55 protein-coding genes and 2 pseudogenes (2 of these 57 running past the window's edge) are annotated in these 57,671 nt (G+C 45.5%); 8 read left to right on the plus strand and 49 right to left on the minus strand.

The window, feature by feature from the left end; genetic code table 11:
* Nucleotides 1-12, minus strand: the start of a protein-coding gene (glpX, locus tag MKY01_RS17625; protein WP_036613775.1) for a class II fructose-bisphosphatase. The gene continues 1,071 nt to the left of window position 1, outside the view; only the first 12 of its 1,083 coding nucleotides appear in the window; it begins with the start codon at nt 10-12; its stop codon lies off the left edge, out of view.
* A gap of 691 nt (nt 13-703) precedes the next feature.
* A complete protein-coding gene (locus tag MKY01_RS17630; protein ID WP_282321150.1) occupies nt 704-1,222 on the minus strand; it encodes a GNAT family N-acetyltransferase in 519 nt (172 codons plus the stop codon).
* A gap of 123 nt (nt 1,223-1,345) precedes the next feature.
* Here MKY01_RS17630 and MKY01_RS17635 point away from each other — a divergent pair, with 123 nt between their 5' ends.
* On the plus strand, nt 1,346-1,759 hold the full coding sequence (locus MKY01_RS17635; protein ID WP_282321149.1) for a hypothetical protein: 414 nt from the start codon (nt 1,346-1,348) through the stop codon (nt 1,757-1,759).
* Nucleotides 1,760-1,841: 82 nt separating this feature from the next.
* Here the strand turns inward: MKY01_RS17635 and MKY01_RS17640 are convergent, their stop codons facing one another.
* The 19 genes from MKY01_RS17640 to MKY01_RS17730 all read right to left on the minus strand — a co-directional run bounded on the left by MKY01_RS17640 (nt 1,842) and on the right by MKY01_RS17730 (nt 28,895).
* On the minus strand, nt 1,842-4,421 hold the full coding sequence (locus tag MKY01_RS17640) for a X2-like carbohydrate binding domain-containing protein (RefSeq protein ID WP_339282869.1): 2,580 nt from the start codon (nt 4,419-4,421) through the stop codon (nt 1,842-1,844).
* A 363-nt stretch (nt 4,422-4,784) separates the two neighbouring features.
* On the minus strand, nt 4,785-5,303 hold the full coding sequence (locus tag MKY01_RS17645) for a (2Fe-2S)-binding protein (protein WP_036673756.1): 519 nt from the start codon (nt 5,301-5,303) through the stop codon (nt 4,785-4,787).
* Nucleotides 5,300-7,828 carry a molybdopterin cofactor-binding domain-containing protein gene (locus tag MKY01_RS17650; protein ID WP_339282872.1) on the minus strand — a complete coding sequence of 843 codons (2,529 nt, stop codon included), beginning with the start codon at nt 7,826-7,828 and terminating at the stop codon, nt 5,300-5,302. Before MKY01_RS17650 ends, MKY01_RS17645 begins: the two co-directional genes overlap by 4 nt.
* Nucleotides 7,829-7,861: 33 nt before the next feature.
* Complete coding sequence (locus tag MKY01_RS17655) at nt 7,862-8,776, minus strand: FAD binding domain-containing protein (RefSeq protein WP_339282874.1); 915 nt, start codon at nt 8,774-8,776, stop codon at nt 7,862-7,864.
* A 290-nt stretch (nt 8,777-9,066) separates the two neighbouring features.
* Nucleotides 9,067-9,714: a nucleotidyltransferase family protein gene (locus tag MKY01_RS17660; protein ID WP_051449951.1), complete on the minus strand. Its 648-nt coding sequence runs from the start codon at nt 9,712-9,714 to the stop codon at nt 9,067-9,069.
* Nucleotides 9,680-10,960: an XdhC family protein gene (locus MKY01_RS17665; protein ID WP_339282877.1), complete on the minus strand. Its 1,281-nt coding sequence runs from the start codon at nt 10,958-10,960 to the stop codon at nt 9,680-9,682. The genes MKY01_RS17660 and MKY01_RS17665 overlap by 35 nt, the downstream gene beginning before the upstream one ends.
* Nucleotides 10,961-11,002: 42 nt before the next feature.
* On the minus strand, nt 11,003-12,325 hold the full coding sequence (locus MKY01_RS17670; protein WP_047843321.1) for a 5'-deoxyadenosine deaminase: 1,323 nt from the start codon (nt 12,323-12,325) through the stop codon (nt 11,003-11,005).
* A 138-nt stretch (nt 12,326-12,463) separates the two neighbouring features.
* Nucleotides 12,464-14,059 (minus strand): gamma-glutamyltransferase, encoded by a 1,596-nt coding sequence (gene ggt / locus MKY01_RS17675; RefSeq protein WP_339282879.1) that lies wholly within the window; start codon nt 14,057-14,059, stop codon nt 12,464-12,466.
* The gene (locus MKY01_RS17680) at nt 14,053-15,294 is read right to left on the minus strand and encodes an alanine--glyoxylate aminotransferase family protein (RefSeq protein ID WP_076250345.1); all 1,242 of its coding nucleotides are present in this window, start codon (nt 15,292-15,294) and stop codon (nt 14,053-14,055) included. The genes ggt and MKY01_RS17680 overlap by 7 nt, the downstream gene beginning before the upstream one ends.
* A 6-nt stretch (nt 15,295-15,300) precedes the next feature.
* Nucleotides 15,301-16,608, minus strand: a complete 1,308-nt coding sequence (locus MKY01_RS17685) for a Zn-dependent hydrolase (protein ID WP_315372275.1) — start codon at nt 16,606-16,608, stop codon at nt 15,301-15,303.
* Complete coding sequence (gene allB / locus MKY01_RS17690) at nt 16,605-18,008, minus strand: allantoinase AllB (RefSeq protein WP_339282881.1); 1,404 nt, start codon at nt 18,006-18,008, stop codon at nt 16,605-16,607. Before allB ends, MKY01_RS17685 begins: the two co-directional genes overlap by 4 nt.
* Before the next feature lie 43 nt (nt 18,009-18,051).
* Entirely contained in the window at nt 18,052-18,429 is a 378-nt protein-coding gene (gene uraH, locus MKY01_RS17695) for a hydroxyisourate hydrolase (RefSeq protein ID WP_339282883.1), read from the minus strand.
* On the minus strand, nt 18,429-19,934 hold the full coding sequence (gene pucL / locus MKY01_RS17700; protein WP_339282885.1) for a factor-independent urate hydroxylase: 1,506 nt from the start codon (nt 19,932-19,934) through the stop codon (nt 18,429-18,431). Before pucL ends, uraH begins: the two co-directional genes overlap by 1 nt.
* Before the next feature lie 239 nt (nt 19,935-20,173).
* Nucleotides 20,174-21,796: a PucR family transcriptional regulator gene (locus tag MKY01_RS17705; protein WP_127550701.1), complete on the minus strand. Its 1,623-nt coding sequence runs from the start codon at nt 21,794-21,796 to the stop codon at nt 20,174-20,176.
* A 221-nt stretch (nt 21,797-22,017) separates the two neighbouring features.
* Nucleotides 22,018-24,762 (minus strand): CHASE3 domain-containing protein, encoded by a 2,745-nt coding sequence (locus MKY01_RS17710; RefSeq protein WP_282321145.1) that lies wholly within the window; start codon nt 24,760-24,762, stop codon nt 22,018-22,020.
* Between the two features lie 176 nt (nt 24,763-24,938).
* The gene (gene fumC / locus MKY01_RS17715; RefSeq protein ID WP_339282886.1) at nt 24,939-26,327 is read right to left on the minus strand and encodes a class II fumarate hydratase; all 1,389 of its coding nucleotides are present in this window, start codon (nt 26,325-26,327) and stop codon (nt 24,939-24,941) included.
* A gap of 132 nt (nt 26,328-26,459) precedes the next feature.
* On the minus strand, nt 26,460-27,470 hold the full coding sequence (locus MKY01_RS17720; protein WP_339282887.1) for an aldose 1-epimerase: 1,011 nt from the start codon (nt 27,468-27,470) through the stop codon (nt 26,460-26,462).
* A 168-nt stretch (nt 27,471-27,638) separates the two neighbouring features.
* On the minus strand, nt 27,639-28,448 hold the full coding sequence (locus tag MKY01_RS17725; protein ID WP_036673769.1) for an MBL fold metallo-hydrolase: 810 nt from the start codon (nt 28,446-28,448) through the stop codon (nt 27,639-27,641).
* Nucleotides 28,449-28,628: 180 nt separating this feature from the next.
* A complete protein-coding gene (locus MKY01_RS17730; RefSeq protein WP_074095413.1) occupies nt 28,629-28,895 on the minus strand; it encodes a hypothetical protein in 267 nt (88 codons plus the stop codon).
* Nucleotides 28,896-29,111: 216 nt separating this feature from the next.
* Between MKY01_RS17730 and MKY01_RS17735 the strand changes: the two genes are divergently transcribed.
* From MKY01_RS17735 to MKY01_RS17750, 4 genes are all read left to right on the plus strand, one after another.
* Nucleotides 29,112-30,344: an aminopeptidase gene (locus MKY01_RS17735; protein WP_339282889.1), complete on the plus strand. Its 1,233-nt coding sequence runs from the start codon at nt 29,112-29,114 to the stop codon at nt 30,342-30,344.
* Nucleotides 30,345-30,434: 90 nt separating this feature from the next.
* Nucleotides 30,435-31,667 carry an aminopeptidase gene (locus MKY01_RS17740; protein ID WP_339282891.1) on the plus strand — a complete coding sequence of 411 codons (1,233 nt, stop codon included), beginning with the start codon at nt 30,435-30,437 and terminating at the stop codon, nt 31,665-31,667.
* Between the two features lie 246 nt (nt 31,668-31,913).
* On the plus strand, nt 31,914-32,504 hold the full coding sequence (locus MKY01_RS17745) for a sigma-70 family RNA polymerase sigma factor (RefSeq protein ID WP_017688141.1): 591 nt from the start codon (nt 31,914-31,916) through the stop codon (nt 32,502-32,504).
* The gene (locus MKY01_RS17750) at nt 32,482-33,435 is read left to right on the plus strand and encodes a hypothetical protein (RefSeq protein ID WP_127550687.1); all 954 of its coding nucleotides are present in this window, start codon (nt 32,482-32,484) and stop codon (nt 33,433-33,435) included. Before MKY01_RS17745 ends, MKY01_RS17750 begins: the two co-directional genes overlap by 23 nt.
* A 2-nt stretch (nt 33,436-33,437) precedes the next feature.
* On the opposite strand, the gene MKY01_RS17755 is transcribed toward MKY01_RS17750, so the two are convergent.
* Complete coding sequence (locus tag MKY01_RS17755) at nt 33,438-33,950, minus strand: hypothetical protein (RefSeq protein ID WP_036613749.1); 513 nt, start codon at nt 33,948-33,950, stop codon at nt 33,438-33,440.
* Nucleotides 33,951-34,213: 263 nt separating this feature from the next.
* Between MKY01_RS17755 and MKY01_RS17760 the strand changes: the two genes are divergently transcribed.
* Nucleotides 34,214-34,864: a hypothetical protein gene (locus MKY01_RS17760; RefSeq protein ID WP_339282894.1), complete on the plus strand. Its 651-nt coding sequence runs from the start codon at nt 34,214-34,216 to the stop codon at nt 34,862-34,864.
* Nucleotides 34,865-34,933: 69 nt separating this feature from the next.
* Here MKY01_RS17760 and MKY01_RS17765 read toward each other — a convergent pair whose 3' ends face one another.
* From MKY01_RS17765 to MKY01_RS17865, 21 genes and pseudogenes are all read right to left on the minus strand, one after another.
* A complete protein-coding gene (locus MKY01_RS17765) occupies nt 34,934-36,250 on the minus strand; it encodes a hemolysin family protein (RefSeq protein ID WP_036613746.1) in 1,317 nt (438 codons plus the stop codon).
* A gap of 344 nt (nt 36,251-36,594) precedes the next feature.
* The gene (locus tag MKY01_RS17770) at nt 36,595-36,765 is read right to left on the minus strand and encodes a hypothetical protein (protein ID WP_164783390.1); all 171 of its coding nucleotides are present in this window, start codon (nt 36,763-36,765) and stop codon (nt 36,595-36,597) included.
* A gap of 90 nt (nt 36,766-36,855) precedes the next feature.
* The gene (locus MKY01_RS17775) at nt 36,856-37,380 is read right to left on the minus strand and encodes a hypothetical protein (RefSeq protein WP_339282897.1); all 525 of its coding nucleotides are present in this window, start codon (nt 37,378-37,380) and stop codon (nt 36,856-36,858) included.
* On the minus strand, nt 37,370-37,792 hold the full coding sequence (locus MKY01_RS17780) for a MerR family transcriptional regulator (protein ID WP_127550679.1): 423 nt from the start codon (nt 37,790-37,792) through the stop codon (nt 37,370-37,372). Before MKY01_RS17780 ends, MKY01_RS17775 begins: the two co-directional genes overlap by 11 nt.
* A 229-nt stretch (nt 37,793-38,021) precedes the next feature.
* The gene (locus MKY01_RS17785) at nt 38,022-39,605 is read right to left on the minus strand and encodes a sigma-70 family RNA polymerase sigma factor (RefSeq protein WP_339282898.1); all 1,584 of its coding nucleotides are present in this window, start codon (nt 39,603-39,605) and stop codon (nt 38,022-38,024) included.
* Nucleotides 39,606-39,839: 234 nt separating this feature from the next.
* Nucleotides 39,840-40,238 carry a spore coat protein GerQ gene (gene gerQ, locus MKY01_RS17790; RefSeq protein WP_235193948.1) on the minus strand — a complete coding sequence of 133 codons (399 nt, stop codon included), beginning with the start codon at nt 40,236-40,238 and terminating at the stop codon, nt 39,840-39,842.
* A gap of 135 nt (nt 40,239-40,373) precedes the next feature.
* Complete coding sequence (locus tag MKY01_RS17795; protein ID WP_036613979.1) at nt 40,374-40,796, minus strand: cell wall hydrolase; 423 nt, start codon at nt 40,794-40,796, stop codon at nt 40,374-40,376.
* A gap of 160 nt (nt 40,797-40,956) precedes the next feature.
* Nucleotides 40,957-42,642 carry a hypothetical protein gene (locus tag MKY01_RS17800; RefSeq protein ID WP_339282899.1) on the minus strand — a complete coding sequence of 562 codons (1,686 nt, stop codon included), beginning with the start codon at nt 42,640-42,642 and terminating at the stop codon, nt 40,957-40,959.
* A 204-nt stretch (nt 42,643-42,846) separates the two neighbouring features.
* Nucleotides 42,847-43,596 carry a glucose 1-dehydrogenase gene (locus tag MKY01_RS17805; RefSeq protein ID WP_339282901.1) on the minus strand — a complete coding sequence of 250 codons (750 nt, stop codon included), beginning with the start codon at nt 43,594-43,596 and terminating at the stop codon, nt 42,847-42,849.
* Between the two features lie 147 nt (nt 43,597-43,743).
* Nucleotides 43,744-44,136 carry a DUF2500 domain-containing protein gene (locus MKY01_RS17810; RefSeq protein WP_017688132.1) on the minus strand — a complete coding sequence of 131 codons (393 nt, stop codon included), beginning with the start codon at nt 44,134-44,136 and terminating at the stop codon, nt 43,744-43,746.
* Nucleotides 44,137-44,346: 210 nt separating this feature from the next.
* Entirely contained in the window at nt 44,347-44,916 is a 570-nt protein-coding gene (locus tag MKY01_RS17815) for a hypothetical protein (RefSeq protein WP_339282902.1), read from the minus strand.
* Nucleotides 44,917-45,168: 252 nt separating this feature from the next.
* Nucleotides 45,169-46,308, minus strand: coding sequence for a collagen-like protein (locus MKY01_RS17820; RefSeq protein ID WP_036673779.1), 1,140 nt, complete (start codon nt 46,306-46,308; stop codon nt 45,169-45,171).
* Between the two features lie 315 nt (nt 46,309-46,623).
* The gene (locus tag MKY01_RS17825) at nt 46,624-47,217 is read right to left on the minus strand and encodes a C39 family peptidase (protein WP_339282903.1); all 594 of its coding nucleotides are present in this window, start codon (nt 47,215-47,217) and stop codon (nt 46,624-46,626) included.
* 21 nt (nt 47,218-47,238) lie between these two features.
* Nucleotides 47,239-47,802 (minus strand): GNAT family protein, encoded by a 564-nt coding sequence (locus MKY01_RS17830; protein WP_339282904.1) that lies wholly within the window; start codon nt 47,800-47,802, stop codon nt 47,239-47,241.
* A gap of 45 nt (nt 47,803-47,847) precedes the next feature.
* Entirely contained in the window at nt 47,848-48,132 is a 285-nt protein-coding gene (locus tag MKY01_RS17835) for a hypothetical protein (protein WP_339282906.1), read from the minus strand.
* A complete protein-coding gene (locus MKY01_RS17840; protein ID WP_339282908.1) occupies nt 48,104-48,262 on the minus strand; it encodes a hypothetical protein in 159 nt (52 codons plus the stop codon). The genes MKY01_RS17835 and MKY01_RS17840 overlap by 29 nt, the downstream gene beginning before the upstream one ends.
* A 35-nt stretch (nt 48,263-48,297) precedes the next feature.
* The gene (locus MKY01_RS17845) at nt 48,298-48,840 is read right to left on the minus strand and encodes a GNAT family protein (RefSeq protein WP_339282909.1); all 543 of its coding nucleotides are present in this window, start codon (nt 48,838-48,840) and stop codon (nt 48,298-48,300) included.
* A 28-nt stretch (nt 48,841-48,868) separates the two neighbouring features.
* On the minus strand, nt 48,869-49,615 hold the full coding sequence (locus tag MKY01_RS17850; RefSeq protein WP_339282910.1) for a class I SAM-dependent methyltransferase: 747 nt from the start codon (nt 49,613-49,615) through the stop codon (nt 48,869-48,871).
* 241 nt (nt 49,616-49,856) lie between these two features.
* Nucleotides 49,857-50,282, minus strand: a complete 426-nt coding sequence (locus MKY01_RS17855) for an NUDIX hydrolase (RefSeq protein WP_127550659.1) — start codon at nt 50,280-50,282, stop codon at nt 49,857-49,859.
* A 143-nt stretch (nt 50,283-50,425) separates the two neighbouring features.
* On the minus strand, nt 50,426-51,100 hold the full coding sequence (locus MKY01_RS17860; RefSeq protein WP_339282912.1) for a phosphotransferase: 675 nt from the start codon (nt 51,098-51,100) through the stop codon (nt 50,426-50,428).
* A 330-nt stretch (nt 51,101-51,430) separates the two neighbouring features.
* Nucleotides 51,431-51,604, minus strand: a pseudogene (locus tag MKY01_RS17865) (IS630 family transposase); the annotation flags it as partial.
* A gap of 37 nt (nt 51,605-51,641) precedes the next feature.
* Here MKY01_RS17865 and MKY01_RS17870 point away from each other — a divergent pair.
* Nucleotides 51,642-51,908 (plus strand): annotated as a pseudogene (locus tag MKY01_RS17870) (ran-binding protein 10); the annotation flags it as partial.
* Between the two features lie 558 nt (nt 51,909-52,466).
* Here the strand turns inward: MKY01_RS17870 and MKY01_RS17875 are convergent.
* The 4 genes from MKY01_RS17875 to MKY01_RS17890 all read right to left on the minus strand — a co-directional run bounded on the left by MKY01_RS17875 (nt 52,467) and on the right by MKY01_RS17890 (nt 55,077).
* Nucleotides 52,467-52,880 (minus strand): hypothetical protein, encoded by a 414-nt coding sequence (locus MKY01_RS17875; protein ID WP_127550656.1) that lies wholly within the window; start codon nt 52,878-52,880, stop codon nt 52,467-52,469.
* A gap of 166 nt (nt 52,881-53,046) precedes the next feature.
* A complete protein-coding gene (locus MKY01_RS17880; RefSeq protein WP_053061591.1) occupies nt 53,047-53,319 on the minus strand; it encodes a hypothetical protein in 273 nt (90 codons plus the stop codon).
* A 123-nt stretch (nt 53,320-53,442) separates the two neighbouring features.
* Nucleotides 53,443-53,652 carry a hypothetical protein gene (locus MKY01_RS17885; protein ID WP_282321128.1) on the minus strand — a complete coding sequence of 70 codons (210 nt, stop codon included), beginning with the start codon at nt 53,650-53,652 and terminating at the stop codon, nt 53,443-53,445.
* 147 nt (nt 53,653-53,799) lie between these two features.
* Nucleotides 53,800-55,077 carry a YCF48-related protein gene (locus MKY01_RS17890; protein WP_282321127.1) on the minus strand — a complete coding sequence of 426 codons (1,278 nt, stop codon included), beginning with the start codon at nt 55,075-55,077 and terminating at the stop codon, nt 53,800-53,802.
* Between the two features lie 337 nt (nt 55,078-55,414).
* On the opposite strand from MKY01_RS17890, the gene MKY01_RS17895 reads away from it, so the two are divergent.
* Complete coding sequence (locus MKY01_RS17895) at nt 55,415-56,344, plus strand: L-lactate dehydrogenase (protein ID WP_339282916.1); 930 nt, start codon at nt 55,415-55,417, stop codon at nt 56,342-56,344.
* Between the two features lie 282 nt (nt 56,345-56,626).
* Here the strand turns inward: MKY01_RS17895 and MKY01_RS17900 are convergent, their stop codons facing one another.
* Together MKY01_RS17900 and MKY01_RS17905 are read right to left on the minus strand one after the other, a co-directional pair.
* Nucleotides 56,627-57,547 carry a tyrosine-type recombinase/integrase gene (locus MKY01_RS17900; protein ID WP_091029457.1) on the minus strand — a complete coding sequence of 307 codons (921 nt, stop codon included), beginning with the start codon at nt 57,545-57,547 and terminating at the stop codon, nt 56,627-56,629.
* 46 nt (nt 57,548-57,593) lie between these two features.
* Nucleotides 57,594-57,671: the 3' portion of a hypothetical protein gene (locus tag MKY01_RS17905; protein ID WP_282321126.1), read on the minus strand. Its footprint extends 1,002 nt past the window's final position; 78 of the gene's 1,080 nt are visible here — the last part of the coding sequence; its start codon lies off the right edge, out of view — the gene reads right to left on this strand; the stop codon is at nt 57,594-57,596.

Genomic DNA, 57,671 nt, shown 5'->3' on the forward strand with positions numbered 1-57,671 from the left:
TTCGCGTTCCATTTTTCCCACTTCCTTTCCAATTTCCAAAAGCATAACGTGAAAGCGGTATTAAATCCATCGCAAATCCATATGAAATTGATCTTTAATCGGCGTAGTAGCGCCTTTTTAACGATATATACCTTATTTATCCAATTAATATATTGATCGATTTCGCTCCTTTTTTCGGCTGGTTTTAAGAGTCCAATCCTCCTGAGTTCTTACTTAAAATATTAATTTTATTTTCCATTTTCCGCTCGAAAACTAAATAATTTAACATGGTGGATTAACACGTCCGTTTCATGCGTAAAAAGTTCTTTTAACATGAGGTATATACAACTTATATACTGATTATTAAGAACGTAACGCTATCTAACAGACTACAAACGAAAACGATTTTCGGCTGACTCTCCAAACGTAGAAATAAACTAATAAATTGTAATGACTATCCTTGAGATCAGCCTATTACCTTCAAGATTATTGAGCAAAATTATACTGCCAGTTATATATTAATCAGGCCTTTAACTTTTGCTAAAGCCATAGATGCAGCTTATGAAGGTCATCGAAAATAATAAGTTTACATAATATTTGTTATGTATTAACCTTCGCCAATTTCTTCATTTTATGATTCAACGGTTCTGGCAAAACATGAAAAAGCCCGAAAGAGTTCTGCTCAATAGCATTTTTCTCCCAAGCTTTTCACTCGATGATCCAGTTACAATATCTTTTTGGTCATTATAAAATCAATCTGTTCCTCATCTCCCATGTAAAAAGCATGAGCTCCTGTCTGTACAAACCCCATCTTTTCATAAAATGCAATGGCATTTTCATTTTTCTCCCACACGCCTAGCCAAATATTCTTTTTGTGATGTTCTTTTGCCATCTCTATGGCTTTATGGAGCAGCACTTTACCCAAGCCATGTTTTTGGAACTCTTTCTTGATGTACACACGCTCGATCTCAAGAGATTCCACACCCATATTCTCAGACTGAGCATCATTGATATTTACCTTCATGTACCCTGCCACTTTGTGGTTGACATAAATAAAAAGAAATTGTGAATCCGCAATGGACAGTTCAGTTTCTAATTGCACCCTATTAAATGCCTTTTCCAGATAAGCTTTCATATTTTCGGGTGAATTTTGCGCTTTAAACGTTTCATTAAACGTCTCATAACTAATCTCCTGCAGTTCACATACATGTTCAATGGTACATATCTCTATACGAATCGTCATCTATATTCACGTTCCTTTATCAAGTTAATCGTTTGTTGCAAATGCACTAAAAAAGGGTTACATTGAATTTAGCTCAATTTTGTTGTATTTGCAACATAATATCAAAAAAGAGGTTGAATGAATTTGAAATATATACTTTTTGTCGCAGGTATTCTCATCTTAACACTTGGCATTTCCCTTACCATCCAATCTGAACTGGGTACCTCACCGTTTGATGCACTTCTGGTAGGGCTGTCACATCATGTAGGGCTTTTACAGACCAATTTTGCACCCATTCCGATTGACCGCTTAACATTAATCTTGCATGAAATCACTCAAACTCCCTTATTTGTATCGAGAACATTCATTTACCTTGTATTTTTAATTCTGGCGTTTCTGCTCAGTGGGCCAATCGGGGTTGGAACGTTGATAACCGTATGTTGTGCAGGTGTGCTTCTTCAGTTCATCATGGGCCATACGAAAAGGATAATAGATCGCATATTAACAGATATGGATACATCGTCACATACTAAAAGTGATAAAGAACATTCCGTCTAATCGGTGTACACCTTCTACACCATAAAAAGGCTGAATCAGAGGTTCAACCCCTGATCCAGCCCATTAAACGTGCTATCTACCTTTACGGCTCAATTCCCCATACCAGCTGACCGTTCACATACCCGGTAACCTTATCATGGTTTGCGAACTGACTACCGGTTGCCTTGAACGAGTAATCGTTAGTCTGTGTGTAATTCGACCAATTGTTTTTGGAAAAGCGTGTTTGAATCTCTGCGCTCTGGCCCGCATTCAGTGATCCCGCCGCACTTGTAAAGCCCACTTCCAGATAATGATCCGCTCCGGCAACTGGAGTCGCCAGTTTAACGAAATTGCTCGTTACATTCGCACTGCCCATACTGGCCCAGTCGGACCAGAAACTCTGAGCTTCCTCCCCATCAATTGTATAGTAATACCGAAGTTTTACATCACTTAACGGAATATCCGAATTGCCTGAGTTGACCAATTTGAACTTGGGTGAGACGCCGTTAGTGGATGCACTTGTATTGCCGTTAAAAGCTTGAATCGTCAAATCCCCTGCTGGCACAGTAACGGTACTGTCTACTACGTTCACCGTTAGCACAGCGTTATTTCCTCCATTGAAGTGAAAGGTCAATACGTTCTGGCCCAGCGGTAGTGTAGCAAGATAGGATTTGTTCAGAACAACAGCAGAGCTGGATGCTGTATAATTCTGACCTGATACAAGTGTAACATTCCCCTTTGTGATGCCTGTAAGCTGACGGCCGTTTAAGGTGAGAGATACGGTAATATCCTGTGCTGAATTCGTCGCTTTATCAAATGTTGCATTTACAGGAGAGATCACAGCATTTGTACCCGGTGTTGAATCCACAATTTTGACTTTTAACACAGGGTCCTGACCTTGATTAAAATCCAGAACAATCGGATGCTCACCAACTGGCAGGGTTGCCAGATAAGATTTTTTCAGTAGCAATGTGTTTCCGTTCAAGGTATAGTCTGTCGTTGCGGTCAACGCATTGTTGCCTGCCCGGAGAGCAGTTAGCGTATTGCCGTTTGCATTCACGGTTACGGTTTTATCGCTTTGATTGGGTGTGTATTTGTCAAATTCAACGTTTCCAGGTGTGATGGATGCATTGGGGTTGGGATTGTTAACCTTTAGATTTGGCAGCTCATCCAACGTAATGACATAATCACTTTGATAAAGCGTTTTCAATGTTGCCGGGTAATTAAAAGCAGAACTCATCAGATGCTCGCCATACCAAGGACAGAAGTACAGCCATCCTGATTTCTCCTCGGTCAGATTTTTCACGCTTGGGATCGTATCGTTCTCCGTCATGGCTACCATTTTGGTACCATTCGTCAATTCAACAAGCTTATAGAAAATCGAGGTAATCGCATCTTCATTCGGTACACCGGACAAACCGTCATAACGGTTGTAGATCGTATTGTATTTATCATATCCGACGAGATCTACCTGATCATCGCCCGGATACCAGGCAGGAGAAGTGCTGTATACGTAGCTGTTGTAGGTCCAGATCAGATTATGCAAGCCATACGTCTCGGTCAGTTCGGTATACAGCAGATCCCATAGCTCTTTGTACACTTCTGCGCCTGCTGAAGCCCACCAGAACCATGCACCTTCCCCGTTCAGCCCGCCGTTGCCTTCTGCTTCATGATACGGACGGAAAAGCACTGGCACATCGTTATCTTGCAAAATCAGCAATTGTTCTGCCAGATCCTCGATGGTCATCATCACGTATTGATACTCTTTGGTACCGGGAATTACCGCATTGGCTGTATTAAAATTCGTTTCTGTTGGCTTGTAGGTCGCCTCTTTCCAATCCACAAAGTCCCCAAGCTCATACGTATTGAAATTACGAGGTACATTGATATGCCAGGAAGCGGTTGCAATACCTTCACGGTTATTCACCCAATCAATCATGCGATCAGTTGTACCGTCCTCCCAACCATACAACGGATTATAGTTCATCAGATCAAAGCCACGGATAGCCGGATACTTTCCAGTCAGATCATGAATCCACTCGAATTCAAGCTCCGAATCTCCGTCATTCCCTCCTCCGTAGATCTCTTGCTGACCAGAAATAATGTTGTTTCCGTATACCTCCGTTAAATAATTCATCAAAATTTGAGTTTCAGGTGTAGCTTCAGGATCAGTGAGAACTGGCTGCACATTCAGGGGATCCAGATCAGCATGATCCACTGTAAAAGTATCAAAATACGCGAAGCCCCAGCCAGCCTTCAGCTCAATCGTGTTGGCACCCTGATTCAGCTTGTGAAAGCCAAAATCGAAGTCTGACCATGTTGTCGTGTAAGGTAGCATGAACGCCCCTTTCGTAACACCATTCACGATTAAATTTTGTGACCTGCCATCTGCACTGAGCTCCTGCATATATCGTGTGGAGATCGCGTACATGCCGGTTTCCGGGACAGTTACTGTGAAGGTTAATGTGCCAGAGTTCTGCATCCAGACAAATCCGGCCCCTGAGAATCCGGGCTTGGGTTGCCCATAGATTGAAGTAACCACTTGAAGATCCGGGGTGAGCTGAGCATTTTCGCTTTCGATGGTGAACAATGGTGTGTCTGCATGAACGGGCGCTGTCATTAATCCAAGCAGTAGGACCAATGCCAGCATCATTGCGGTTGCCTTTTTGAGCAAATTTTTCATCAATTCCATCTTCCTTCCCAAGTGAAATATGATAATGAAATGTCAATGAACCCATTCATGATGGCGCTTTCATTTTAAACATAGCATGCGCATCAATTTTTGTAAATATATGGTTTATTTAAATGTTTAAACTTCTTTTGTACCAGTACTTTGAACATTATATCTCCTTTCTCTCTTCCGACTTGATAATTGACGAAAACGGTTCATAATCCAATCAATTTAGCGTATGAAACTTCATCTCACATTAGATGTGTACTTGAAAGAAAAACTGATAAACAACAAAAAAAAGCATTCCTATTCGGATGCTTTTTCACGTATGTTTCTTCAATTGTCCTTGCTTATATCTTCGGCCTAGATCCCGCCTCAACTTACGGTTTCCTCGGCAGACGTTTCTTTTACCACACAGCGTTCCCCTGCCTTGCGTACCGCCCGAATAATGCCACCGTAGCCGGTACAACGACACAGATTTCCACATAATCCTGTTTCAATCTGTTCTTGAGAAGGCTCAGGATGTGCATCCAGTAATGCCTTGGTTGAGATCACCATGCCTGGAGTACAGTAGCCGCACTGAAAACCACCTTCCTCTACAAAAGCCTGTTGAATTGGATGCAGAGTGCCTTTCTCCTCGCCGTGCAGACCTTCAATCGTCATAATGTCACTGCCTTCACATTGATAAGCCATGACAAGACAGGAATTCACGGGTTCTCCATCCATCAGAACCATACATGCGCCGCAGCGACCAACTTCGCAGGATACTTTGGTACCCGTTAGTTGCAAATGAGTCCGAAGCACATCGACAAGTCGGGTTGTTTGCGCGATCTCCAGATGTTTCTGTTCGCCATTCACAACGGCTGTCCAGTGATTCTCAAGTGGCTTACTCATGATGGACTCACTCCTTCCTGCAAAGGTACATTTAAAGGTCTGACCAGTTGTTCCCTCGGTACAGGAAGACGGTTAACCCATACGCCTGTCGCCTGGTGAATTGCAGCTGTTATGGCCGGCGCAAGCGCAACGGAGCCTATCTCACCGATCCCCCTAGGGCCAAATGAATCCCCTTCGGGCAAGTCTTCAATAGCCTCAACCTCCAGATTGGTATGAATATCCTGAATGGTTGGGATCAGATACGTGTCGAGGTTCGTGGTTACATAACGGCTGTCCTGCATGACCGCATCCTCCGTTAACGTGAATCCAAGCGCCATGACACTGCCACCTTCAATCTGTCCGATATAACCCATAGGGTTGATAACCGGGCCTGCCGCTACAACATGGCGTGTATCAAGTAGCTTGGTTTCGCCGGTCAATGTATTTACTTCTACCTCTGCCGCAACCGCCGCATACGTATACAAATAATGCCCGCCTACCACGTTGTCTGGCGTAGTTGGGTAATCAAACTTTGTATCAAAAATCCATTCATCGGCTTCGCCCTGCGTTGCGAGTTCAGCATACGAGATCAATAAGCCTGATGAAACTCCCTGTTTCGCCAGGTATTGAGATGCACCTAAATAACTACTTTCAGCAGTTTGATCACTTTCAGTCCCTCCAGCAACGATATCAGCCACTTTAGTTCTTTCAGCCTTCTCTAGTTTTCCTGCTTCTTCAGACGTTTGATTTACGCCTTCCAGCGCCAATGCTACTTTCTTCTCGCTCTTTCCTGTTCTTTGCACATCTGTTTCTACTTCTGAACTTTCGGCAGGAAGCTGGCCTTTGCGCCATATACCACCAGGTCCTGTTAACAGTTCATCTGCCGGAACGCCTGACATTTCAGACGCGACAGCGAGAACACGGGAACGAAATGGAGTCTGCAAGCGTTGAAGAGCCATCCATGCCATCGTTGTTGAACGTGAAGCTGTACTTGATCCGCTGTGGGGCACACGATCCGTATCGCCGATGATAATACTGAGATCCGATGTACTGCATTGGAACAGATCACATAACATAATTTCCAGCGTTGCAATGAGCCCCTGACCAAATTCCTCGTAGCTGAACGCCACCTCAATCTTGCCTTCGTTGTTCAGGGACAGGCGGCCTCCTGCAGGATCTGGAATGCCATAACCCAGCCCTGCACCATGCATGGCGATGGCTGCTCCGACTCCGCGTTTGATCCACGGCGGCAGAGCAGGATCTGCCGGGTGACTCTGATGTTTTTGCCACAGTTCGGAGCGATCCAATGCCTCCCACACTTGGGACAGTCCATCCGTAACCAGAATGCGTTGATTCAGTGGTCCAGGATCATTCTTTTCCCTCATATTACGTCTGCGGAACTCCCAAGGGTCCATGTTCATGATTGCTGCAAGTCGATCCATCTGGCCTTCCATGGCAAAAATCGCCTGATTCCCGCCAAATCCGCGAAACTCACCTGACAGCCCGTTATTCGTATATACAGATACGCCTTCCACATCCACATTTGGAATAGCGTACGGTCCAAGGCAATGCTCGGTACAGAAGTTCAGTACGGGTGCACCAAGTGTGGCGTACGCTCCGGTATCTGCTGTTATACGGACACGATGCGCTTGGATGATGCCTTCTCGACTCATGCCGGTCTGCATTTCAATCTTCATTGGGTGACGTTTCAGTCCTGCACGCACGGATTCTTTACGAGAATTATGCATTTTCACAGGACGTCCGCATCTCAAGGCCAGTAGTGCACCATAGGGCTGTACGTTTAGTTCATCTTTTCCGCCAAACGAACCACCAATCGGTGAAGACACCACCCGGATATCTTCTTCAGGACAGCCAATAATGCGTGCAAGCTGCATCCGGTCTTTATAGCCATGTTGCGTTGCCGCGTATACATTCAGCCTTCCCTCTTCATCCGGGACAAACAGGCCACCTTCTGTCTCCATGTACGCATGCATCTGGCGAGGCGTATAATACGTCTCTGTCACGATATGATCACACGTGGCAAAAGCTTGCTCGGCGTCTCCACGTTTGATCTCCGTCCGATGCAGCACATTACCTGGTCCATGCTCATGCAGCTCTGGTGCACCTGGAGCCAAGGCAGCGTCTGTACTATTCAGAGGTGTGAGTTCCTCATACACTACACGGATCGCATCCAGTGCAAGCGCCGCACGTTCCGGGGAATCCGCAGCTACCGCTGTAATGGCATCCCCAACATAACGTACAATATCCTCGCAGAACACAGGCTGATCCGGGGTCGCTATGCCAAAACGATTCAGACCAGGCACATCTTTGGAGGTCAGCACCGCATAGACACCTTCCAATGCCTCAGCTTCCGAAGTATCTATAGACAGTATACGAGCATAAGGATATTCGCTTCGCAATACTCTGCCATGGATCATGTCAGGTAGCGTCATATCCGTCAGATATTGAAGCTGGCCTGTAACTTTGGGTGCCCCATCTGGCCGCAGGTGCCAGCGTTTCCCGCTCTGTTTCCGATTCAGCAGCATGATGCCTCTCCCCCTTTGTGTGATCGAAGTCTTCTATTCGTGAAGTTCTTCCCATAGCCCGGCGCCAAGCATGTTGCCCGCGGTCTGTTTGCGATAATGTTCTGTTGCAAATGCATCGCCATACGTCGTAAATTCGTCAGTCACAGCAACTGCAAGAGTCGCCGCTTGCATAACAGTAGCTTCGCTACCAAGAAGCTGTCGTTCCGAATCCAGAAGTCGCATCGCCATGCCTGAGCCTCCACCAGCCGCAATCGCAATCTTGGTCCAGCGGTTATCCAAATCAATCTCACCGTATAACGCAACCGTCACCAGCGAAGCACTGAACGTCTCCCGTCGACCCAGCTTGCGGTAAAAGGAAACTTCTCGTGTTGCATGTCTCTGCTCACTGTCCACATCAAGCAGAGATGACGGTCTCATCGGGATATGAATCGAGATTAATACATCCCCTGGATTACGGCTGCCATTCCGTCCACCCTGAAGCCAGGAAGACACACTGCGGATCTCAATGCCGCTGTCCGTCAACCAGTGCAGCTTCGCATCATATACAAGCAAAGCAGGCAGCGTATCCCCTACTCCGGACACAATATTCCCGCCAATGGTTGCCACATTACGAATGGAAGGGGCCGCAATTGCATTCACAGCTTCTTGCAGAATCGGCAGTTGATGCAGCAACGCTTGTGCAGCACATTCCTTTAATCGGGTCATTGCTCCAATGACTATCTCATCTCCACGAATAGATATACCGCTCATTTCAGGAATACGAGCCAGACTAATCATATGTTCAGGCGCTGGAACCAAGCCACCCTCCCACTGGGTTCGTAGCAATGTTCCACCTGCCGTGAAACAACATATTCCTTTGAGTCTTCTTCTTAACGTTTGCAGTTCTTGCAGGTTCTCAGGTTGCCATACCGATGGCATGGCTCCAGAACCGTATGCCGGTGTTACCATCGCTGCATCCCCTTTCTCTCTCTTCCTTGGGCAGGAAATTCAACCGTCTGATCCAAATAATTCTTCAAATCATATGAGAGTTCAGCAGCAACGTCAATTACCTTTACATCGTTTTGGATAAATGTATAAAACCTGCGTTTTATTTGTGCTTGATGCATCACGATCTATCGAAAGCTAACATTGGCTCTCTTTCACCATACGTGAAAAGAAGACAAATAGGCCAACCAGACTGCCTGGCTGACCTGATCATGTTATTAAATTATACATAGTTAATAATCTTCTCCTGTTATTTAGTCTGTCTGCTGTGATTCATATACATGACTCAGAATGCGTTCCAATTCCGGTTCTGTATCCGCATCCCAGAAACTAGTCTCAGACAGTGGTACATGTACACCTGAATAGTTAGCGCTGCGCATAATCTTGCGTGCCCCCTCATCTCCATGCAAGGACAACAGAGGGCCGAACATATGGGAGCGAAAAGCAACGGGCGGCTTGCCTCCCTCACCGTCGGTAGCTGCGACATAGTCACATAACTTGTGGGTAGCCAGTTCTGTAGTCACCCGATTAATATCCTGCGTTTTTAATAAAGGCTGATCACCCAGTAACATGAGAATGCCCTCCGGTTTGTACTGCATGGCCGACAATACGCCAGAATGAAGAGAATTGGCCATGCCGCAGGCATAGTCAGCACAGACCACAATTCGAAGTCTCGCTGTGGGATGGTAGGCATAGGTAGCAGAATCAAACCATTTTACAGGTAGCCATGCCAGCGAATCTTCCGGTTTGACCACACAGACCACTTGATCTAGCTCCGAATTCAACGCAGCTTCCAATGACCATGCAGCCAGTGACCTTCCGTCAGGCATGACAACCGAGAGTTTATCCCGACCAAGGCGACGACTCTTACCAGCTGCCAGAACTATGCCCGTCATTCGCATGTGCAACGCTCCCCCTCTGCACCTCAGAACTCAAGGAAGAAACCTTATGTTTACATGCGATCAATTCCGCTGCAATGCTGATGGCGATCTGTTCGGGACCGTCTGCTCCGATGCTCAAACCAACGGGAGAATGCACATATTTCAACGGTGGTAAGCCATCCAGCAGACGGGCTGTTCGTGTTTTGGAACCCATGATGCCAAGATACGCGTACTCACAGTCCACTACCATCTCCAACAGTTCACGTTCGCGGGGAAAATTGTGACTCATTAAAATCAAATAATCTCCGTTGTTTACGTTTAACTGAGGCATGATCTCACATGGGAAACCAAGTATAAGTTCAGTTTCTGGGAACCTTTCCGAGGTGCACAAGGACTCTCGCCAATCGGCTACCACAACACGGAATCCTGCGGATTGGGCGAGTCTGGCAACAGGAATAACATCATTCCCGGCTCCGATGATAATCAGGCGAGGTTTAGGCGTGTACAGCGAAGTAAGTTGCTGCGGGAGGTCCCAGGGATTCGTTGAAACCGTGTTGTTTGTCGCTATTTCAGCATCAGACTCAGAGATATGTTGTGAATCACCGGATAGATGGGAAGAGTGAGATTCGTTTGACAAAACAGGTACCACTTCAGGCACAAGCGTAAGGCGAGGTATGTCGGGAGAATATTGTTTTGATGCCGTATGTTCATGCTTGATATTACCACTGCTGTGTTGTACATCAACCTGCAATGAAGCTGGATTATTGTTCGTCACGCGATCATGAGGTGGGACGAGCGAAGGACGCAAGATTGGCTGGCGCCGGGGACCCGTTGGTTCAATCCGTCTCCAGCCATATCGAACCCTTGTGTAACCATCTTGGAACGTTCGGGTTAACGCTGTTGCAGCACCGGATTGAAAACACTCTTGCATCTTCTGCAACGTATATCGGAGTTCACCACACACGGGTTCAAGCAACACAACAACGAGTCCGCCGCAGCCAATCGTCTCACCCCAGGACAGATCATCCTCGGGACGCATGTCGTATTCCGCGAATTCCATCTGCTTCGTATCCAGCACATGGCTCACCCGGGCCTGAAGATCACTCTCCAGACATCCCGGACTGATACTGCCAACCATTTTGCCATCCTCGGTCAATAGCATAGAGACTCCCTGCTTACGGTAAGCATGACCCTCTACCTTAATCGCTGTTGCGAGCACGCAGCGCGTTTCACGGGCTGCAATTGCACACAGATCATGCATTTCCATAGCGGTCTCCATCCTTTCTGGAATTGCATAAACTTCCTTCGATCAGATACGTTTCATCAATCTTGCAATACTCTTATCCGACTCACGCAGCACAATGCCACGATCAATCGTCTGAATCTTACGATTCTTGAGCACGATACTTCCGTCAATAATAACGGTATCCACACAGCTACGTGTTGCGGAATACACTACGCGGGAATAGACATCCGTCTCATAGGAAGGGTACGTGTGGAAATCATCCAGATCCAGCAACAGCATATCTGCCTTTTTGCCCACTTCGAGACTGCCAATTTCCTTCGACAAGCCAAGCACCTCTGCACCGCCCATGGTAGCCATGCGTAATACGGTCCGAGCATCCATCACCGTTGGACCATGAGGAATCTTCTGCATCAGGGCCGTCAGGCGCATCTCCTGAAACATATCCAGATTATTGTTGCATGCGGCACCATCTGCCCCAATCCCAACCGCGATCTGCCGATTCAGTAGATCCGGAATATCTGCTACCCCGGAGGAAAGTTTCATATTTGATCCAGGACAGTGAGTGACTTTGACACCGCGCTTGCGGATGATCTCCTTCTCTTCCTCACTCAGCCATACACAGTGGGCCAGCACCAATCTTGGGGTAGCCAGACCGATATGATCAAGGTATACGATATTACGCATTCCGCGTTCGTGTTCTACCAGTTCAATCTCTCCGCGATTCTCGGAGGCATGGGTGTGGACTTTGACATGATATTTATTCGACAGGTCGCGCACCTCTACCAGCAATTCTTCGGTACAGGATACAACGAAGCGTGGACAGAAAGCATACTGAATGCGACCTCCGCCAAACCCGTTCCATTTCTCCAGCAGATCCACACTCTGTTGCAGCGAAGTTGCTGTATCCTCACGCAGGGGTTCCGGAACCTCGTCTCCATGATCCATCATCACTTTGCCAGAGATGACCCGGATGCCGCTCTGTGCCATCGCCTGAAACGCCGAGTCCGTGTGATGTACCGTCTCCATATCCAGAATGGTCGTGGTTCCGCTGGAGATCAATTCGCCGAGTCCAAGCATTGCCGAATAATACACGGACTCCTCATCATGTGCTGCCTCTAGCGGCCAAATACGTTGACGAAGCCAATCCATCAGTTCCAGATCATCCGCACGTCCACGGAACAAGGTCTGACACAGATGAATATGCGTCTGGATGAAACCTGGCAACAGCACTTTGCCACGAGCATCAATGACTTGGTCAGCTTGCATGTCGATGTGCGCTGCAATCTCCTTGATTTTATTATCCTCGATCAACAGATCTCCAATGAACACTTCCTCTTCTGCATTCATCGTCACAAGCTGTGCACCTTTCAGCAGGATCGTTCCCATGCCAATCTCCCCTATCTGTGTCTGTCTATATATTACAACTCATATATATTTACACTTGCATTCCGATGACAGACCAATCTTCCGATCGCTGTTATCGTGTAAATATCTAGTTGAACTTATAAATGTCCAATGTAGCTGTTACCACCCAATAGCCATACCATCACCTCTAGGGTCTGCTGCGCCACTAATCATGCCGTCCTCACGAATGACAATGCCTTGCGACTGTCCCATAATGCCGTCCCACGGCGCTCTCGCTTCAACGTTATGTCCCCACTGGGCAAGGGTTGCACATACGTCATCGTGATATCGGTTCTCCACACGCATCGTATCACCTTCTTCGCCCCATGTACGTCCGTACACCCAACGCGGCAGGCAGATTGCTTCCTGAATGTTCAGCCCATAATCAAGCACTCCGGTAAGCACAGATAATTGTGTCTGCGGCTGCCCTTCTCCCCCCTGTGTACCCACGAGCATATAAGGTTTGCCATCTCGTGTAACAAGGCCCGGCATGAGGGTGTGGAATGAGCGTTTGTTGGGTTCCAGAACGTTGGCATCCCTCGGATCTAAGGAGAAAAACGACCCCCGGTTCTGCATGATAACTCCCGTATCCTCCGGTACATACGCTGCACCGAAGTCAAAATACAGGCTTTGGATGAATGAAACGGCATTGCCTTCGCTATCGACAATCGCTGCATACGCCGTGTCCTGACCTATCGTTTTGGACAAAAACGGCTGTGCCACAGGTGGAGCAGACTGAATCTCATTCCACAGTTGGTCTCCATAACCCTTGGATAACAGATGATCCAGCGGAATATCCCTGAAATCCGGGTCAGTCAGATAACGATCACGATCACGAAACGCCTTTTTCACCACTTCCGCCATAAGATGATAGAATTCCGGTGAGGTACGTGCTACAGAGGACAGATCCGTATGCTCCAGCATATTTAACATCATCAGCATCGAGAATCCCTGCGAGTTGGGCGGCATCTGATGAACTTCATAGCCACGATACCCCGTACTGACCGGTTTCACCCACTCGCCCCGATGGCCTGCAAAGTCTGCTGGGGCAAGCATGCCCCCATCCTCACGAATAGCCGAAGTCAGACGATCCGCAAGCTCTCCTGTATAAAAAGAGTCTCTTCCACCCGTCTGAATCAGACGAATGGAGGCAGCAAGATCAGGCTGGATCAGCAGCTCACCTTCCTGCAAAAGTGTACCCAAAGGCGCAAATACCGCTCGCAGCGGTGTATGCCCCATAATGAAATCTTCATCCCTTTCCATCCACAGGCGGAGATTTCGGGATACAGGGCATCCTTTTTCCGCATACTGCGCGGCAGGTTCAAGCAACTTCTCCCACGGTAACTTACCGTACCGGGACCAGACTTCCCACCAGGCATCCACCATTCCCGGAACCGTGATGGCACTAAGCACACCGCGTTGAGGGATGGCATTCATGCCCATCGCTTTGAACGTATCGGCATGAATGCCTGCGGCTGAGCGGCCACTTCCGTTATAAGCGGTAATCTCACCGCTCGTTCCATCATGAATCAGGAAGAAGGCGTCCCCTCCAAGTCCGGTCATATGCGGATATACCACACCCAGAGCTGCACTGACCGCAACAGCAGCATCATAAGCATTACCGCCCTGCTGGAGGATAGAACTTCCAACTGCACTCGCTAGATAATGAGGAGAGGTGACCATAACCTCTCTGGAGATTGGCATCTGGTTTAACATAAGGCACCCTCCTTCCCTGCATACACATCCAATGCGGCCTGCACCGCTTCACCGGCTGGTAATACGTGACGATGACGGAGAAGAACAGCTTCCAGCGCTCCCAGCACATGAAGTACGTTCTTGCGTTGGCAGCTGAATCCCATTGTACCGATCCGCCAGATCTGCCCTTTCAACGGTCCAAATGAACTGGCAATCTCAATGCTGAAATCGTTCAGCAACATGCTGCGCACCGACTCACCATCAATCCCCTCCGGAATGGTGATACAGGTGACTACCGGAAGTTTGCTTGACATATCCCCATACAACTGTAGTCCCATTCCTTGAATTCCAGCGACCAACGCACGTTCATTCACCAGATGTCTCTGGAACCTTGCCTCCAATCCTTCTTGCAGCAGAATACGCAAACCTTCGTGAAGACCGTAGAGCATGGAGGTAGCTTCTGTATGGTGGTTCAACCGTGCTGAACTCCAGTAATCCTGCAATTGGCTCAGGTCAAAATAATTGCTGGCAATCGTGCGGCCTTCTGCCCTCGCACTGGTTGCATCTCGCAGTCCGCGTTCAACTGTTTTGCGGCTCATCAATTTCTGCTCCACTCGACTGTTGTATGTGAGAGGTGCCATCCCTGAAGGAACAGACAGGCATTTCTGCGTACCACCCATTACCGCATCCAGATGCCACGCATCCGTCTCCACCGGAGTCCCACCAATGGTAGCCACAGCATCCACAACGAGTAAAATATCAAGATCACGACAGGCTTTGCCAATCTCGGCAAGGGGCTGCATCTGTCCGGTGGAAGTCTCACCGTGAACCATCGCAACCAGACTTGGTTTATGGGTATGGATCGCCTTGATCACCTCTTCCGGATCAAATACCGTTCCCCATTCCGTTTCAAAAAAGACAACCTCTGCACCGCAACGTTCCGAGATTTCAACCAGCAGATGTCCGAATCGCCCGTAGATCGGAACGAGAACTTTGTCACCGGGCTGAATTAGGCTGACCAACACAGCTTCTATCCCTGAACGGGATGTACCATCAACTGGATAACACCACTCGTTATCTGTCATATACAGCTCACGCAGCATCGCCATCGTCTCGTTCATCAAGGATGTGAACTCCGGGTCAAACTGCCCCAGGATCGGAAAGGATAATGCTCTTAGCACACGCGGATCAACCTCAACGGGTCCCGGGGTCATAATGGTCCGCAAGGACGGAGATAACTCTTTATAGTTGGACATCTGCATTCAACTCCCGTAACCGTATTTATAGAGTAGCCGGACCAGAACCTGAAAACCGTGCATCAGGTCTGCTTCAGCTGTATATTCAAGTGGATTATGACTAATACCGTCCTGACTCGGCACAAAGATCATGGCCGTCGGACAAGCCGGCTGAAAAATCTGCGAATCATGTCCCGCGCCGCTTGGCATTAACCAGTAGGACAACTGCTCCTGCTCACAGGTATCCTGAATGTCTGAGATCATCTGTGCGTTCATGGGAATAGGTGTGACGGATAGATGCTCTTGCCAGTCCAGTACAAGCTGCTGCTCGGCTGCGATACGACTAAATGCCTGGAGCATATCCTGCCAGCAGCGATCAATACTCTCCTGCCTGATATGGCGGATATCGAGTGAAAACACCGCCCGTGCTGCAACTACATTCCCAACACCCGGATCGGCCGTGATTCGCCCAACCGTAGCTACAAGCGGTTCTCCTGCATCCAATGCGACACTCCTTACCACAGTAATCATCTCGGCCGCTCCGGCAAGTGCGTCTTTGCGCCAGGACATCGGCGTCGTTCCTGCGTGATTCGCTTCCCCGCTTACGGTAATACTGAACCGCTTCTGACCTACGATATCGGATACAACTCCAATCGAATGTCCAAGACGTTCCAGAACCTGACCTTGCTCAATGTGAAGCTCAATAAAGGCACCGTAATTTTTCGCGGCAGGTCTATATGCACTATCAGGTCCAAAACCCGCATCCCGGATCGCTTGTGCAAAGGTAACGCCGTCTTGATCCTTCAGATGCTCTACATCTTCCAGAGCCGTTATTTCTGTTATACTGCGTGAACCCCAATACGCAAAAGGGAATCGACTTCCCTCTTCTTCGCATAACGATACCACTTGAAGTGTTCGCTTCGGTGCTCCAAAATGCTTCTGTAAATACTCCAAAGCAAGAACACCAGCCACCACACCGTAAGCACCATCATATTTGCCGCCATACACCACCGTATCAATATGTGATCCGGTCACAATCGGCAATTCTTCAGCACCAGTCGCTGATTCCTTACCCTCACTCTTGAGTGTGCCATACAGATTACCGGACTGGTCAAATTCGGGAGACAGCCCTTTCTCCTGCATTTTGGCTGCAAGGGCACCTTGTGCTTCACACCAAGCCGAGTCATACAACAGTCTTGTAACGCCGCCCTGTGCATCCGCGCCATATGTCGACAGCCAGTCAAGCATGGCTTGCAGCTCCACCTGTTCCACATCCGGCAAAGGAAGAGGTGCATTATTTGTACCGGATGACCGGTATACTCCAGATTCTGTCATGGCGTCTCCTCCATTCCCGCTTCGATGGGACTAGAAGAGTAAGCCACAATGTGCTGCCCGGGAGGCACAGGAGATAATCCGGATTCCGAGTTATATACCCGTTGCCCACGGCAAAATACGTCTGCAATCTGACAGTTAAATGTACGTCCCACATAAGGGCTCTGTTTATGCGTATAGAGCAGATCCTCCGTGTTCAGGGTTGTGCTTCTCTCCCAGTCAATCAGGACCAGATCTGCATCCTTGCCAATCGCAATCTCTCCTTTGTTCTCCAAACCAAGCCTTCTGGCAGGCTGAAGGGAGAGCACTCTTCCAAGTAAGGGGAGGTCGATATTACGCTGAAGATGTCCATCCTCCAGCATGATTAGCAGTGTGCTTTGTGCACCGGATATACCGCCCCAGATTTCAAAAAAGTTATCGGATTGTTTCATGGATGGCGGACATGGAGAATGGTCTGAAGCAATAACATCAATTAATCCTGACGTCAGTGCATCCCATAACAGCTCCTGTTCGGAAGAGCTGCGAAGCGGTGGAGCGCATTTCGCTACAGCACCCAATCGGACCACATCCTGATCAATTAGCGTCAGATAATGAGGGCATGTCTCCGAAGTGACGTCTTGCCCACGCCGTTTGGCCGCTGCAATCAGATCCAGTGCTTCCCGGGTGCTAATGTGCACAAAATGCAGCGCACACCCGGTCTGTTCACCGTATCTCAATGCCCGCGCAACCGCGACGACTTCGGCTTCAACAGGACGGGACCGGACATAATCCATCGGTTCAGTCTTTCCCTCCGCAATGCTTTTCGCGCCGAGTTCGGCAACCATGCCTTCGTCCTCTGCATGAAGTGCCAGCACACGTTTTAATTTGGCAAGTTCATTCATCCCGTCCAATAGAGTATGGTCATCGGCTCTGGCAAAAATATCTTCCCCATCTCCGCCCGGCTCAGACATAAATGCCTTGAATCCGGCAGCACCCAACCCTGCCAGTGGAGCAAGTTCATCACGATTGCCTGGAACCAAACCACCCCAGAACGCATAATCAACATACGATTGGTCTGCGGCTGCTTTCTTTTTCATCTCCCATGCTTCCGGCCTTGTGGTTGGTGGTACGCCGTTAAGCGGCATATCGACATAGGTCGTGATTCCCCCTGCGGCAAGGGCTGCCGAACCCGATCGAAATCCCTCCCAACTGGCGAGTCCGGGTTCATTGAAGTGTACATGAATGTCTACGACACCCGGCATCACTGTAAGCCCCTCAGCTTCTATGATGCAAGTCGCTTCACCAGCGGTCAGCCGCGTGGATAGTTCCGTTATTTTTTCACCAGTTATGCCAATATCCAGTTGCTCTACCCGATCTCTCAGCACCACCCGGGCCCCCCGGATGATGGTATCAAATGTTGTCATGTGGATGACCCTCCCCCTGAATCAGAACCGGATGTGTGCATGCTCAGCTTCCCCGGTATGTACTGTAACCTCCTGGAGCAATCAATAATGGAATATGGTAATGGCTTGAGGTATCAGATACGGCAAAACGAATCGGAACAATCGTCCATAATGCCTGGCCTAGCTCCTCCAACGAACGCTGTGCGTAGTAACTCTCGACATGGAATTGAAGCTCATATATGGCTGACTCCAACTTGCCTCCATCCAGCAGCGGTGCATCCAAACGTCCATCCGCATTGGTCACCGATTCAGCCACTTTTGTCTTGCTTTCCTGTTCTCCATCCCTCTTCAGGCTATACAGCTCGATCCGAACACCCGTCGCAGGCACGCCTTTGGATGTATCCAGCACATGAGTTGTAATTCGTCCATCAGACAGCGCCATTAGACGTCACCTGCTTTCCCGGAGTCACGGCCGTCTGTTCCCAGATCATCCCTTGTCATCGAGAAACCCTGGAATCCATATGGCGGTCTCGGCTCGGTAAACACTTTGCCTTCCCCCTCTTTTACTTCCTCCAGCACTGTCTCCCATGTCCGATTGTTGGACTCAAATGAAACCTCACTCAGTTGCTCAAATCGACTTAACAACCTTCGTCCAATCTGGTAGATCAGATGTTGAATGGAAGCGGATCGACACTCATGAAATACCGCAGCAGCCAAATCTCTGACCTGTTCCGCCGCTACATACCGTCCACGCTGATCGTCCATGCCATCTCTCGGATCTTCATAACGCCAATTGATGTTCAGAAAAATAAATAACGGTCGATCCCATGTCTCTGGAAGAGTGGTATATTCATCCTGCATGAATCCGGCAAATTCACTGCCTTTGACCTTGATCAGTCTCAGATCGGCTACACCACTGAAATGGTTGCTGAGTTCAATCGAGTCTCCTGATCGTTCTGCTTCCACGGCAGCTGTCGCCCGATCATTCTGCGAATAACGAAATACGAGCGCACTAGGTCGATAACTTCCTTCTAATCCAATGGGTATATCTTCAAACGGAATCTGGTCCGCTGTCATCTGAACCTTGCTCATCTGCGGATACGTCTCCAGGAAACGCCGACTTACCAGCGCAAGAAATCCTTCCACCGTCGCTCCTGTGTAATCCGCTGCATGTTTGAGAATGAAATTTTTCATCGAATCGGTTGCGACCACCAGCGAATTATCCCCTTCTGCAAAAGAAGGCAAGAATTCATCCCCCTGCACAGCCACCTTGATGTTCAATCCAAACAGAATATTGCTGCGTCCCATAAAAGGAGATTCCGGAATGGACTGGATACCCGTCAACGGTTTGGCGTAGGAACGGTACATCCACACATCCCCTTTGCCGTAATACATCGTCCGCTGCTGCACTGTGGCTGGCTTGCTCACGAACTCATGTTCATGACCGATCTGTGCAAGCCACTGCTCCAAACGAATGCCCGCAATTTTGAATACTTCCTTCATTGCAGTCTCGAATTCTTCTTCCCTGCCTCGGCGATGACGTTGCCGCATGGATTCGAGGACGGAACTTGCGGTATGGCCTTTAACGGCCAATATGAATGGAAAGCCAAATTGGCTTGTATATACTTTGTTTAATTGTTGAAGTTCGTTGTATTGCTCTTGTGAGAGTGAATCAAGTCCTGCACCAGCCTGCTCCTGAACGGAGTTGTTGCTCATGCTGATTCGCGCTCCAAGATCCGGGTGATTTCGAAGCAACTGCAACTTCACCTGGTCATCCGATACCTGAACCACGTTTTTCATCACTTTCATCATCTGTTCAAATGAATCAAAAGGTCGTAAAAGCCCGGCTCGCTCAGCCACCCATGGTGATTCCTCAAATAAGCCGCCAAACGTATGCACAAACTGTGTGATAGACCAGTTGTTAACAAGTTTAATTAAGTCGCTCATGTTAGAACCTCCGGTCTGTTGTGGATTATTGTTCTTCATTCTAAGTGCCGTTCAACGTCGCGACAACAATATTTACGCAATTTTGTAATATAACATAACATCAGAGTTGTGATTTGTTTGCTGTGCACGGGAAGAGCAGCTTTTGTTACCCTTAAACATGAAAAAACCGCACTCCATCAACGGAATGCGGTTCTTGGGGGTCTAACCCGGTGGCATTGTCATGTTGCACAATGTGCGGTCTAGAGTTGGACATTGTGCGGTCTTGCAACTGCTTTGTCCCGCACGAACTTGCGGAAGGTAAATACCAGCTTTAATTTAAGCAGATCATTCGTTTTCTTAAAGTCCATTTGCAGCAAGCTGCCAACTTTCTCCATACGATAAGTGACCGTGTTGCGATGCACAAACAGTTGCTTGGCAGCTTCATTGATCAGTCCGTCATTCTCGATAAAGGACTCCAATGTATTCATCAGCACCTGATTGGGATCACCATCCCTGGCAAGTAGTGGTTCGAGTACTTTATTGCAGTAGTTCTCCATGATGTTATCCGGTACGTGTTGGAACACATAGGCAAATTCGAGCATTTCAAATTGCAACGCACGGTCTTTCATGCCGAATCGACGAGCCAGTTGTCGAGTATCCAGACACTCCTGGTATGCTTCACGGAGCGATTTGGGCTCATGTTTCATTTTGCTGATCCAGAAACGCGGAGCCGGTGCTCCTTTTGCTTCTTGCGCTGCCAGAACATCACCGAAACGGCTCAAGAGAAAACTTGACAGCTCCTCTCCATAATCTCGCCCTGTTGGACAGGTGTAGATGGACAGAATGCCATCTTCGATCTGAAAATGCTGTGAGGCCGTGAATTGCATCAGCGGATTGTATTGCAACTCACGATGAATCTGTTTAAGCAACTTTCCCTCGGCAAACAGAGTCGGCTCAAGTGTAATCAGTACGCACTGATAAGTTCCCTGGAATAGATGTACACCTTTGTTTTCACTCAAAGTGGTCAATTCCTGAACAGTCATTTTGTTATCCAGATACTGTGAAAGCAGTGTACGCATCTCATCTTGCACAGTCGGATTAATATGCTCGCGATAAGTCATATCCATATAAAATGCCAGTACATCCGCAGCCTGTTGGAACAGCTCTTCCTCCGCTCTAAGTGATAAGGCTGAATCGGTAAACACAAGCAACGATCCGTATTCTTCATCATTTTGCTTGATGGGTACGCGATGACAACTTCCCTGATTCCATTTCACTCGGTGCATGACGGATTTCCAAGGCCAGCCTTGGGTTACAGCATCCCCTGCAATGCCTTCACTACCATACAGCACATGCCCACGTGAACCAATGACGGCAAGCGGATAGTTCAGCACCGTGGCAAGTTCGGCAAACACATTCCGATGTGGCTGCTGTTGCAGCGCAAACTGCATTAATTTTTTCTGCTTTTGCACAACCTCATGCAGCAAACGGTTGCTACGTTCATGTTCAGCCTTGAACAAGGCATTCATCTGGTCGGAGAAGGTGAATTGAAAGGGGAGCTCAAGGAGTGGCAAACGAAGCCGATCAGCTTCCTCGACAATACCTTGGGGAATGGACTGCCAGAAACGTCCCAGTTTGATGCCGAGTCCTGCGCAGCCGCGTTCATTCAAACGTCGCATCAAACGCAGTGCATCCGTCTCACTGTCTTTCATAATAAAAGCGGTGGTGAACAACATTTCTCCGGATTTGATCCAATCCGCGATATCAGGAGCGTCCATGACGTTAACGGATTTCATCATCCGTGAAGTCCCTTCTCCACCCGCAACCAGTTTGGCCTCTGACAACGGGTACACCTGTAAAGCCTCTTTAACCGTAAGTTGCATGGACACTACCTCCCATATATATAACACAATGTTATGTCATTCTGGTTAACGAAACTAAATTTTGCATTGTTTTTCTAATTAAATCCATATTTATGCATTCAACTTTTATTTATTGTTAAGTATTATAACATCAATTTTCTGAATAAAGCTTACACGGCAAAAAAATAAAACCTATGACCTAATTACAGCGCACTTTCCTGTAATCGGCATAGGTTTTTAGATCAGATTTCCATGGTTTCGTGATTCATCCATAATTTCATACGGGATAATACATCTTTGATATTCAATGGCTTGCTGAGATAGTCCGAAGCACCTGCTGCAATACATTTCTCCCGATCCTCTTTCATGGCCTTGGCTGTCAGCGCAATAATCGGAAGCTGAGTCAGACCAAGTCGTTCACGGATCTGGCGAGTTGTCTCATAACCATCCAGTTCCGGCATCATAATATCCATCATGATGATATCAGGCTTGACTCCTCCACGCTCCAGCAATTCCAGACACTCGTACCCGTTCTGCGCTGAAATGACATTCATACCGTATTGCTCAAGGGCGTTAGCCAGGGCATATACATTACGTATATCATCATCAACGACAAGTACTTGGCGTCCGCTGAGCAACGCTTCTTCCAGAGGTGTCAATAAAACATCCGATTGTCCGGAAGTGATTGAAGGAAGCTTATTGATCTCAGGTGTAGTGGTAGCCACCTCATCCAGGAACAACCGCGATGCATTCATAGTCTCAGGTTCATCTCTTCGCAGTGGCAGGAATAGCGTGAACACGCTGCCCTGCCCCTCACGACTTGTTGCCGAGATCGAACCCCCCAGCAAATTCGCAAGCGATTGAGAAATAGACAGGCCAAGTCCGGTTCCCCCGTATTTACGTGCTGTAGCTCCATCCGCCTGTTTGAAAGCATCGAAGATCTGCACGAGTTTGTTATCCGCAATTCCGATCCCTGTATCACTGACGGAAAAAGCAATCACGTCGGTCTCTTGATCTTTCAATTCAGGATGAGCCAGACTCATTTTGGAGATGGTTAAGGCAACTTCACCCTCACTGGTGAACTTGAATGCGTTTGAGAGCAGGTTTCGGAGAATCTGATGCAATCTCATCTCATCCGTCACGATCGTTTCCGGTAAAGGACTTTGGAGCTGAATTCGGAAATCTATTTTTTTCTGTTCCGCTGTTTTCAGGAAATACTGGTTCATAACTTCAGGAACACTGCCCAGATAGACATCATCGAAATCCACTTCCATCTGTCCGGCTTCCACCTTGGATAGATCCAGAATATCATTGATCAGATTCAGCAGGTCTTTTCCTGATTTGTGAATGACTGAAGCATAGTTCTGCTCTTCACTATTCAAGTGTTGATTTTTATTTTCAGACAATATCTCAGATAAAATCAACATGCTGTTGAGCGGTGTCCGCAGTTCATGGGACATGTTCGCCAAGAATTCGGATTTGTACCCCGAGCTCGTTCGTAACTGATCTGCCACAACCGAAAGTTCATTGGCTGATGTCTCTGCAGCACTCTTCTGTACTTCCAGACGATCGTTAAGCATATGAAGTTCTTCGGTCTGCATTTGCAGTTCCTCCGTCTGAGACAACATCTCTTCGGTCTGAGCCTGAAGTTTCTCCGATTGTGCCTGTAATTCTTCATTTAGAACTTGTGACTCATCATATAATTGCTGTAATTCCATGCGAGTGACGGTAGAGTGTAGGGAAACACTAAAAATATCCGTCAGTTCTTGCATTAGCTTCATATCATTCTCTTGCAACGGCTTCATTGAAGCAAGCTCGATTACCGCAATCGTTCTGCCTTCGAACAGGATCGGGACTACAGTAAGTGATGTGGCAGATGTATACCCGAGACCCGAAGAGATTCGGATATAGTTCTGGGGCAGATCATTCATGCGTAAAACTCTCTTCTCCACAGCACTTTGACCTACAAGCCCCTCACCCGGAGCAAGCGACACTTTACCGAGCGAACGTTCTTTCTCTCCATCCCCAGCATATGCAGCCAAGCGCAGCAGTCGATTGTCTTTCCAGTAATATAAGACGCTATAGGGAACTTCAAACAACACGGCAAGCTCGTTCAGGAACAAGCGGGACAATCCTTCCAGATTGGTCGGGTTCTGTAAGAGTGTGGCAATGCCTGTAATCTGGTCCTTGACCCGATTCTGTTCCTGTACTTCATCCAGTAATTTGTTGGTTTCGTGGCCCAGATCTCCCACTTCATCATGTGTGCGCACCTGAATTCGCTGCTTCAGGTTTCCACCTTTGGAGATATCACTGATGGTTTGCATAACATCTCGCAACGTTTTGACGATATTTCCGGATATCACAATCGCAGCTGCAATGGATAATGCTGCAATAATACCCCACAGCGTGTACATAATCGTCAGCAGTGTGGAGCTACGTCTGGCAAGTTCAGTAACCCTCGCCTCGGTCAGAGCGATCTCTGTATTACGGAAGGTTGTAAGTTGAGAGCGCAGCAGATCAATTTCAGTTTTACCCGGATCAGATTGAAAGAATGCAACAACTTTCGCTTGATCCCCTTGCTTTTTCAAGTCCACCGACGGCTCCCCAGCGATCTCAATCCAGCGTGTAATATGAGCTTTGATGCTTTGCAGACTCTGCTGCTGTGAAGGATTATCGCTAATGAGAGCATTCAACTGATCATAGTTGGAACTCCACTGGGATAGGCCTTGGGAATAAGGCTCCAAGTAACTTTCATTACCTGTAATCATGAATCCACGCTGTCCTGTCTCCATGTTCAAGACATTTTTTTCAATCGCGTTGGTCAGATTATGTACTTCCAGATCATGATGGGAGATAAAATCATTTTCCTTCTGTAACACATTAATTTGGGCCGTAAGCACTAACAGAACAGCTCCAAACAAAAGCACAACCACAAGATAGCCCAATAAAATTTTGGAGCGTATCGTAAATCTTCTCGTTTTTGACAACGCGGAAACCTCCAAATATATACGAATCCCATAATTAAATTAAAACTGGTGCATATGTAGTTTATATGTATACGTATAGTCTGACAAGCTTTAAGTTCATCGGTAATCATAAGAAAAACGACCTGCTTGTGCAGGTCGTCCTCTTCAGTGATCTATATTGCTCATTTTGGCTGATTTTAGGCCTTTGGAGCGATCATTTTGGCTGGATCGACATATTGATCAAATTGCTCTTCGGTAAGCAGGCCCGTTTGTAACGTCGCCTGTTTCAAAGACAAGCCTTCTTTATGTGCAAGTTTCGCGATTTTGGCTGCATTCTCATAACCAATATGCGGGTTAAGCGCTGTAACCAGCATAAGCGAATTGTTCAGATTATGTTCAATCTGATCCAGATTAGGCTCAATGCCCACGGCACACTTGTCATTAAACGCAATAATGGAGTCCGCCAGGAGTTGCACGGATTGCAAGAAGTTATAGATGATAACCGGTTTGAATACATTCAGTTCAAAATTACCCTGACTTGCCGCGAAACCAATCGCTGCATCATTACCCATGACCTGCGTAACCACCATAGTAATGGCCTCGCTCTGAGTTGGATTGACTTTACCCGGCATAATGGAGCTGCCTGGCTCATTCTCAGGAATACGGATTTCGCCCAATCCACTACGAGGGCCACTGGCCAACCAGCGGACATCATTGGCAATTTTCATCAAATCAGCTGCAAGCGCTTTAACCGCACCGTGCGCATACACAACTTCATCATGACTTGTAAGTGCGTGGAATTTGTTTGGTGCAGATACAAAATCTTTCCCCGTATGTTTGCCAATCTCCTTGGCAGTGAAGTCCCCAAAGTCCGGATGTGCATTAATGCCCGTTCCGACAGCTGTACCGCCAATCGCAAGCTCCTTCAGATACTGTACGCTTTCACGGATCATACGCTCACTCTTGCCCAGCATGGCTTCCCAACCACTGATCTCCTGACCAAGCGTAATTGGTGTTGCATCCTGGAGGTGGGTACGTCCAATCTTGATAATATCCTTGAATGCATCCGACTTGTCTGCAAAAGTGGCTTTTAATACAGCGATTGCTGGCAAAAGTTGATCCTCAACAGCCAGAACACCTGCGACATGCAGAGCCGTTGGGAATGTATCGTTGGAGCTCTGGGACATGTTCACGTCATCATTTGGATGCAGACGCTCTTCCTTGCCCTTTTGCTCCAGCAGTTGGTTCCCCAGATTGGCAATCACTTCGTTCACGTTCATATTGGATTGTGTTCCGCTTCCCGTCTGCCATACTACCAGTGGGAAATGGTCATCAATTCGGCCTGCAATAATCTCGTCTGCTGCATAAGCAATAGCATCGGACTTAGCCGCAGATAATTTACCTAATTTATGGTTACTGGCCGCAGCACTTTTTTTCAAAATGGCAAGAGCACGGATAACTTCCATCGGCATATGTTCATTGCCAATCGGGAAGTTCTCCTTGCTGCGCTGCGTCTGAGCTCCCCACAGCCTGTCGGCTGGTACTTTCATTTCGCCTAACGTATCTTTCTCAATGCGGTATTCCACTTGCTTGTCCTCCTCCAAAAAGATGGTTTGGGTCTCTACAAAGCTTGTGTATCTCGTCATATTATACATGATTTGCGAGCAGTTTTTCACCTTTTCGACAAAATTGTAAGCGTAGCGCAAAATGAGCGTGAATTATTTTTGTGACGCAATTGGATACAATCGGCTGCTCTGTTCGAATAGTTCACCTGGTTCCAAACCGATCAATCCGATTTCTTCTGCAGGTATGCCTTCAACATTAGGAGCGTTAACCAGGTTCATCTGTGGTTCAGGACAGAAGAATTCGCCACCCATGTTATTGTTCCAGATCATCCAGTGCTTGTAGGAGGTACCCACATCGTATACCAGTTTGTCTCCAGTACGGTGATCCGTAAGTTCCATATAGTTACGTCCATTCTGCGGCTCCGCCGTGTAATGATTATCCATGGCAGCAAAGAACGGACTAACCCCGTCTTTCTTCAATTGTTCTTCCTCAGGTGTAAGCGGTTGAAATTGTCCTGTTGGCAGAGAACGCTCATTCAATTCACGACGTTGTCCAATCGTAACTTTGGCCGTGTAATCCGAGGCCTGACTGTCCGGTGCAAAAGGTACAGCAATCGCCGTGTGGAATGCAAACAAATTCGGCATATATTCAGTCCCGTTGTTGCGGACGATCAATTGTTGCTGAAGTCCTTGGCTGCTCAAAGAGTAACGAAGCGTCACCGTAAACGTAAACGGCAGGTACTGATGGAATGTATGTCCTTCTTTCACGTCCTGGCTAAGCAACACATAACTATCCAGCTGATCAGAACCGTATCCCTCAACCTTCCACTCGGCATCATGCAAAAATCCATGCAAATGGTTACCTGTAGCCGGTTCGTTCACAGGCAACTGATAGACTTTACCATTCCAGGGGAAGCGTCCATCCTCATAACGGTTCGGTGGAGAAAGAATCGGAATTCCATAGACCGCAGGTGCAGCCATAAACTCATCCATCTGATCCTGATTCGGTTCTCTCAAGTAACGAAAACCCTTTTCTGTATCACGGAAAGCAACGAGGTTCGCACCTACGCTTGGAATAACTGCCGCTTCAAACTGATTAAAACGAAGCCAAATGGCTGGTATCCCTCCAAATTGTTCTTCAAATGTTCCATTTTGCTGTGTCATCGTTATATGTACCTCCTGCATACTAAGGTTATATTATACGGCTCGACTATATCATGCCCGAGCGTAAAATACCAATCTATGATAGAGAACAAATTCATAATAGAAAAACAAAAAAGACAGCTGCAATACGTTACGGCTGTCTCTGCTGTCTTTCATATGATGGTTCAATTAATCCACATATTTGCCATGATCCGGCACAGTGCTCTCTTCAAAGTCCAGATCAAGCCGCTTCAAGGATTCACTCAGCATATCTCCGCTCAAGGCATGCCCGTGCCCGGTAATCGCAAGTTTCGGCTCCAGATGCCTTATATGCTGGACAGATTGATGAGCAGCCTGCCAATCGGTTGTAAAATAGGAAGGCGGGCCATGCAACTGTTTGTCCTGAAGCAACACACTCCACAGCGATTCCTGCTTCACTGTGATGATTGCATCTCCCGCAATTAACAAACGGTCCGCTTCCCGAAACAGCGACACATGTCCAGGCGTATGACCTGGCGTGTGCACCCATTCCCATCCTGATAGACCTGGAACGGAATGATCTTTGGGTAGACTGAATATCCGATCATCCAGATTGATTGCCTCATTGGGATAAGCGAATGACAACCTGGACATTAAACCTCCACCTACAGAAGGGTCCGCTGGCGGGTAATCTTTTAACCCCGTTAAATACGGAATTTCAAGCGGATGAGCATACACTGGCACACCCCAGAATTGTTCCAGCTCAATAACGGTTCCTACATGGTCGAAGTGACCATGCGTCAATATGATCGCAGACGGCGGACCTTGAAATCGTTCTGTTGCAACCTGAACAATATGATCTGTGAACCTCGCCATTCCAGTGTCCACGAGGACCCAGTTCCTGCTTCCTGGCTCTCCGATGAACACGACATTAACGAATAGTGTACGTAGACTGAGAATATCGGGCGCGACTTCTTCAAGTCCCGTCAATCCTTCTGTAATCAGATTGTCAGATGCCATTCACGGTTACCTCCCATTAGGCGGATTGTCTCTCTGGTTCCATTCATCTCGTAGACTTCCCTTTTCTGGATCATCTATTCAACATTTCCAATAAAATAGACGGTATACACCCTGTTTCGGGCATACACCGTCTAGTATAGTCATCGACACAACACAATAGAACAAGAACATCTCGGCCAGTTAAGCCGGAAATGCCTCCAAAGCAGCATCGAGCAATTGATTGTACAGATCGTCATCATTCTCAAGCAACTCGTCCATACGCAGTAACTCTTCTTCATCACCGGATTGCTCTGTGAAATGCAAGCTATAGTCCCAGTCTTTTCCGTTCTTGCTCATGAAGGTAATCTCATATACTGACTTTTCGCCTTCTGTGCGGTAAACGGTATTTCCCACGTATCCTTTTTCACCTTCACGGCGCATTTCAGCACTTATAATTTCAATATTCACAATCATTCTCTCCTTTAATCTTTCATCTACAGTCGGTCTCCAACATTTCTGGTAAACCTAGTTTGGTAATTATTATTGGTTAATTGTACAATATATAACGTAGCAACGTATACCTTATTCAATGAAGGAACCATTCTGAGTCCTTACATAGTTGTAATGAGGACTATAATAGCCAACAAGCTACGATATTATTATCACATTGGAGGAAAAAATAGCATGAATACTTTTGAAACGAATCTGCAGCAATATGCTGAACTGGCTGTACAAGTTGGTGTCAATGTCCATCCTGGACAGACACTCGTGGTTAACGCTCCAATCTCGGCAGCACATTTTGTACGACTGATTGTCAAAGCAGCCTACGGTAAAGGTGCGAAATTGGTCAAAGTAAACTGGAGTGATGAAACCGTTACACGTCTTCATTACGATCTTGCACCTGATGAAGCCTTCTCCATTGAACCGAAATGGTTTGCAGCTGAAATGACTGAACTGGTTGAAGAAGGTGCCGCTATTCTGCACGTCATCGCTGAAAATCCAGATTTGCTGAACGGTGTAGAGCAGGAACGCATTATTACCAGCCAAAAAGTGCGCGGCAAAGCGCTCGAAAAATATCGTTCTTATCAGATGGCTGACAAATTCAGCTGGTCTATCGTGGCCGTTCCTTCTCCGGAATGGGCAGCTAAAGTGTTCCCGGATCTGCCGGAAGCGCAACAAGTGGACCGCCTGTGGGATGTCATTTTCAAAACGGTACGGATCGGTGAGCAGGATGCTGTTGCCGAATGGAAAACCCATTTGCAAAACCTGGATTCCCGCGCTGATCTGTTGAACAACAAAAAATACAAGAAGCTTCACTATACAGCTCCAGGCACAGACTTGACCATTGAACTTCCAGAAGGCCATATCTGGGTATCCGGTGGAAGTGTGAATGAGCAAGGACATGTCTTTATTGCCAATATGCCTACGGAAGAAGTATTCACGGCTCCGCTGAAAACGGGTGTTAACGGTACAGTGCGAAGCACGAAACCACTGAGCTACGGCGGCAACCTGATTGACGGATTCTCCCTTACATTCGAGAACGGCCGAATTGTTGACTATACCGCCGATCAAGGTCTCGATGCACTCAAAAACCTGATCGAGATAGATGATGGCGCACATTATCTGGGTGAAGTAGCCCTCGTTCCACATCAGTCCCCAATTTCCGATACCAATATTTTGTTCTACAATACTTTGTTTGATGAAAATGCCTCCAACCATTTGGCGATTGGTAATGCCTATGCCTTCTGTCTGGAAGGTGGTAAAACGATGTCCAAAGAAGAGCTGATTGAACGTGGCATGAACTCCAGCCTCACTCATGTAGACTTCATGATTGGATCCGGAGAAATGAACATCCACGGCGTGACCTCCGAAGGCGCGGAAGAGCCGATCTTCCTGCAAGGAAACTGGGCATTCTAATCCTGTTTGATGTGATTTAGGAGAGAGGAGATTACTCCTCTCTTTTCCTGCGTCAACAGGTCAAAAATTCAACAATTGGAGGGAACTCATATGTTAAGTTTTGAACAAAAACTGGATCGTTACGCTGAACTTGCTGTAAGAGTAGGTGCTAATGTGCAACCAGGGCAAGTATTTGTCATCTCTGCGATGATTGATACCGCTGAATTTGTACGTTTGCTGGTACGTAAGGGATATGAAGCTGGAGCCAAGCAGGTGATTGTAAAATACGGAGATGAAACCGTCAATCGATTGCGGTTTGAGATGGCCCCTGAGGAATCCTTCCAAGAGCCGCCGAAATGGCATGCAGCGGAGCTTGAAGAACTGGCGGCCAATAATGCAGCCTTCCTGACCGTATTGTCATCCAGCCCAGACCTAATGAAAGGTATTGACCCGGAGCGGATTTCTACTCATCAGCGTACATATGGTCAGGCGATGGCCAAGTACCGTCAGTATCAACAGGCGGATAAAATGAGCTGGACGGGTGTGGCATGTCCTTCGCCCGATTGGGCAGCCAAAGTATTCCCGGATCTCCCGGCAGCTGAGCAGGTTAGCCAGTTGTGGGAAGCCATTTTCGCTGCGGTGAGAGCCGATCTGGAGGACCCTGTAGCGGCTTGGGAACAGCATATTGAACGACTGGAGACCAAAGCCGTTGCCCTGAACAACAAGAAGTATCAAGCATTACATTTCCTCTCCCCAGGGACGGATCTTACTGTCGAGCTTCCAGAAGGTCATATCTGGGCGCAGGCAGGTAGCGTGAATGAGCAAGGCACCCCTTTTGTTGCGAATATCCCGACAGAGGAAGTATTCACCGCTCCAGCCAAACATGGCGTTAATGGCAAAGTGTCCAGCACCAAACCACTCAGCTATGGCGGCAGTATCATTGATCATTTTTCGCTCACATTTGAGAACGGACGTATCATTGATTTTCATGCTGAAGAAGGTCAGGATACGCTAGAAAGACTCATTTCCATGGATGAAGGATCTCATTACCTCGGCGAAGTCGCTTTGGTTCCCTTCCATTCACCGATCTCTGAGAGTGGCATCCTGTATTACACTACATTGTATGATGAGAATGCGTCGTGCCATCTTGCGATTGGCAGTTCCTATGCATTCAATATCGAAGGTGGCAAAACGATGTCTCCTGAAGAACTTGCAACCCGTGGCATGAACACCAGCATCACCCATGTGGACTTCATGATGGGCTCTCCCGAGACGGACATCTACGGTATCACGGCAAACGGCGAACGTGAAGCCATCTTCCTTAAGGGAGACTGGGCGTTCTAAATGATCGCGGAGAGTTATCTCCCGTAATGTATGTTCTCTGAATAGTCGAAAGGCTGTCTTGCAACCATGTATTCATGGTTGGCGAGACGGCCTTTTATTAATTTTCAGCAAACTTTCATGCATGTTATACACACTTCTCTCATCTGGTTTTTCCCGGACCAACCTCCCATTGTACCGTTTCCATATTATGTTGTAAAATGTAATGATACCAATGTTTGTGGACTGTTCACCAGAAAGGAGAACATCATGGCCAATCGGCTCCAGTTATTACTAGCCTCAGATTTCCATAATTTAGGCTCTGCACTTCAAGAAGAAGTGTATTATGAATATTATAATATGGTACATGGTCTTATCGTTTATATCATCAAGGAGCGTGCTGCAGCAGAAGATATTATTCAGGAAGCTTTTATCAAAATCATTAAAAACAAACCCATCTTTGAAGACGAGGTCAAACTGAAAGCCTGGCTCAAGGTTGTCACACGGAACACAGCTATTAATTATCTGAGAAAAAATAAAAATAACCGTAACCAATTGGATACGGATAGTGTTTTTATAGATATGGAGACGATGAATCAGACCGCAGCTTCCGTGGAAAGCATGGTAGAAACGCAGATGATGGAAGAGTCCATTGAATATTATCTCAGACAGCTCAAACCGGAATATCGTGTACTGGTGGAGTTACGGTGGAAAAAAGGTCTCTCCTACCGAGAGATGGCCGAACTGCTGGATACCTCCGAAGACATTGTGAAGCAACGCTTGTTCAGAGCCCGCGGCAGTATTAAGAAGAAATTACATAAGGAATGGGGTGGAAGCATTGAGCAAAGGCAAGTCCGATAAAAACGTGGAGCGATTCGATTCAGAGCTGGAAGACGAATATTTCGACGCTGCGTTTGACCTGGCTTTTGATGAAGCTTTCCATCAGGCCGTCTCTGCCCCTTCCGCCTCCCATACCGAATCCATGCGGCAATCCTGGCAGAAGGTAAACAGGGAAATTAACAGAATCGGTTTACGTAAAAAAAGAATACGTACCTTGCGACTTTCAGTTGTAGTCGCTGCATCCGTAACTATCGGGGCCGTTATTTTCAGCCTGCCGTCCGGTACGCAAGCGGTATCCCCTTTTGTGCAATCCATCAAGGATTGGGGCAATGGCATGAAATCCATTATCATTGAGGATCGTACGACCCAACTGGGGGCTGATCCGTCAACAGCCAAAACGCCTCCACCACCAGAAACCAGCTTGGACGACATTCTTAAGGTACAAGAAGAAGAAGCTCTTAATACACCTTCGTATGAGTTATCGAGCCATCAGTTTCGTCCAGTACTTGTTACGGAAGAGATTGCACGCGAAGGGTTCATGGGTGACTTTCTGTTATCCAAGGCCATTCCCGAGCGATTCAACAAGGTCAAATTCGAACTCGTGCTTGATACTGAAAACCCTGTGAATCCAGACGATTATTATGAGTCCAACCAAATGAGAGTTCAATATACCAGTGAAGGCAAAAGCATAGAAGATGAGATTATCCAGTTTGATTATATCTATGTCATGCCTGGGGAGAAAATTGAAGGGGCCATGCTTCGTGATATGAGCACCGTAAAACTGGCGGATGGCTCGGAAGCACTGATGTATATCGGCCCACCCTATAACTCCTTTCAGTGGATGATGGGTTCCAACAATATGAGTCTGTTTGGCACCCTTTCGGAAGAAGAAATGACTGCTATTGCCAACGATTTTCAAGAGCAAAAGTTTCCAGGCAGCACCCGTCGATAAGATCAGAATAACACGGTGCCAGAGACATGTTTGCTTGTATCCGTGGTACTTCCATCATACGCTGTATGAATACTGGTAACGCGATAATAATATCCTGGCATAACGGTCCAATCCGATGCGGCATTCAGTAAGTTTGTATTCGTTGCATTGTTGGAACTCGTTTTAAAAGTTACCCATGCTGTTCCTGTCCAGCGCTCAAGTCGATAATCTACGGAAAGTGTCTTCATTGCTGTATATGTCATGGTCTTGGTATTGACGATAGCCGATAGTCCACCCCCAGGAATGACTGCACCGACCGCTTGATAGAAATGTCCAAGTTCTCGAGTGGTAGCAAGCGAATGGATGGATGGTTCTGGCGGTGGCGGAGCTGTAAGGGCACCAGAGGACACGTTGATCATCGGGCTTGCAACGGCTGGTTCGGACGTAGGTATAGCCAGGATTGTTGGCACCATTAACAAGGCAACGAGGGTTATTTTTAGCATAGATGCCGCACTCTTCGTTTTCATTTTCCGCATATTGATCCATCCTCCGCTTCATTTTCCGCATATTGATCCATCCTCCGCTTCCATATTTGATTTTGTGTAAGGGTATAAACGGACGGATCGGGTGACAGGTTTCAAAAAAAATTAGACGCTCCGATGTTTCTGTCGGCAGCGTCTTTTATCTTTGCATGCATCTCCAGCATGGTTGAAACCTAAATTATTCCAGCCCGTATGTATTGGGTAATGGATACACGAAACCATATTAACCAACCAGATTTGCAAATGAGGTGTATAACTTGAGTAAATTTCAATCCAAATCCAGAAGGCATCGTCACAGCTCCAATCCGAATGAACTACATATCGAAGTTGCCGGCTCGTTCAAACGTTGGCTTGTTATCTTGGTGAGTGTGCTTACCGCAGGGACCTTAATATATTTCTTGGCTACAGCTCGGGAAAGCTGGATAAGCATGGGGATTGAACGCTATGTATTGCCCTTTATGATCTGGGGACTTGTACTGTCCCCCGTCCTTGCTTTTCTTTTACTCAAGCAGAGCGGACGAACCCTTTCCCATGTCAAATTTTTACGTGTTTTCGGGATTGCTTTCTGCCTTCTGCCTCTGGTACTTCTGTTTTATGTGTTACCCGTAACACTTGGCATGGTGAATGATCACCTGACCCAGTTTAAGCAAAATCCCGTGTTATCCACCACTAAGGTGGGGGACTACAATTCTCACGAGGTTACTTTTGTCGATACGCCTATGTACGCCATCATCACCATTAAGACACCGACAACAACCCAATCCACTCGAAAAAAGCTGAATATCCAGTATGATCTTGCTCCGGGAGAGAATGTTTACGTCACTTATAAGCGAATTTCTATCGAGAACAGCTTGGTCACGGAGAATCGTTACGCCGATATTGTCATTCATGCACCCAAAGAATCATGAACATGCAAAGAAGCTGTACGATGACCATTACGTCAACATACAGCTTCATTTGTTACAATTTCGATCCGGCTACGCGCCTTCTTCTTCAACCAACAGTTCCAGCTTAATCACATTTACTCGGGAAATCCGCTTATGCTCTGTCTCTTGAATGACAAATACATAACCCCCATACTCAACCGATTGACCGACCTCAGGTGGAATGGCATCTACTCTGGAGTATAACCAGCCCCCGATGGTATCGTAATCGGCACGATCCATCTCCAGTCCGAATCGTTCGCTGACTTCTTCAATCAGCATCAATCCATCAATAGAGTATTCCATCTCATCCACTTGTTCAATGACAGGACGCTCATGGTCGAATTCATCCTGAATCTCGCCTACGATCTCTTCCATGATATCTTCAAGTGTGACAAGGCCGGAGGTTCCGCCGTATTCATCAATCAGAATCGCAATCTGTGTCTTGCTACGCTGCATACGTTTGAGCAGATCACTGATTAGCGTGGTATCTGGCACAGCCAGGATGGGCCGGATCACGGAGATGGTATCCGTAAGTTGGGATCGCATCAGATCCTTAATGTGAATAAAGCCGATAATATGATCCTTGTCTCCGTTATATACCGGATACCTTGTTCGCATACTCTCACTGGCAATCTCCAGATTCTCCAGCATGGACTCATTGGCATTCAGACAGATCATTTCCGTCCGCGGAATCATAATTTCACGGGCGGTTGTATCCGTAAAATCAAATATATTATCAACAAGTGCTAATTCAGTGTTATCAATTAAACCGCTCTTATTGCTTTCTTTCATCAGAATGCGTATTTCATCTTCGCTATGTGCGGAGTCCATCTCCGAAGCTGGTGCCATTCGGAACAGTCTCAACAAGCCGTTAGCCATACCGTTCAGTGCCCATATGAATGGATACATTAACTTGTAGAAGAACGTTAGCAAAGCCGCAGACCACAACGTGATCGTCTCAGACTTTCGAATTGCCATCGTTTTGGGAGCAAGTTCTCCCAGTACAATGTGCAAGATCGTAATAATCACAAATGCAATGGCAATAGAGATTCCATGAACGTAGACTGGTCCCAGTCCAAATGCGGTAAACATGGGCTCTAACAGATGTGCAATTGCCGGTTCTCCCAGCCACCCCAGTCCCAGTGAAGCCAAAGTTATACCTAGTTGGCAAGCTGATAGATATGCATCCAGATTACGTACGATATTGGAAGCATAGATGGCATTTTTGTTGCCTGTTTCCACCAAAGCCTCAATCCGGCTTCCACGAACTTTCACCATCGCAAATTCCGCCGACACAAAGAAACCATTCATTAATACAAGTAAACCAATGATTACTAAATTTAAAATACTCGGTAAGGGGTCACTCAAATTTTCATCCTATTCGCCGTCATTCTTCGGCAAATAGGTCCACCTCCTTCGAAAATGTAGGATATTTGCCATTCTGCCGCTCATATGCAATTTCAACTTCCCAATGCTTCCACCTCCACCTTGTTCTGTCGAATAAAAAAGATATGCTTCTTTTATTATATAATTCTAAACTACACAGTCAATCCGTGTCCTATGACAACGAAATGGCACAAACGCCTTTTTTCTTTAACAAAAGTCTCGATTACGCTGTTCCCCGGAAAAATTTTTACTCAATACGCCGTTATGCTTCCTATTTTCTCAGTTGTATTGATAAGTGATTAACTTTCAGATCATTAGATAGTTAATCACTTATCATTTTCTGTAATACGTGTGACTGCTCGAATTACAACATCAGGATAGTTATTTTGAATGATGATTTTTGCTTCAGCTATACTTTCAGCTCTCAATTCTCGAGTGTATATGATCCCATAAGAATCTTGGAATTCTACGGAATATTCGATTGCCTCTTGGTCCATTTTTATCACCTGCCCATTGTTATTGTGCTTTACATATCACATTATCAATAAGTTTACGCATTCGTAAAATACGTTGAGCGCTCCCTTCCACTAGTAGTTTATTCGATAGTCCTTTTCAAGATAAGCATATTCACTGTCCCTTGTTTGATACGTCCTTGGTCTGATAACTAATAATTCACTATCTGAGCCAGCCTTGCTAGACGAATTAATTTCGAGTTTCATCACTCGTTCAATGACTTGATGATCGATATGCTCATCATCTACATCTTCCTCATCTACAAAGCGAACTGTTATGTGCTGTTTTATTCCTTTCCAATTTAGATGACTACTTTGATAACATAATTCCACATTAATCAATGCCTCATCACAATCTATTCTCGACTGTGTATAAAACTCAATAAATACGTCTTTGTCTCGTGACACTAATTTTATTTCATCTGTTTCTGTTTCAAAATTCCCATTCAAATTTAATCCTCGATAAAGACCATTTGGGAGGTGAATACGTAATATTGCATTTTCATTTAAATTATTGGTATGGGTGAGCTCAATCCATAAATGATTCATTCCTTCTTCTTTTTCCATCTTTTTTTTAGCCAACCGTAAATTAAGCATCATTAAACTCCCCCCTTAAAACCTGTGAGACAGAATCAATTACCTTCTGTTTTAATTCGGCAGAAACTCGAGGACTTAATGTAATTGAAACATCATCTGTTATTGTCAGAGTTTCGTTTTCCAAGACACGATCTGGGCTATATAAACTCATCAATTGGCCGATTTTTTCCACTTCCTCTACAGAAAGAAGCTTCAATTTTCCTTGAATGGATGCTAAGTTCTCACCAGTTCTTGATAAAGTTATAATTGCTCGAAAATAATGAATGTGTTTATCGGTGTATACTCTTTTATTTCCTACCAACTCTAACGGAGGAACCATGCCTATTTGTGTATAGTACCGAACCGTCCTCAGATTCATCTTAGTATCATCTTCTTGAAGAATTTCTGAGATACGCTTTGCAGTGTACTGATTCATAACCTCACTCCTTTACACTTTAGTTTATACCCATACAGTAAACTGTAATATGTACAGTTTACTGTATGGATATGCATCTAGTCAAAAAACTATTAAAAAAGGAGAATATCATTTTGAGAAACATAACTAATTCTTAACTAAACCAAAGAGAGCATCCTCGCTCATGCTTCGACATGGCTGGATACTCTCTTTTTTGTAATACGTTATTTTCTCAGATTCTATCCGCCGATTACGATGTGGACTCAATCTCCACTACGGTTTCCGAAGCGGGGTTCCAACGCCACTTCGCTCGTCCCCCGCTTGCGTTATGCAATCCACCGATCCAGAATTCATCCTGCTTAAGCAATGCCCAATCGACTTCTCCATTCAACACCTGAATTCCGAGTTCCGTTAGCGACAGGATTCCGTCACGGAATTTTTCATCATGCTGCTTGAAATTAGGGAAAGTGGTTGCACCGCTCATCTGAAGAAGAGCATGAGGTCCTTCTGTCATCCGCTTCAGATGTGCCCAGTATTCAAGATCACCCATCCCGAGAATATGCAGTTTGTCTCCTACCTCGCGAAATAATGGATACGGATGCTCCACACCTGCTCTAATAGTCTCCAGTGTTGTCTGCTCAATGAGTCCCAGACCGTTCGATACAGATGGCAGACGGGACAAATGTGCCTTAAAGGCAGCTTTCGCAAAGGGTAGCGCAGAAGTATCTGCCTGCAAGTAATCCAGATGATGCCGGGAATCAGTCGACGTATAGGCTTCCCAGAACTGTGCACCGGCTTGTAACTCGTTTTTCTCAATCACATGCCAACTGCCGGACAGACGTTCAATCTGTGTGGAGGTAAGCTGTCCCAGTCCTCTAAAGTGCTCGATCTCTGGATACGAGTCAATGCAGAGCAGATTCAGTTTTGTATTCTGGAGTGCTTGTCCTTTGAAATAATGCAATAGATACGATAACATCGTCTGATCATAGAGATCGTATTCGAACCATAAGACAATTTCCTTGTATTGTTGAAACAAATGCAACTTGCGTTCAAGCTCCTCAATCTTCAAGTATTCCGCCTGTGGAATGCCCAACTGCTGCTCTAACACGGAAGCTCGATTCTGCCGCTCCTTTGTATCTCCCATCTCTTTGGCTACCGGGCCGAACGTATACAACTCTCTCCATACGAGGATGTCTCCCTGAATTCCACTCTCTCTTAAACGATTGGCAGCGTGATCCCCATTCATAATGTGTAACAATCCTTTTCCCCCTTCATACAAGTCACTGAATACAGAGACCAGATCCCTTACAGGCATAGAGCGCTTGAGTTTGGATCGGGCATCGAACAGTCTTTTCTTTAATGCAGGTACCTTCACCCCGAGGAAATCCGATATTTCCTTGAGCGAGTATCCTTCCAAATAAAACAGTTCAACAGCAATCCGCATCGATGATGGCAGTATTGCAATGGAATCACGAAGCGTACGATGCATTTCATTTTGCACCGCTTGTTTTTCCGGATTATGCGCCTGATCCTCTTCATGGAATACATGCTCCAGCTCCTGAACTGGAATCATGGTATGTTGCTTTCGTCTTAGCCAGCGATAACACTGCCTCTCCACAATTACCTTGAACCACCCTGGAAAAGCCTCAGGAGCTTCCAGCTTGGACAGATTGCCAAAGGCTTCAGTAAATGCTTCCTGTACGACATCTTCAGCCCAAAATGTATCTCCTAAACGATTGTAGGCAACAGCAAGAGCCATCCCGCGATATTGAGACATCAGTTGTGCGTAAGCTTCGGTTTCGCCCTTCATCGCTCCTTCAATCCATGAATTCAATGCTATGGACTCCCTTCATATAAGCATGCTGCTTGTTCTATTCATGTATAAGTGCCATGTTATCGCCAAAAGGTTACGTATAACTCTAAATCTATAGTAACCTTCGTATATATGTTTATGTAAAAAGCTGTCCTGTCTGCGGATTACCTCCACATTCAAGGACAGCGATGTAAATCAGTATGTGTTAGACATGTGACATGTCAGTTATCAATCAACATGATGAGGTGAAAATGATTATCTGCTTGGAGCTTGCGGGTAATTGCCTACCACGCCCGGATATTGATACAACAACGGCTCATCAAATGTAGCATAGTCGAAGTTGACCATCAACAGCATGATCCGTCTTCCTGTCTTCGGGTCACTGATGATAATATGATCACGGCCCGCTGCTTCAATAATACCTTGGAATATGCGAGCGTTCCATTCTTTGTTGCCTTCATATGTCATGTAGAATGTACCGAATTTACCAAGGTTCAGACGTAAAATATTCTCAATGTATGACTGCTCAAACTGTGGAGCTGTTGTTGTAATCACTGCACCCGTTGGTGTCATTGGGCTTCCACTGGATACGAGTGGCGGTACACTTGTGGAGCTTGGTGATACCATCCCTGGCGTTGGTGACATGGCAGGCATTCCGTTACCGATTTTGTAAGACGTACCTTGAACCTGAGAATTAGCTTGTTGACCCATCACAGAATTTGCTTGCTGACCCAGTGTTTGAGTTGTTGGTTGATAAGGCTGATTAATCATGATGATTCCTCCCAAAATTTAATATACTTCCGGACAGTCATCGCCTGTCGGACTGAAGAAACAATGCGCTTTGAAACGTCCTGTATTTTGCTGGTCATACCACGTTGGTGGGCAGTCGCCCACAGGTCGGAAAAACCACAATGAATTGCTTGCTGGCCAGATGCGCTCTCCATTAATCACCCGTTGTGCGAGACGAATCTCGGACTGTCTTGCCCGTTGGTAAAAGTACCCCTTCTGTGTTGACTCGTAGCCTCCTGGATTCTGGAATACCATACGATTGATATCGCGAATATCCTTGAAATCCAGACAATCCACCAGCACCCGGTTCACACCTACATTGCCCACAAGCAACATACCCTGATCGCCGTCACCTTCAGCCTCTGCCCTCATGAGCCTAGCCAGCAGCTTGACGTCCTCTGAGTTGGCTTTAATAACAGCCATAGTCTGTTTCCTCCCTTGTTTCAGCTGTTCATCTCCGTACATCGTATTGTGCAGGAGCCCATTCGGTGACACGATTCCATCTTTTTTCCATAAAAAAAAGCCCGGAACCTCACCCAAGGTGAAGTCCCGAAGCAACTCGTTTCTTATAATACTCGCCTGTTTAAGGCTTGGCTTCAATCCAATAATCATAGGCATGAACAATGTTGCCTTGGTAAGCCTGATATTCGGCCAGCAGATCAGGAAGCTTGGCAAGCTGAAGTTCCATCTCCGCTGCCCCTTTTTCATAAAAAGAAATATGAGGACCTTCGTGGTTCTGCTTCATTTCGACCGAAATCATCAACCTTTTACCGAAACGATCGGCGATCTCCATCTCCTGACTCACAACAGCAGCAATCCCATTGGAACCTTCGGCGTTGTTACGGAAAGCCATCAGCGACACATGATCGAGTGTACGGATCATAAATTCAGCCACAGATGTATCCTTTCCTGGCAACGCGAAGCTATCCAGCCATACAGCAAGGTCTGCGCTTGTTTCGAGATCACTGTCCTTCTTCGTTTCTTCCTGGAAAAATGTAATATTGGCAGCCCATTCGGTCAATAAGGTGTCCCGACTATTCTCCCACTCTGGCAAAGTGTAAGGCTCAATATCCAGATGGATGCCTTCAAATCGTTCATCCGGCTCGGATTCAGCATTATAGTTTTTCACATAATCAATCAATCGCTGAATGCGTGGACGATTCTCCTTTTTGCCCCAGATGGGGTGTCCACCCATCGCATGGATCTCAATACCCTGCGCTTTTGCCCGTTTCACAAAACTGCGATAGCTGGAATAGGGTTGATCCAGGTCCAACCGGACATACAACCAGTTAATATTCTGCTCTCTAGCAAATGCTAGTATGTGCTCTCCCCCGTCATTCGTCACCTGAGAGGCCTCCCAGATATACGTTCCCCGAATCTCTGGCTGATTGGATGGAATCTCCGGTGATGGCAGTTCCGACGGCTCCAGTTGTCCCCAGTATACGATGTCATGTACAGCAGAACCTGCGTAGGAACTATGCTCGCCGAATGCGGAGGCAACTTCTTCAATAACGCTTTCCAGTTGTGCTACACCTTTCCCGGCAAATGACGTGAACTCCTCACCAGGCATGGGCTTGGTGTTCAACCCAACCGTGACGCTCACATTGCTGGCATCGGCCCAGTTCATTTCCTGTTCAATCAAACGTATGATACCATTGTTCCCTTGCGCGTTATCACGGTAAGCGAGTAAAGTGACATGCTCCACTTGTTCAATGAACCAACGTGACAATGGTTCGTTATCTGCATCCTCAGAACCTCTATTTCCTGTGACGGTGTACGAATCTAGCCAGAATGGCAGATCCATATTCACTGCAACTGCGCCATCCTGTCTTAATTGCTCAAATAACAGATTCATATTGGCTACCCAGGATTGTACCAGTGGCTTGGCATCTTTTTGCCAGGCTGGTAACACATAGGGCTTGATATCCAGATGTATGGCATCAAATTGCTCGTTGGGCTCAGCAGCTTGATTGTAATCACTTACCCACGAGGCTAATCTGAGCATGGGACCTTCACGGCCACTGATTGCCCAGGATGGATCACCTCCCAGCGCTTCAACCGCAATACCCGCACTGCTGGCTTTGGCTATAAACGTCTGGTATACCTCCTTGGGCAGCGTCATGTCTACATTCACGTACAGCCTGTTTATCTTATGTTTAGCTGCATTGGCCAACAGCTCATCTCCGTTGCTAACAGACTGTGCCTGCCATACCCAGGCCGCCCGTATATCTGCGCCGTCAGCTTCAGCAGGTGACTCATTCCCTATCATTATCATCCCTCCGATCAGCAGTAACAGCCAAAATACCTTCCGGGATTGTTTCCCGAACATATACTCCCTCCATTCCTCTACTGTTGTAAAATCACATTTATTATAGCAACCGAGTTATTAAAAACAAATAAGCCCAAGTGCTTAACTTGGGCTTATCACTCTTAAGTTGTGCCAGCTTAAGGCTAACCCGGTTCGATCCCGGTTCTAGTCCTCATATATCATTTTTCGGGTCATACCTCCATCAATAACAAGGTTGGTCCCTGTGACAAAGGTATTGCTTGGATCAGATAAATATAAACAAGCACGGGAGATATCCGAAGGAACACCCACACGACCGGATGGATGCTGTTCATGATCCTCCTTTTTCAATTTTTCCACGTCTCCTGTCTCAATCCATCCCGGACTGATACAATTGACCCGAATTTGGTCCTTGCCCAGTGAGACCGCCAGCGCATGCGTCAGAGCTACAATCGCTCCTTTGGATGCGGCATAAGCTTCCGTATCAGGCTCAGACATCAGCGCACGTGTAGAAGCCATGTTGATAATGGCACCCCCGTGTTCATTGCTTTTCATATGTTTGGCTGCTTCCCGACTCGCCAAAAAGCAACTTCTCACATTGGTATTGAGTACATCGTCCCATTCTTCCAACGTTAGCTCATAGGGTGATTTCCATTTGGTGAGTCCTGCATTATTCACCAAAACATCAATTTGCTTGAATTCATCTAAGGTTGTACGAAAAAGGTTCGTAATGTCCTGCTCGCTCCGAACATCACATTGGACAAAGATGGCTTCTCCGCCTTCATTACGAATGGAAGCTGCGGCTGCCGCACCCTCCGCTTCCTTGTAGTCAGCAAGTACAACTTTGGCTCCGGCGACCGCATAAGCCTCAGCCACACTCCGTCCGATTCCCTGAGCAGCACCAGTTACAACAACAACCTGATCTGTAAATGACATATTCGTTGCCTCCTCTATGGTAATGATCCCTTGATCATAATTTCATTATGCCTCTTCTTATATAAATACACGTCAGGGCCATTAAGAAACGCTTGTCCAGTAAATAATCAAAAAAAGCTCACGCCATCCTGGCGCAAGCTGCTCAGTTTAACCCCGTAGGCGTTCAGAATATACGCGATTATATCGCTCGAAGCCTACATAACGCGTTCCTTTGAACGAGAGCCGTCCTTCATCCCCCTCAGCACACAAACCATACTCTTCGCCATTGACTTTGAATTCGAGCCGATCTCCACTTTCCACTTCAAAGGTGACGTAGTATAACGTTCGTGCTGTACTCCCCGGTTCAGATTGCGACTGACTCATCTTCATCCGTCTGCTGGTGATTCGTGAAGGCACGGTTAATAGCGGCTCCGAGTTGTTGCGTCCCCACCTCCATACCTCCTTTCCCATCGACAGAAGGACTATACCTATAATCAGAACAAATACAACCGGAAAGACGGTTCCAAACAAATCAAACATCCAGGATGATTCAATGCCCATGTCTCTCCCTCCGTTCATACAACTTAGGACAGCCGGAGTCTTGACCCGTCTCCTGTAATGTATATGCACGTAAACAAGGAACTTGTTATCCGGATTGAAATCCAACGATGTGAAGGGAAAAACCCTCCGGCAGAATACCGAAGGGTTTCTTCATACGAAAAATAAGTACTATTTCATTATCTAATACCCTGCTGCCTAGCAGCCATGTTTTTACTTAAAGGTTGTTGCAAATCGTTGATCCAATAATATAACCTGATTGACCTGTCCCTCTTTTGTCAGCATGAACGATGCACGATAGATAGCCAGATCATCTTTTTCCGCTTGCAGCGACTTCTCATCCAGGAATGTTTCCTTCTGAATATGATAGGCATAATCGATATTACGTTCAGATTCGACCAAAACATGTTCCTTGCCATACAGATCGAGAATCTCTTGATGTGTCATCCCCGCTTCTGCCCCGCGAGCCGTCTTAAAGTACCCTTTCGAGTCCTTATTCAAGATGATACTAACGACTTTGGCATCCCTATAGCCAATCGTTATCCCGTTATTGTATTGATAGGATTCACCCACACCCGTTGATGTTCCCTCACCGAGGATTTTCTCCGTCTCTTCCTGACTCATTCCATACGTAATCTTATCCTCACTGTCAGTCTTCGTCACAGCCAGATCCTGTTCTGAAAATTCGTTTGGATTGAATTTGCTATTGCTGCAAGCCGTGATCATGATTAATAATAATGCCGCAACAATCCATGTTATTTTTCTCCAGTGTCCATTCTTCATGTACTCACCTCTGATGTTTTTCCAATATTTTATCATATTATCAACTGAAAAAATAATTAGTAGTGACGTTTTCACCATTCCTCGCAAACAAAAAGAGTATCCGATATGTAGTTACTCCTGTACCATTATCCGCTCCAACTGAGATAACAGCCTCAGGTAAAGCACTGCTATCTCAGTTCAAGCAAACCCATGTTACCCTTGTGGATGCATATTTAATAAAGCTGAGGACAATTAGCTAGCCTGTTAACTGATTCACGCTAATTGTGTGATCACAAGATGTGCCGATACAGGTCTTGTTCCGCCCGCAAGTGGCGTGATTGTTAATGCAGTAGCATTACCAGCCGGGTTCCGAACGGTCAGAATAGAATTAATCACGGTTGTCTGCACTAAAGCCATACCCACAATCTGAGACGTTCCCGTTGCTCGCCCAACTACAGTAGGAGCCAAATCTGCCCCATTGAGAGTTAAGATTAATTGACCGGCTTCATTGATGCTCACCTGGAACAAAATCTGATACGTACCAATGGCTGCCAGATTGAATGAACTAGGCCCCGTACGTGCGATAGTTGTTCCACTTGTCGGCCCATCCTGAGGAAAGCTTACATCAGTACCGGGAGCAACCGTTGCTGCATTATCAGGTGGCATCAGTGCGAAAAAGTCAGCAAATCCCAGTACGCTTCCGGCTGCTCCTGTTGCACCTGTACCTCCCGTGGCTCCAGCTGGACCAGCTACTCCTGTAGCACCAGTCGGGCCTACTGCTCCTGCTGCACCGGCTGGCCCTGCCGGACCTACTGCTCCTGCTGCACCGGCTGGCCCTGCTGGGCCTACCGCTCCTGCTGCACCGGCTGGCCCTGCTGGGCCTACCGCTCCTGCTGCACCGGCTGGGCCTGCCGGGCCTACTGCTCCTGCAGCTCCTGTCGCACCCGTCGGCCCAACAGCTCCAGCAACACCTTGAGGCCCAATTGCCCCGGCAGGTCCAGGATTACCCTGCGGACCTTGTGGCCCTACGGCCCCTGCTTCTCCCGGAATCCCCTGTGCTCCCATAGGTCCAGCAGGCCCGACCGGACCTTGAGAACCTACCGCTCCAGCAGGACCAGGCTGTCCCTGAGGCCCTTGTGGTCCAGGTGGCCCCCCTGCTGGTCCTTGAGCTCCAGTTGGCCCTTCAACCCCTTGTTTACCTGGAATACCTTGTACGCCCTGTACGCCTTGTATACCTTGTGGTCCTGTTGGGCCAACGACAGTAGGGGTAGATATATTCACTTCTGGAGGCGGACATTTTACTTGAACGAACTTTTTGACCACTTTCAATCGGCGTTCTTTTCTTTTAACTTTACACGGATGGAATGTTGCCTTTTTTCTCTTCATACGTTTCTTCACTTCTGAATGACTCACAGTGTGGACACCTCCCTATAGACATGGTTTAACGTACGTATGTAGATGAAAAGATGCGTGGACGAACAACCATTTTAACTAAAAAACTCCGCTAATTATCAGGTAAAACAATAAAATCAGTAGCAACTGCCTATACGTTTGATCTATTTTGTTCAAAACCATTAATTGAGTCGAGCTGGTTTACGTGAGGAGATTTGTTCAAAAAAACTCATGCCATTTGGGCATGAGTTGCTTGGTTTAACTAAGCAGACGTTCCGAATAAAGCAGATTAGTTCGTTTAAAGAAATATATCTTGTCCCTTGAAAGAGAGCCGTCTTAAATCTGCATCGGGTGTACGACGATATAGGAGTTTTGAGAAAAAGGTAACCACGACCTCCATAACATGTTGAGTTCATTTATGCTGATTTTTCGATTGTAATATTCTTCATCACAATTAATCTTGTGGTCTAACGATTCTGCCAAGTAAAAATGCGTTTCATCATAACCAACGACGGGAACAAAATGCAAATAACGTTGTTTGGGATGTACTCTAATAAATAAAATAACAGGTACCCCTTGGCTGATCTGTTTCTTCAACGTATTCACATTTCCTCGTAAGTACATTGCCTGATATCCTAGTTTTCTGAAAAAAACAACGACCGCTTTGGGATATACCGTACCATCCAGTAATTTGCGAGGATAGGTTTCATATAGCTTTGTTCCGTTGGACTCCAAACCGAAATGTCTCAAGACAAACGCACTGGAAAATGCAGCGCATTCGTAGTTTTTCTGAATATCCAACCGATTTGAAGATTGAATGTAATATGTACTCGGCACATTGACTGTGTACATGCGATCTTTCTTAGGAAAACTGAAATAAAGGGAGATCACCCAGAGAATAATCAACCAAAGTAATACATTGAGAAACAATTCGTGACCTCCTTCGTTTCATCAGACGATGTACTCTACCGTTTGAGTATGCCATTCACTAGACAGCAGACTATACGTCACAATATTCTCATAATGATCGTAAACCCGTTGAGCTTCTCTGGATGTTCCCTCATATGAAAATCCGATTTTCTCAGGTATAGCCCTGCTTTTAAAGTTGTTTTCTGCACATTGAATGATTACACGATTTAACTTCAACTCGTTAAAGAGATATTTAAGCAATTGTTCTATTGATTTGGTGATGATTCCTTTGCCCTGCGCTGACTCTGCTAAAAAATATCCAATGCTCGTTGCTCTATTGTTCCAATCAATATAATGCAATCCTAACATCCCGACCAATTGTCCATCGAACCATATTCCGGAATCAAAACCGTTCTTCTCTTCATAATTATGTGTCCATACATCTATTACAGAATCTAAATCACTGGGCGATTGTCGTTTATCAACCCAGAGTAACCACGCTCTCAAGTACTTTCTATTCTCATCAATTAACGCATACAACTCATCTCTATCTCGAGATTGGATCAGCTTTAATACAATAGATTCATTCACTTGAAAAGGTAGCATTCTGTTCCTCCCACTCAATCTAACTATGAGGTTAATTTTAGGTGTTCATTCAACACACCAGTTCTTTAGAACCCATTCTTTAATCTGTTCAGCTACTCCCTCTGCTGTAAGTTCTGTCGTATCAACTGTTTGCATTGGCGGGTCAAACGCAGTTTCCGAATTCTGGAGTAACCAATTGGCAAAATTCTTGTGATCTTCAACCAGGTTCTCGTCCCACCCACGGGCTCTTAAACGCGTCTCGCGAGTAACATCGTCACAATGCAAGTTCATATATAGAATCCGATCAAATCGATCTATGTAATCAGACCATGCAATATTTTCCGGGACCATCGTTCCACATAAAGATGATATCCATGTCAAAGACGTCAAATTCGGGAAGTTGCTTGCGAACAAGCGAAGAGATCGTTGTTTTTCCTGTTCCACTTGCGCCTGTCACTATAAAAAGCGGTAATCTTCTCATAACTCGCTCCTTGAGTTAAAATAAATTTTGATTTATTACGTTCTCCATTGATCTGCTTTCAACCCATAAATAATCCTGTTTAAATATGTACCGTTAATATATTCGTAATCCCTTAATTCACCTTCACGTTGAAAGCCTAATTTTTCAGGAATTGCGCGGCTTTTGAGATTGTCTGTTGCTACGCCAATTTCAACTTTATTTAATTCAAGTTCATCAAATGCGTAATCAATTAGAATTTTAATCGATTTTGTAATAAGTCCCCTACCCTCATATTCCTGACCAAGCCAATATCCTATTTCAGTCTTCTTGTTTTCTTGATCAATGTATAAGTATCCAATAGAACCAGCAAGCTCGTCTCCACACCAGATTCCTAACCAATAACCATCATCTTGAGCATAGCGTATACGTGTTCTCTTGATGAAATTTCTTGAATCATCTTCTGTTAATGTCATGCTGGGGAACTTCAACCACGCTCCTATATGATCCCTGTTTCGATCGATCAGATTATATAATTGGGGTGCATCTTTCATTGCCAATAGCGATACATAGGTAGCAGTATCCATTTGATATTTAAACATATCCCACTCTCCGATTCATTTCATTTAATCACCGTTTTCTTGCTTTAATCACAAAGGATACAGGTAACATCTTCGCTCTTTTAAGGAGACTATCGCTATTATTATGTAATTGCATGATATCCTCATCGGATTCTTCTATCATTTGTTCAATGACAAATCCCGCTTTTGCTAACGCGTTGACATAGGCTGATATTTGACGATCAGCTAAAACTAATTCTCCCTGACAAAAATCAGGAGACACCGCATACCAAGATTCATCAGAATATGACTTATTGAAAACAAATCTATCATTTTCTTCAACGACACATCTATGAATTGGATGAGACCAGCTGAAAATAAAAATGCCATCTTTCTTTAAATAAGAAGCGATTCGGCTGAAAGTACCTTCAAGATCGGTTGTCCAACCTATGGCATAAATCGAATACACAGCGTCAAAATAATTAGTAGGAATACCACATCCCTCTTCCATGGGTGAACATATCAATGTTGCAGGAATTCCGTATGTCCTCAAGTGTTGTTGTGTCTTTTCTATCTGTTTCTGGGATATATCCATACCCCACAGTTCACCTGCTTTGCGGTCTCCATGATACTGCAAGGATTGACCATTTCCACAGCCCACCTCTAACATCTTTAATCCTGAGACATCACCAAAAAGTTGGTGTTTTTCTTCTGAGATAAATGCTCCATAATGTGGAAGCACGATTGCACTCAAAAAGTCATTCCCTTTTGTATCCCAATAAAAGCTGTTTGTTTCATAAACACTGTGCTTGTTCATCTGATAGCCTCCTTTATACACTACATTCAGAACATTACTTGTTACCTTCGTTGAAATATGTAATCTCATTGCCATTAAGTAAGCTTTTAAAGCCGTTCTTGTAGTAAGGCATAAGCTCATCTGCCTGTGTTATATCCAACCATGCAATCTCAGAGATTTCGTCTGGTCTTGATATCTCTTCTCTCCCTCCGACGATTTACATCGACTCGTTTCAATGATTGAACTTCCTTTCCGGAAACTTTTAAATATTATTCTTATCACTGAACTCAATGCAAAAAGGTTGCATCTCAGGTTTTAAACAATACTCTATTCTTTCTCTGAAGTTTTTCCATTCGACTTTTAAAATGGCTTCTTCGATCGGAAAGAAACCAGACTCTAAACTCTCCGTTGATGTGATTAATTCTCCTCCTATTGGTTTGGCTAGAAATAATGTGTTACATATTGAATTTTCGATATTCTGAAATATTCCACAGAATTTGATAATTTCAATGTCGATACCGGACTCCTCTTTCGTTTCTCGGATCGCAGCTTGACTTAGAGATTCTCCTTCTTCCACTTGACCACCTGGCATTTCCCATCCTCTTCGTGGTCCTCTAATAAGTAATAATTCATTTTTGTCGTTTATCACGATTGCAGCGGCAGATAAGATATGTTTTGGAGGGCTCATTTATTCGACTCCTTCTAGAGAGATTAATATACGTTTGAAGAACAATTTATAGCCAGACTAAAAGAAGTTATATATCCCGTCTTCAAAATAATTATATTCTTCATCCGTTATTCTTAACTTTCCATACCCGTTATAAAATATTTCTATATCTCTTTCATTATCAAAATGGCTAATGCTACATCATATCTTGGATCGCCATAAGCTGCTCCTGCCCAGTCAATAACTCCAACAATATTGCAATCATTAACTAGCACATTATCTATAGTAAAATCTCCATGGATGAAAGTGTTCTCTATTGGTTTTGGTCTTCCTTCTTTCAACTGTTGAAGTAGTTCTGCTGATCCGTCTACAGCAAAGTGAGTTAGATTATATTCTGCTTTATTAAGCATTGTATCTAACCAAGGACTGTTATTGTTCAATAATTCAACAGGACAAGAGCATTCGTGTATTTTCTTTAAACAAAGTCCAAAGTTAAAAATCGCTTTTTCTTTACTTTGAAGGTCAGGCATCTTAGAGAGAAATTCTCTTAAACTTATTCCATCAATATAATCCATCAGAAGCCATCTCGATGTGTCCTCAGTGTGAAATGAATATACCTTTGGAACAGGGAGTCCCGTATGGTAAAGGTATTGGAGTACCTTATATTCATCGGATAACCATTCATTATAAAGATCGTTTTCTGTCTTCTTGATGATGTACTTTTGGTCGAACATATCCAGAATAGCCACAGTAGAAGTATGACCTTGCTTAGGAGAAGTGATTTTCTGGACTTCCCCTATATGTCCTTTTATTTCAATTGGGAGATCTTGAATGTTCATAGTTTTGTCCTTTCTACAATTTCATGCCCTTTCTCTTTCAGATAAAGTCAATAAAAAAATCCACATTTTGAGTGATTCACCTTAATTATTTCTATAATAACCCATGCTGCAATATTTGCGTAGTACATTTAAAAGCGCATACATTTCTCTCCAAATCAAAAAGAACCCTCCCGTAGGAACGTTCTCTGTGAATGATCCGTGAATCATAAGCCTATGCGTACATCAGATCCATCTTACTATAATTTTCTCTCACATACGTTTGTAGTTGTACAAGCTGATTTATTGCTTCTCATCTGAGTTCTATTTAGATGGAACTAAAGAAACGACTCGCTAGAACCTGACGCAGAGCAGATCTATGATTGTCAAAGGCACTTGCATAATCTCGTTCATGAATTGCTCTACGTTGATGCGAATTTCAGTCACTTTGTGGTAGAAGACGTTGTTAATTACATCGGATTTCAGCCATTTCCATAATCCCTCGACGGCATTTAGTTGAGGGCTGTAAACTGAACCAGAACCAGAACCAGAACAACCTTCTATCCCAGAACCACAGCCTGAACAACCATCTGGGGATCGTGCTATCCTAGTAGTCACATTGACAACTGGTTTAGAGAAAGAATACGATCTTCCAATGAGTTAGGTAAATGCATTCCTCAACTGGTATGATGCTCGTGATGGAGGAGCTGGACCGGCCAAGTTCGCCATCAACAAATACAGCAACAACAAAGGTCCATTTAGTAAGCGTACAGATTACGTGATATTCGATAAAATTCTAACGTTTGAAGTAAGTGAATATACGACCAAATAAAAGAAAGAACAGTGAGGTTATCCCTCCTGCTCTATTATGTATTCAATTCAGGAGATATTTCATTAAGCCCAATCATACTACCGGTCATAAATTCCAGAAAAAACAGAATTGTTCTATTGGAGATGACTTTACCTTGGAAGTATAACAGCGCGGGAGACATCACATACATTTATGGGAATGGGGCAGATAAGTATTATCAAGCGGTCCGGATTGTCAAACGTTTACTAGGCCGCAAGGCTACTGCTGAGCTACAGACAAACAAGAGCCGGACACGCTGCTTGATAAAACTCTATAATTAAAAATAGAGCCCCACTAACTTTTAGTAGTGGAGCTCGTTCATAATTTATAAGTTCAATTATTTAGTTAATGCATAGAATAAGAATAACTTGTAGCCCGAGCCCATACCTGTAGCAGTTACAGTTGCTTCAGAGTTACCTCTAGGACCTGAAACGGTTGAGTCAGGATACCAATTCACATAACCCCAGCCTGTATTATAACTAAAGGTATTAGAAGTTGGATTTTTACTGAGAACCTTTCCAACTAAATTCCGATATTACCCTAAATTTTCTTTGGTAAAGCTGACATTATAGAGAATCCTAAGATTACACTAGCCACAATCACTAAATAGTCATTAACAACAATATATTGATATACAGAATCATTTAACCATCCAAATGAGGCCCATACATAACTTAAAGAAACAATAAGAGCCGGTAAAGTTATCAGTAGGAAACCCGATGTGTCCTGTTGTTTTGTTGATCTCAATTGTCCTCTAATCATTAATCCAAGAACCACACCAATACCTCCGAAGAAAACAATTGGTATAATTGTTATCAAAAAAGGGCTAACATCAAATCTCGTTCTGGCTTGCGTAAGTTGGTTATTGAGTAACATAGATCCAACTGCGAATAAAACAATAATTAAAACAAGGTAAGTCAAATTTTTGAGAACTCCATTTGCTTTAGTTTCCATTTAAGTATTCCCCTCTCTTCTGTCGGATATCCTAACTTTAACATTTGTGGGATTTAAAATCCAAATAATAAAAAAATGACTCCTCCAGCTTTATGCCAGTCAAGTCATATTTACCGATGCTATCGGATTTGTTCCTATATCACCATAATTATCCTTTTTGTTCAGATTAGTCTGAGACAATGAACCAATCGAAGTTCTCAGGACCTACACGAATAACAGGTACCAGGCTAGTGCCTATAAAAGCAGTGTACGTCAATTGTAGTAAGAGTGGTGGATTGAAATCTTTTGCTGGAAATGTGATAATCTGTGGTGCCAGAGGGCCAAAGTCATTCGTAGATGTCGCGGAATAAATAACTGATTCAGTTGCTAACGTTCCTCTTACAATAGTAATTGTGATAACAACCGAGATAACACTTTCAAAGTGTCCTTTAATCGCCATAAAAAAATACACCCCCTAGAATTTCATCGGCTAAACCCAAGGGTTTTTCCAATGTCTATTCTAAAAGGTGCACTTCAGAGGCAAAACGTTGATATATCAGCTTACTTTGATCAGTTTTGATAACTAAGCGTACATCATATCCATATACCCGCGAGTTACTTCTCCACCTTCGGCTGGTTCGGGCTGGTCTGCCTGTGCATGTTCTGCCATGCAAGCCTTCACTGCTTCCTCTGTCGTGCAACGATTCGCATCGTCACATGTGTAGCATAATTGAAGCATATATCTGGTTAATTCATCCGCCTGCGTGATTTGAGTTTGACCGTTGGTTCTCATCTTCATCACTCCTTCTCTTGTTGAGTTAAATATATCACCTTCTAGTGGATTTATTTGTGATTTATTTCACAAACTAAGCAAAAAAAGAAAAGGAACCCGTAGGCTCCTCTCCTTTCTCCTATCTATTCACATCGATAACACTTTAGTTTAAAGTACTTTCCAATGTACACCGCCATCTAACGTTTGCAATAACAACGATCTTTTGGCATCTGTATTTTCAACCAATATCCAGCCAAGCTTGGGGGTAACCATCTGCATCTTCACAATCTCCGGATAATCTTCGAGAATTTTCTCCAGTACACTGCTTGCAGGAAGAGCGCTCCACGTTTTGCCCGCATCCTTGGTGTGGTAGGTTATGCCCTTTTGCATCGCCCAACCTTCCGATGCGTTCAGAAATACTGGTGAAAGGTTACGATTCGGACCCGTTTGTTTGTTTAAAGTGAAATTGGACAGCTTCCAGCTCTTTCCTCCATCGGTGGTAAAGAATCCATTAAATGTCGTGCTCTCCCCTTGAGAACAAGACACTGACATCCAGGCTGATTGCGCTTCACGTCCAAAAAATTGTGGTGAACTAACACTGAAATTACCACACCCGTTGAATTTGTTTCGATCAAAGAAGGATGGTCCAGTATTCCAGTTTTCTCCGCCGTCTGATGTTACATACAACTTCGGTGTGCCGAACTCCAGCGCTGTTAAGAAACCATGTTTTGGATCCGAGAAAGTCATGCCCGTGGTGTATCCACGTTTGGAAATCTCTTCTGCTTCCTGTTTGCCATCTTCATCACTGGATGACATCCGATTCCAGGTAATTCCACCGTCCTCGGTGAAGTAAAGTTTCTTGTCCTGTTTACCAATAGCGGTATCGACCGTGGTGAGAATCCAACCTTTTTCAGGAGATACAAATGAGATCGCAGTCACTTTATCCGTCTTGGACAGAGAAGACAGGCTCCAAGTTACGCCTCCATTGTTGGTGCGAAGCACCATGGTATCGGTTCCACCCATGCCTTCACGAACAATCCAACCATGTGCACGATCTACAAAATAAATGCTTTGTCCATATTTAGGGTTAGCCGGAAACTGTACATTTTCCGAAGGTGAAATATTGGTCCAGGTCTTTCCCTGATCCTGAGTGTAGTACAGGCGCAGCGCATTCCGCGTCACCCCCCACGCCAATCCTCCGTTGTCATTGAGCAACTGAAAATCGGTCAAACGGGTCTGTATCTGGTACTTGGCCATATCTGCAGATTCTGTACTGTTCACAGGGGGAACGACAGTTAATGTCTGCCCTGTATTCCCGGCGTCCTCCTGCTGCTGCGGAGGTTCTGCTACCGGAGGTTGATCTGACTCGGTGCATGCAGCCAATACAGCTGCTATACCTATAGACAGTAATGCTGTCTGCGCGATTTTAATCCATTGCAAACGCAAGTGGGTTCCACCTCTCTCATCCAATATACAGGCGCGCATGCCTGTCCTATGGCGTTTTATTTACGATTCATCAGAATCCACTGCTCCTATTCTACCACAAACCTTATGTAAAAGGCTCATTGCCCACTCATGGTCGGCCAGCTCCCTTTTTCTAGCTCATACTCTGGGCTATTAGTCGTACATTTATTACCATTAATTTCATCCTAAACTGTTTTTCGACGGAATAATTGGTAAAAAGACATGAAATGTGAACTATTTTATAGACAACACTCGCTTTATATTCTCTAATCCCTTAATATGGATGGGAGTATAACCCAAAAAGGAGAGGATATTGAACATGACAAATAGTGCAGCTCTGAAACCAAGTCGTGTCGTAATTGTAGGCATGGGTGCGGTGGGAACAACAACGGGATACACGCTAATGTTGAGACAGCGTTCGTCCGAGTTGGTATTTGTGGATGTGAATCATGATAAAGCAACCGGTGAAATGCTGGATATGAACCACGGTCTTCCATTTACGGGAGGCGTGAAAGTATGGGCTGGCGATTATTCCGACTGCAAAGATGCAGATATCATTATTATTACAGCCGGTGCTTCCCAGAAGCCGGGCGAAACCCGGATTGATCTGCTGAAGAAAAATGCAAGCATTTTCAAAGATATTATCGAGCGTATTACTGAAGTGAATTCTCATGGTATTTTGCTGATTGCAACTAATCCTGTAGATATTTTGTCCTACACTTCATGGAAACAAAGTGGATGGCCTGCTTCCCGTGTCATCGGTTCAGGTACATTGCTCGATAGCGCACGTTTCCGTTACCTGATTGGTAAAAATAAAGGGATCGACCCGCGTAGTATTCACGCACACATTATTGGTGAGCATGGAGATTCCGAAGTACCGGTATGGAGCCTGGCTAACGTTGCAGGAACAGATCTGGAATTGGATGAAGAAACACAGCAGGATATCTTCGACCGTACCAAAAATGCAGCGTATGAGATTATTAATGCCAAAGGAGCGACTTCCTATGCAATCGCCCTTGCTCTGGACCGCATTGTAGCTGCAATTCTCGGCAACGAAGGCTCCGTTCTGAACGTATCCACGTACCTTGAAGATTACAATGGTGTATCGGATGTTTATCTGGGTGTTCCATGTGTTGTCGATCGCAACGGTGTGCGCGAAATTCTGCCTCTTCCGTTGAATGAAACCGAAAAAGTGGCTTTCCAGGCTTCTGCTAACAAATTAAAAGAACAGATCACTGGACTCGAGTAATTCAATCGCGCAATCATTCATATCGTGAACGATTTAGCACGTTAAAATTTGTAAATTAAGATATCTGTCTTAGCCAAAAGGGCCATTTGTTTCTTCTAAAGAGAAGAGGCGAATGGTTCTTTGGTTTATTTCAATTATAAGAATGACTATTTAAGATATTAGATTTTAGTTAAAGTTTACATAATATTAGTTATGTTAAATCTTCCGTCGTCTTAATGAAAACAAAAAAAAGCCTGTCACTTGGACAGACTCCTTTTCGGGTTAAATATTAGCTTTTCACTTCTAATATGACGGAAGTTTAACGTCCAGCAAAGCCATAGCCTCTTCTTTCTCCCTACTGGTGACGTGAGTGTACACCGTTGTCGTTTGAATCGATGCATGACCGAGCAGCTCCTGCACCGTACGCAGATCGGCTCCACGCCGTAACATCATGGTCGCGAAGGAGTGACGCAGCTTATGACTGGAGTAGTTTTGACGTTGATTGGCTGGTGATTCCTGCTGGAAGCGTTCAAAGGTTTCTGTAGATATGAGCTGGATGCTGCGAATCGACAGTCTCTTCCCTTTTTGCGAGACAAATAGTGCTTCCTCTTTTGGCCGCCAAGGATCGAGACGCTCAGCCATAGCTTGAGATAATACTTTTGCCACAGTCTCCGGTACAGGAAGCGAGCGCCATTTCCGACCTTTACCAAATACATCCAATGTACGCCGCTCCGCATTATAGTCTTTGCAATCCAACGCATGTACTTCTCCAACCCGTAATCCCATATATCCCATCAATAGAAAAACAGCCAGATTACGTGTACGATACTTGCCTTCTACCGACTCCAGAAAACGTGTCAGCCCACTTTCATCAAGGAAAACGGGCGCACGGTTTTTTTCGGTTTTGGATTTTTTGATCCCAAACGCCGGATTATTGGTTAACAATTCGAGTTCAATGAGGGACTTGTAAAAACAGTTCACCGCCGCATGTTTGCGATTTCTCGTGGCATCACTAACCCCACGCTCCCGCGCGCGGGACAGAAAAGACAACACATGCAGCTTTTTGACCTGCTCCAGTGACTTTCCTTGAATGGAGACCAGGAATTCCACCACGTCACCCGTGTATGATTTTACCGTATGGCCTGTATATCCGGCGTCCTTCATCCATATGTGAAAAGCTTCTAGCTCGTCCGCATATTGCTCCTGAATCTCCTCGGTCATCATCTGTCTACGTCACCTCAATTCGGTTCTTTATAAGTTGAACAGTGCTCTACGCTTCATCCACAATGACAATGTCAATCAGCGGAATGATCGTTTCGGGTTTGCCTTGACTACGGGTAAGTACAAA

It is taken from the genome of Paenibacillus sp. FSL R5-0486 (assembly GCF_037975155.1).
Lineage (GTDB): Bacteria > Bacillota > Bacilli > Paenibacillales > Paenibacillaceae > Paenibacillus > Paenibacillus amylolyticus.

Bases quoted from the DNA above. Each gene is read 5' to 3' on its own strand.
- MKY01_RS17630 (WP_282321150.1), bottom strand. From the start codon at position 1,222: ATGACGATTCGTATAGAGATATGTACCATTGAACATGTATGTGAACTG.
- MKY01_RS17640 (WP_339282869.1), bottom strand. From the start codon at position 4,421: ATGAAAAATTTGCTCAAAAAGGCAACCGCAATGATGCTGGCATTGGTC.
- MKY01_RS17645 (WP_036673756.1), bottom strand. From the start codon at position 5,303: ATGAGTAAGCCACTTGAGAATCACTGGACAGCCGTTGTGAATGGCGAA.
- MKY01_RS17650 (WP_339282872.1), bottom strand. From the start codon at position 7,828: ATGCTGCTGAATCGGAAACAGAGCGGGAAACGCTGGCACCTGCGGCCA.
- MKY01_RS17655 (WP_339282874.1), bottom strand. From the start codon at position 8,776: ATGGTAACACCGGCATACGGTTCTGGAGCCATGCCATCGGTATGGCAA.
- MKY01_RS17660 (WP_051449951.1), bottom strand. From the start codon at position 9,714: ATGCGAATGACGGGCATAGTTCTGGCAGCTGGTAAGAGTCGTCGCCTT.
- MKY01_RS17665 (WP_339282877.1), bottom strand. From the start codon at position 10,960: ATGGAAATGCATGATCTGTGTGCAATTGCAGCCCGTGAAACGCGCTGC.
- MKY01_RS17670 (WP_047843321.1), bottom strand. From the start codon at position 12,325: ATGGGAACGATCCTGCTGAAAGGTGCACAGCTTGTGACGATGAATGCA.
- ggt (WP_339282879.1), bottom strand. From the start codon at position 14,059: ATGTTAAACCAGATGCCAATCTCCAGAGAGGTTATGGTCACCTCTCCT.
- MKY01_RS17680 (WP_076250345.1), bottom strand. From the start codon at position 15,294: ATGTCCAACTATAAAGAGTTATCTCCGTCCTTGCGGACCATTATGACC.
- MKY01_RS17685 (WP_315372275.1), bottom strand. From the start codon at position 16,608: ATGACAGAATCTGGAGTATACCGGTCATCCGGTACAAATAATGCACCT.
- allB (WP_339282881.1), bottom strand. From the start codon at position 18,008: ATGACAACATTTGATACCATCATCCGGGGGGCCCGGGTGGTGCTGAGA.
- uraH (WP_339282883.1), bottom strand. From the start codon at position 18,429: ATGGCGCTGTCTGATGGACGAATTACAACTCATGTGCTGGATACATCC.
- pucL (WP_339282885.1), bottom strand. From the start codon at position 19,934: ATGAGCGACTTAATTAAACTTGTTAACAACTGGTCTATCACACAGTTT.
- MKY01_RS17705 (WP_127550701.1), bottom strand. From the start codon at position 21,796: ATGCAACTTACGGTTAAAGAGGCTTTACAGGTGTACCCGTTGTCAGAG.
- MKY01_RS17720 (WP_339282887.1), bottom strand. From the start codon at position 27,470: ATGACACAGCAAAATGGAACATTTGAAGAACAATTTGGAGGGATACCA.
- MKY01_RS17725 (WP_036673769.1), bottom strand. From the start codon at position 28,448: ATGGCATCTGACAATCTGATTACAGAAGGATTGACGGGACTTGAAGAA.
- MKY01_RS17735 (WP_339282889.1), top strand. From the start codon at position 29,112: ATGAATACTTTTGAAACGAATCTGCAGCAATATGCTGAACTGGCTGTA.
- MKY01_RS17740 (WP_339282891.1), top strand. From the start codon at position 30,435: ATGTTAAGTTTTGAACAAAAACTGGATCGTTACGCTGAACTTGCTGTA.
- MKY01_RS17745 (WP_017688141.1), top strand. From the start codon at position 31,914: ATGGCCAATCGGCTCCAGTTATTACTAGCCTCAGATTTCCATAATTTA.
- MKY01_RS17755 (WP_036613749.1), bottom strand. From the start codon at position 33,950: ATGCGGAAAATGAAAACGAAGAGTGCGGCATCTATGCTAAAAATAACC.
- MKY01_RS17770 (WP_164783390.1), bottom strand. From the start codon at position 36,765: ATGGACCAAGAGGCAATCGAATATTCCGTAGAATTCCAAGATTCTTAT.
- MKY01_RS17775 (WP_339282897.1), bottom strand. From the start codon at position 37,380: ATGATGCTTAATTTACGGTTGGCTAAAAAAAAGATGGAAAAAGAAGAA.
- MKY01_RS17780 (WP_127550679.1), bottom strand. From the start codon at position 37,792: ATGAATCAGTACACTGCAAAGCGTATCTCAGAAATTCTTCAAGAAGAT.
- gerQ (WP_235193948.1), bottom strand. From the start codon at position 40,238: ATGCCTGCCATGTCACCAACGCCAGGGATGGTATCACCAAGCTCCACA.
- MKY01_RS17795 (WP_036613979.1), bottom strand. From the start codon at position 40,796: ATGGCTGTTATTAAAGCCAACTCAGAGGACGTCAAGCTGCTGGCTAGG.
- MKY01_RS17800 (WP_339282899.1), bottom strand. From the start codon at position 42,642: ATGATAGGGAATGAGTCACCTGCTGAAGCTGACGGCGCAGATATACGG.
- MKY01_RS17805 (WP_339282901.1), bottom strand. From the start codon at position 43,596: ATGTCATTTACAGATCAGGTTGTTGTTGTAACTGGTGCTGCTCAGGGA.
- MKY01_RS17810 (WP_017688132.1), bottom strand. From the start codon at position 44,136: ATGGGCATTGAATCATCCTGGATGTTTGATTTGTTTGGAACCGTCTTT.
- MKY01_RS17815 (WP_339282902.1), bottom strand. From the start codon at position 44,916: ATGAAGAATGGACACTGGAGAAAAATAACATGGATTGTTGCGGCATTA.
- MKY01_RS17830 (WP_339282904.1), bottom strand. From the start codon at position 47,802: ATGCTACCTTTTCAAGTGAATGAATCTATTGTATTAAAGCTGATCCAA.
- MKY01_RS17835 (WP_339282906.1), bottom strand. From the start codon at position 48,132: ATGGTCCCGGAAAATATTGCATGGTCTGATTACATAGATCGATTTGAT.
- MKY01_RS17840 (WP_339282908.1), bottom strand. From the start codon at position 48,262: ATGAGAAGATTACCGCTTTTTATAGTGACAGGCGCAAGTGGAACAGGA.
- MKY01_RS17845 (WP_339282909.1), bottom strand. From the start codon at position 48,840: ATGTTTAAATATCAAATGGATACTGCTACCTATGTATCGCTATTGGCA.
- MKY01_RS17850 (WP_339282910.1), bottom strand. From the start codon at position 49,615: ATGAACAAGCACAGTGTTTATGAAACAAACAGCTTTTATTGGGATACA.
- MKY01_RS17855 (WP_127550659.1), bottom strand. From the start codon at position 50,282: ATGAGCCCTCCAAAACATATCTTATCTGCCGCTGCAATCGTGATAAAC.
- MKY01_RS17860 (WP_339282912.1), bottom strand. From the start codon at position 51,100: ATGAACATTCAAGATCTCCCAATTGAAATAAAAGGACATATAGGGGAA.
- MKY01_RS17875 (WP_127550656.1), bottom strand. From the start codon at position 52,880: ATGGAAACTAAAGCAAATGGAGTTCTCAAAAATTTGACTTACCTTGTT.
- MKY01_RS17880 (WP_053061591.1), bottom strand. From the start codon at position 53,319: ATGGCGATTAAAGGACACTTTGAAAGTGTTATCTCGGTTGTTATCACA.
- MKY01_RS17885 (WP_282321128.1), bottom strand. From the start codon at position 53,652: ATGAGAACCAACGGTCAAACTCAAATCACGCAGGCGGATGAATTAACC.
- MKY01_RS17895 (WP_339282916.1), top strand. From the start codon at position 55,415: ATGACAAATAGTGCAGCTCTGAAACCAAGTCGTGTCGTAATTGTAGGC.
- MKY01_RS17900 (WP_091029457.1), bottom strand. From the start codon at position 57,547: ATGATGACCGAGGAGATTCAGGAGCAATATGCGGACGAGCTAGAAGCT.